Raw genomic sequence first — 56,063 nt, 5'->3', positions numbered from 1 at the left:
TCGGGGATCTCCTGTTCCATGAGCCCCTCGAGTATCTCCTTGGCCCTCTCTATGATGTACTTCCTCTTGGTGGCACGAACGTCCTCGATGCGGAGGACCTTTATGTTGGCCTCCGCCGGGCCAACGCGGTCGATGGTCTCGAGGGCGGCCGCCAGAATCGCGGTCTCAACCCTGTCGAGGCTTGAAGGTACGGTTATCGTTCCGTAGGTTTTTCCAGCCTTGGTGTGAACTTCAACCCTTATCCTTCCAATCCTTCCGGTCTTCTGAAGCTCCCTGAGGTCAAGATCGTCACCGAGAAGACCCTCAGTCTGTCCAAAAATAGCACCAACAACGTCCGGCCTTTCAACAATTCCGCTTGCTTCAAACTCCGCGTATATTACATACTTGGTCGTTCCGAATTCGTCCTTGGCTGACATACCATCACCCTCTTTCCGTTTTTCAAACTTCTGCTTTTCAGCCAAAATGTGGTGAAGCACTGTCTTCTTCCTCTTCATCGAATCCCCTCCGGATGGGGGTCAGAAACGGAGACGACCTTGAGGTAAAGGCCGTAGAGATCCTCGATACCTTTAATGTCCTTCTTTGCGATTCTCCTGAGCTCTCTGCGCGTCTCTGCATCGACCCTGCAGGGATAGCCCTCCAGGTACCGGAGGAGCTTCCTTGCGAGTTCTTCGCCCGTTCTGTCGAAGTCCGTAAGTATCATGACCTCTTTATACGATGAGGCGATGAGCGCAACTTCCGTTAAAGGCAGGCGGGAGAGCCTTATTATCTCCGCCCTGACCCCCAGATTCCTCAGAGCCACCTCGTCTCGCAGGCCCTCAACTATGAGGGCTCCCTCAAACTCTCGCAGTTTATCTATAAGCTCCAGGAATCTTTTATAGTTTTCGGCGTACATTTCGCCGTCGGTTGGATAACGAAAGAATGGGGTTATAAGCTTATTGGGTGGCTCTTTGACACGTTTATGTCCATAGTAATCAGCAGACGTTCCTGACGGGCACCGTGTGGCTCATCGGCTCCTCGTAGAACTCTTCCAGGAGCCTCTGAAGCTTCCTCGACAGTTCAATCTGGTTGCCCCACGAACCCTCTATCTTTCCCTTAGCTGCCATCCTCCCCAGGAACTTTCTCATCTCCTCGCTCAGCGGGCTCGGCTTGCAGCGCGCCCAGGGCGTTCCGGGGAGTGGCATGAAGTAGTGGGCCCTTACCTTCCCGCCCCTTGCCATCACCCACTCCATCAGCTCGATGCTTTTACGCTGGCTCTCCTCGCTCTCGTTCGGAAGACCTACGATGAAGTCAACGACCGGTTCAAAGCCGTACTCAAGCATGTACTCAACCGCCCGCTGAACGTGCTCTATCCTGTGAATCCTGTGCATGGCTTTGAGCATCGCATCGTCACCGCTCTGGGCACCTATGGCCAACCTCCTGTTGTCTGCATAGTCGATGAGGAGCTCCAGCGTCTCCGGGATGACGAACTCCGGACGAACCTCGCTTGGAAACGTTCCGTAGTAGAGCCTCCTGCCCTCTTTCCGGAGGGGTTGAAGTGCCTTGAGAAGGGCCTCAAGCTTGTTAAGCTTTAGTATTGCCCCCGGTGAGCCGTAAGCAAAGGCGTTGGGGGTTATGTAACGCATGTCCCTCATCCTGCGGGAGTACTTCACAATCTGGTCTATCGGCCTGTGCCTCATCCGGAGCCCCTTGATGTACGGCGTCTGGCAGTAGTAGCAGCCGAAGGGGCAGCCGCGTGTTATCTCTATCGGGGATATGAGACGGACGCTCTCGGGATACGGCGGGAAGCGCCAGAAGTCCTCAACCTTGGCGAAGCCTGTGAAGACGAACTCGCCGTTGAGGTAGAACGCCAGCCCCCTGATGTCGAGGAGCTCCTTTGTGATCCGGTACCCGGTCTTTTTCAGCACGGTGAGGAGCCGGTAGAGAACCTCCTCCCCTTCGCCTATAACCGCGATGTCAAAACCGAGCTGGCTCAGGGTGTGCTTCGGCATGGCTATCGCGTGGTAGCCTCCGGCAACGAGGAGGGCCCCTTTCTCCTTCAGAAGGCGTACCTCCTCGGTCAGGGCCCCCCATATCTCCTCGGTGAAAAATGAGTAGAGAACAACCTTCGGTCTGGCTTTCAGTATCTCCCGGAAATCCTTGGTTATTATGATCTCCCCGAGATCAAATCCCTGGCTCTCCAGGGCTCCGAGGAGGTGGACGAAGGCGTTGTGATTGCGCTTTGTCATTCTTACCGCTATCTCTGGCATGTTTGAAGCCTAGAGAATTGACTTAAAACGCTAACGGTTGGGAAAGGGGAAGTAAAAGAAGCCAGAAAGGCCTTCAGGCCTTAATGGCAAGCTTGATGTCCTCGGCCTTGACGGTCTTCCTGCCGGCGTGCCTGGCAAAGTCGGCGGACTTCCTGGCAAGCTCGATGGCGTACTCCTCGAGGTACTCAGCGAGAACCTTGGCAGCGTCCTCGCTGACCCTCTCAGCGCCGGCCTTCCTTATAAGCCTGTCAATCGGGGCAATCGGAAGCTCGGCCATTCGCAACACCTCCTTAACGGGTTCTTCGGTATTCTTTAGGGAATTGGAGATATATAAACCTTTCGGTAAAAGGAGGCATTTCCGCCGGTTTAACGCCAGATGCACCCTGGAATAAATTTAACTTGACCAGTTGGGTGTTCATGGACACCTGCTTTCCTTCCGGTTCTGCCGTCATGACACTACGGCCCATTGGAGGGTCCACCCAGGTGGAGCCTTTTAACGGCCGTGGGCACGATTGAAAAAAAGCACTGGTCGATACTGCTAACGGCACAGGAAAATTATTCAAACGTGGGCGGTGGGAGGGAGAAGAAGGGGGAAAAGCCTCATCCGAGGGAAATCACTTCTTTCTCTTTGAGAGCACCAGATGCTGGCTTCCCTGATAGTTTCCGCGGTAGGGACTTTTGGCCGGCCCCTCCAGCCTTATGAAGGCTATCTGCACGAAGCGCTCTCCGTAGGAGAGCTCGACCGGTTCATCAGAGGCGTTGTAGATTCCAAGGGTAAGGTTGCCGTCCCAGCCGGGATCGACCCATGCGAAGGAGCCGAGTAAACCCTCCCTGGCGAGGCTGCTCCTGAGCTTCATGTCACCCATGACGTCGTCCGGGAGCCCAATCCTCTCGAGGGTAAGGATGAGGGCGTATGTCTTTGGGGAAATTACCACTTTCCCGGCCTTTTCAACGTCTATCAGTTCTCCGTTTATGTACGCCTCCCTCCCAACGCGCAGGTCGTAGCCCGCCGGCTGGAGGGACTTCTCGTTGAAGGGCTCGATTAGAATTTCCTTCCTGATTTTCCAGTCCGGGAGCATCATTAGTGACCACCGCAAGCTTTATTTTTGGGCAACTTAAAACACTTGCGAGGGCCCGTGGCCTAGGGGATATGGCGCCGGCCTTCGGAGCCGGTAGTCGCGGGTTCGAATCCCGCCGGGCCCGCCAGTAATACAAACTTTTGCTCCGCAAAAGTTTGATCAAAAGATTGTGATTCATTGTCAAAGTTAGTTCCTTGAGAACGATTTTAGGTTTAAAACTCGCCGTTTGAATTTGGATTGTCCCCATAGACTTCCCTTCATGAGGGTTCAACTTCAACCCGCGCTCCAAGGGAGCGCTAAAAAATCTGAACCCTTCTCAAACGAACCACAGGAAACAGAATCCAATTGACTAAAAAGGACGATATCTGGAAGAAAACCCTTCGAACAGGCGGTACAAAAGGAATCACAAACTTGATGAAACTTTGCCCAGCAAAGTTTCTTTGGTCAAGCTTTGTTAAAGCTTGCTCTGTACTCTCAAACCCCCGTAGTGGAGCTAAAGCCCCCACACCCCAGAAGCGAATGATGATTCCACCTCGCCCCGCGCCAAGGGAGCGCTAAAGCTCTGAACCTTCACGGACAGAAACTGGGTTAGGATAAAAGAAGCCCCTCAAAATACGAAAATGCCTCATTCCTGGGTCAGGCCCCTTATCAGCTCGTCCAGGGCTTTGTAGGCGTCGCTGGTGGCGTAAACCTTTGCCATGGTGTTCATGCTATTTAACGGTGGCGAATGACTCCAAAGAAAAGTGGTTGGGTGTCCGCCCGGTGGCGGACAAAGGGAAAGGGAGTTCAGCCGAAGAGGGCACCGAGACCGGCGAGGGCCTCCTCCTCGCTGGCCTCCTCTTCCTCTTCCTCCTCTTCCTCAGCGGCGGCCTCAGCCGGGGCCTCGGCAGCCGGAGCAGCGGCAACGGCAACCGGGGCGGCAACCGGCATGGCGGCCTTCTCGATGACCTCGTCGATGTTGACGCCCTCAAGGGCGGCAACGAGGGCCTTTATCCTAGCCTCGTCCGGGCTGACACCAGCGGCCTCAAGGATGGCCTTGAGGTTCTCCTCGGTTATCTCCTTACCAGCGGCGTGGAGCAGCAGAGCGGCATACACGTACTCCATTTTTCGCACCTCCAATCATCTTCATTTTTTCATTCATTTCACACGGATTTGTTCAGGGATACGAGGGAAATGGAAAGTTCAGCCGAAGAGCGCGCCCAGTCCGGCGAGCGCGTCCTCCTCTGAGGCTTCCTCTTCTTCCTCCTCTTCTTCCTCAGCCTCCTCAACCTTCTCCTCCTGAGGCTGAGCGGCAACGGCTATTTGTGCCTGTTGGTTTAAAAGCTCTTTGGTCTTCTCGTCGAGCAGGTCCTCAGGCAGCTCCTGTGCTATGAGCAGGACTGCACGCAGAGCCCTGCCAAAGATGTCCTCGACGGTCTCTGGGGTGACGTAGCCAGCCTCCACAGCGACGTTCTTCGCGCCGAGGAAGGCCTTCTGGATGATTGCCTCGATGGTCTGGCCCGTCGGGTAGGCGGTGTTGACGGACAGGTTGAACGCGTGCATGTAGGCCTGCTGGAGCAGGTTGATGTACTCGCTCTCGTCGATCGCCAGGACGTCCGGGGTGTAGACGATTCCGTCTTCGTAGGCCGCGAGCAGGTTGAGACCGACCTCGAGCGGCTCGATTCCGAGCGCGTTGAGGATTCTCGCGAGCTGGTCGGTGATGACCTCACCGGCCTTGAGGACGGTGTAGTCCTTCTGGATGCTGACCTTACCCTTCTCGATCCTCGCCGGGATTCCGATGCTCTGCATCTCACCGACGAGCGGACCCGGCGAGATCGAAGTCGGACCGGCGGGTATGACGACGTCCCTGGGAACCACCGCTCCCGGCTTGGCCGGGGCAGGGGTCTTGCTCTCCTCGAGGAGCTTGTAGAGCTTGAACGGGTTCATCTCGGTGGCGAGGATTCCGGCTCCGCCCTGGATGTGGTCGATGAGCTTCTCGAGGTCCGGGTTGTTGAGCTCTTGGGCGGCCCTCTTTATGGCGAGCTCTATGAGGGTGTTCCTGCTGACCCTGAGGAGCGCCTTGCCCCTGAGCTTCTCACGCATCTTGCTGAGCGGGTAAGCCGGGACGTTGGCGACGTCAACGAGCGCTATCACTGGGTGGCTCTTGATGATGTTGGCGAGCTCTTCAACTTCCTTCTTCTTCCACTCGGCAACGTGGGCCATCTTCCTCACCTCTCCACCTTAACTGCCGGTCCCATGGTGGTCTTGACGTACACTGACTTCACTTGGTTCTCGCCGCGCTCCAGCTTGTTGATGATGGCGTTGAGAACGGCCTCTGCGTTCTCTGCCAGCTTCTCGTCGTCCATGTCCTCGGTTCCTATCCTGGCGTGAACGACCGGGTTGTTCTTGAGCTGTATCCTGACGGTTCTCTTGAGCCTGGCAACTATCGGTTCAAGGTTGGTCATGGTCGGCGGGACGACCTGCGGCATCTTGTTCCTCGGACCGAGGTACCTACCGAGGTACCTACCGATCTTCGGCATCAGCGGGGCCGCCGCTAGGAAGAAGTCGTAGTTCTTCGCCAGCTTCCTGGCTTCCCTTGGGCTCTTGGCAAGTTCCTCAAGCTGCTCTCCACTAATCACATCAAGCCCGAGCTTTTTAGCCGCCTCGGCAACGGCACCATCAGCGATGACCGCGATTTTGGGCTCCTTCCCACGACCGTGGGGCAGCACAACCTCAAGCTTGAACCTGTTCTCCGGCTTGCGGAGGTCTATATCCTTGAGGTTGACTGCCATTTCGACGGTCTGTGTGAAGTTGCGCGGCTTAGCCCGGGCCTTCGCCTCCTTCACCGCTTCCACGAATTTCTGCCTGTCAAAGGCCATTTACAGCCCTCCTTTCGGTTTTGATTTAAGCAACGAAAAGTCAAAAATGCGTAAAAAGAGGGATTTTTAAACTTTTCCCTCACTCCTCGGCGTTGGCGAAAATCTCGTCGTAAACGCCTTCGTCAATCTCCCTCTGAACTTCCCTGGGATCCTTGCCTTCGATGGTGACGCCCATGCTGAGGGCGGTACCGATGACCTCCTTCGCCGCAGCCTTAATGTCGGCCGCGAGCATCTGGTCAACCTTGGCCTTCGCTATTCTGATGACCTGCTCCATTGTCAGGTTCCCGACCGGGCTGTGACCGGGCTCGCTGGAGCCCTTCGGGGCGCCGATCTCCTTCTTGATGAGCTGGCTGACCGGCGGGACACCGACCTCGATCTCGAAGGTCTTCTTCTTCGGGTCGGTGACGATGATCTTGACGGGAACCTGCATTCCCTCAAAGTCCTTGGTGGCCTTGTTTATCTCGTCAACGACCTGCTTGACGTTGAGTCCGAGCGGACCGATGGCGGGACCGAGCGGGGGTCCGGGTGAAGCCTTTCCTCCCTCAACGAGCACCTCAACAACCTGTGCCATTTTTCTCACCTCTGTCTGTTGACCGTTCACTCCTTCTGGCGTTTGCTTATAAGTCTAACGTATTCGCCCCTCACCGTGACCGGAATCGGGACGATCGAGCCTATGAGTTCGACGACTATCTCGTCCTTGGCTTCGTCGACCCTGACGACCTTGGCCTTCTCGCCCTTGAACGGGCCGGAGATGAGTTCAACGATGTCGCCGGGCTCGAAGCCGCTCACAGCGGGCTTCTCCTCGAGGAAGTGCTCTATCTCCTCAAACTTGACCTCCCCAGGAAGGGTGCCCTTGGCGTGGCGTATGCCCTTTATGGCCTCGTCCACGGCGCTTTTGCTCGGCGCCTCGATGAAGATGTAGCCCTTAACCTTCGACGGCGCCAGTATGGCGTAAACTGGAAGGTTGTACGTCTTAATCTTGCTGTATATCAGCTTGGCGGTGGTCTCTTCCTGCCCCACCGTGACACGCACTGTGAATATCTTGCCATCGCTCATCCTTCTCACCCACTGCCGCTGGTTCAGGCCCCGGTGATGATGTAGCCTATCAGGCGGAGTATAAGGCCAATGGTACCTACCAGGAGCATTCCAATGCCGGTTATCTTCGCTGCCATCTTAAATTCCTTCATTCCCGGCTTTTTTGTGACCATCAAAACCCTCCGCGACTCCGCGAAGAAGCTTTTAAGCTTTTCCGTGGTCGTTGCCACTCCCGTCACCTCGCTAAATTTTGAAAATGAAAGGTCGTCAAAGCTCCTCAAGATCGAGCTTAATAACTTTTCTCTCCTGCTCCTCACCGTAGTAGCCCGGCTCCTCCTCAGCCACCGCGTAGGGTGAGCTGACGCCGGTGACCACGATGAGGATGCGGATCATCTTCTCCAGCTCCTCGTCGAGCTGGATACCCCAGATGACCTGCGCCTCTGGATCGAGCTTGCTCGTGACGAGCTCGATGATCTGCTGGGCCTCCTCGAGCTTGACGTCGCTTCCGCTGATGCTTATGAGAGCGCCCTTGGCACCGCTTATGTCAACATCGAGGAGCGGGCTGTTGAGTGCCTGCTGGGCGGCCTCCAGGGCGCGCTTCTCACTGTCGCTCTCACCGATACCTATCATGGCGACGCCGCCGTCCTTCATGACAGCCCTAACATCGTTGAAGTCGAGGTTGACGAGACCCGGCTTGGTGATGAGCTCGGTGATGCCCTTAACGGCCTGGACGAGTATCTCGTCGGCGACCTTGAAGGCCATGTGGATCGGCAGGTTCGGGGCCACTTCCATGAGCTTGTCGTTCGGGATGACTATGACGGTGTCGCTGTTCTTCCTGAGCCTCTCAAGGCCGTACTCGGCGTTCTTTATCCTCCTGATGCCCTCAACCGTGAACGGCAGGGTGACGACGGAGACCGTGAGGGCCCCCATCTTCTTGGCTATCTCGGCAACGACCGGAGCAGCACCGGTTCCGGTACCGCCACCGAGACCGCAGGTGATGAATACCATGTCCGCTCCTTCAAGAGCCTCCCTGATGTCCCTCTCGCTCTCTTTGGCAGCCTCTTCTCCCATCTTGGGGTTGTTCCCGGCTCCGAGGCCGCGGGTGAGTTCCTTACCGATGAGTATCTTCCTGTGAGCGCGAACCTTGAGGAGGTCCTGGGCGTCCGTGTTGATGGCGACAACCTTCGCACCCTCAATACCAACCTGCATCATCCTGTTAATGGTGTTACAGCCGGCACCGCCGACACCAACGACATTAATCTTAGCCTGAATCTGCTCAAGAATCCTCTTGAGCTCCTCATCAATGTCAGTCTGGGGGGTCTGGGCCTCCGACACCTTGTTAAGGCCAGCGGAGGTTCTTTCAATGGCATCTTCAATCAGCTTCAGCATCTTTTCACCCTCCGGGCAATTTAACATCTGTTCCACTTTGTACGCAGGTAGTATATAAATTTAGCTAAGTGACGAGTGTTGATTTTTAAATCCCGCTCAACATCTTTAAAGATTTCGATTGTTCAGTCACGTATGAACTCCAAGCCCAGTTCCTCGGCCAGGCTCCTAGCCAGCTGCCGGGTTTCTCCCCTGCTCCCTTTCCAATCAACGTAAATGGCATCGACTCTTCCCTGTGTCCTCTCAATGGCCCTGAGGAGAAGCTCCTCTTTAACGGGGTGTGCGTACTTCGGGACTATATGGCTGAACGCTATGTCCGTCTCTAGGGCCCTCTTGGTCTGCTTCGGTGCGTAGTGCCCGCCACCTATGCCAATGGCGACCGGAAACTTGGCTGTCTTATAGTTTTCGAGCACGTGAATTATCGTCTCGGCTATTATCTCTCCCGCCCTGTCGTTGACCCACTCCTCCTCACTCGAGCCTATCTCAATAAACAGGCTCGGCACGTCGAGCTCGCTGGGGCCGTGGTGCGTTGCCTCGTAGCAGACGGTCCACCCGAGGTCGTTGAGCTCGTCCATTTTCATGAGGGCAAGCTTCATGGCCGCGGGCTGTGCGACGGCGAGGCTCTCGTCTTTCCCTCCGTACATCGCGTTCCCCCAGTTGCCGGTGACGTGGGTGGTAAGAGTGGGAAGCTTCTGCTTGCTGGAGTGGCGCGAGGCGAATACTATGATCTCGGGGGTGATCCCCAGCTGCTCTTTTATGACCCCATCGAGGCCGTCGTAGTATATCATCTCATCGTTCGTCGTGAGGATAAGGGCGTCATCCTTTGAATAGACTGGATTGCCGTCGAACTCCCCCTCTGTCTCTCTGAATCCGAAGTTCTCGATGAGCTTTCTCATTATGTTCATAGAGGCCAGGTCGATCTTGGTTGTCATTATAACTTTCATTTTACAACCCCCACGGGAGATTCCCCTTCTGATTAAAAGGCTTTGCCCGGGTTCGAAATTCTACCTTTGTATAGTCCATATCGAGGTTCTTACGTTTCATATTGGCATCCAATGAAAGATTTACGAAAATGTAACGCAAACTATATAACATAAAATGTACTCCAATATCCTAATGTGGTCGTTAGGCCATAAACGAGCATTATAGTTTGGAGGTGTGCAAGACTATGAGAAAGTTTGTCTCAATCGGATTGGTTGCGGTTTTACTTTTTGCGGTCGTTATGGCAGGCTGTATAAGCTCCGGAGGGGAAACCAGCTCCACCACCGGCCCGACCGAGAGTTACTCGGTGGAGATATACACCGGAGGAACCAGCGGCGTCTATTACCCGCTCGGCTCCGCCTACGCAAACATCCTTAACCAGTACAGCAAAGACGAAACCGGAATAAAGATTGAGGCCAGGGCCGTCACCAGTGGCGCCAGCGTTTCCAACGCCCAGGCCATCGGTGAGGGAAGGGCCCAGGCTGCCATAATGCAGAACGATGTCGCCTACTACGCCTTCCACGGCACCACCCTCGAGGCGTTCCAGGGCAAGCCCGTAACCAAGATCCGCGGTGTCGCTGCCCTCTATCCCGAGACCATCCAGTTCGTTGTTAAGGCCGACAGTGACATAAAGACCCTCGAGGATCTCAAGGGCAAGAAGGTTGCAGTTGGCGCGGCCGGAAGCGGTACCGCCGTTGCGGCCCGGCAGATACTCGAGGCCGCCGGCGTCTGGAACGACGTTGACAAGGTTTACCTCAAGTTCAGCGAGGCCGCCCAGCAGCTCAAGCTCGGCCAGATCGATGCTGCGGTTATAGTCTCAGGTGCCCCGACCCCGGCCATCGACCAGATAGCGGTTCAGACCCCCGTCAGGGTCCTCCCGATAGGCGAGGACATCCTCAAGAAACTCAAGGACAAGGGCTACATATTCTACGTCAGCCAGACCCTTCCGAAGGACACCTACAAGGGCATGACCGAGGACACCTCAACCCTGGCTGTCAAGGCCATTCTCGTGGTCAGTGCCGACGTTCCGGATGACGTTGTGTACGCCATGACCAGGCTCCTCTTCCTCCACGTTGACGAGCTCAGGCAGGTTCACGCCAAGGCGCAGTACATCAGCTTCGACACCGCCCTCGACGGTATGAGCATCCCGCTCCACCCAGGAGCCGTCAAGTACTACGAGGAGAAGGGCAAGACTGTCTCCAGCGAATTAAAGCCGTGAGGAGGGTCTCTTTGAGCCGGAAAACTCTTTCTTTTTTTGCAGTCATCCTTGTATTCCTTCTGCCCTTTCTTCCAGTTAAAGCGGTTGAGATAACTGTTGATGGTGAATCTTACGTTTATCCCCTTGGTTCTGCGATCGAGATATCCTACATCCACAGCGTTGAGCGGAGCCAGGTGGTGGAGGTGCTCGTTGCCAACGACAGCGGTTTTTACGCCGTCGAGATGAAGTGGAAGGACTTTGGGGCGGGCCTTCCCGAGGACATCCAGAACCTGACGGACGGTTTTTACGTCAAGAAGACCCGCGATTACCTCGGGAAGGAATTCCGCTACTGGTTCATTCCGATAAACCACGCGAACATCACCGTGGACGGCTCCCCCGTCATTGTGGACTCTGACGGTGGGAGGCAGGTCGTTGTGGATTTCCGCATCAAGCGTGTTCCGCTCATAATGAAACTCATTGGGAGGTGGTAAAGTGGCAGAAGAACCCAGTATAGATGTTGTTGAGATGGAGGAGGTCGTGATAGAAAGGACGAGGACCCTGCCCCCGAGGCTGGAACTCGTGGTTAAGGTGGCGGCGGTGCTCATCGGCCTGTACGAGATTCTGTTCATCTTCAACTTCAACTATACACTCTACGACCTGTTCCAGCGCCTCGGCGTGGAGCTCGAATTCCTGAGGATAACCTTCCAGCCCAAGCAGGGCGAGGCCTTTGTCATGGCAATGCTCATGGTGATAACCTTCCTCCTCTACCCGATACGCAAGAGGGAGAAGTACTTCCGGAAGGTTTTCTCCTATGACTACATCATGGGAGCCGCCGGAGTGGTTTCAATGCTCTACCTGTTCGCGGTCTACGAGCGCTACATACTGACGTCGTCTCTGAACCAGACTGACGTAATCTTCGGCCTGCTGGCCATAATAATGGTCATCGAGGCAACAAGGCGCGTCCTCGGTTGGGTTCTGCCCATGATAGTCGTCCTTTTCCTGCTCTACGGAATCTACGCCATCAACTACGACTGGACCCGCTTCGTCCAGCAGCTCTACTTCGACGAGGGAATCTTCGGAATCCCGTTCTTCGTCATGACGATATACGTGTTTGCCTTCATATTCTTCGGTGCCTTCCTGCTGAGGATAGGCGTCAGCGACTACATCACCGAGTTCATGATAAGCCTCTTTGGAAAGAGGCCAGGTGGCCCGGCGAAATCTGCCGTCATCTCGAGCGCACTCATGGGAACCGTGAGCGGTTCGAGCGTTGCCAACGTCCTCACCACGGGAACCTTCACGATTCCCCTCATGAAGAAGGCCGGCTACCCGCCGGAAATAGCTGGAGCCGTCGAGCCCGTCGCATCAACCGGCGGCCAGCTGATGCCGCCCATCATGGGTGCCGCCGCCTTCATCATGGCCGAGTTCCTCAATCTACCATATAACAAAATCATCATCGCGGCTGTCCTTCCTGCTCTGATCTACTACGGCGGGGTTTACCTCTTCATAGACCTAGAAACCAAGAGGCTGGGCCTTAAGGGCATGGCCGCCGAGGCATTCAAGACGATGGCCTACTTCCTGCGCAAGCTCTACATTCTCCTGCCGATAGTCGTCATCACAGTTGCCCTCGTGTGGGGAATAGCACCCCAGATAGCCGCCATATCGTCGCTCGGAGTTGCCATCTGGGTCGCGTGGATATCGAGGGACGAGATATACGGGAACGAGAAGCTCTACGTCGCCGTTGCACTGCTCGCGACACTCCTGATGTTCCTGGGCAAGGACGTTGGAAAGCAGACTTCCATGGTTCTCCTGGCCATGTTTCTCCTGCTGGCCGCACTTGGGGTCATGAAGAAGGGCGTCGCCTTCAACGAGAAGTTCTACATAACCTCCCTCTTCCTGCTGTTCATAGCCCTGACCAAGTACCTTGGAATGAGCAAGGAGCAGATAGTTCTCATGACCGGCGTCTTTGGAATAGTCTTCTCAATCCTCGTCGGCTACCGTTCGGCACTCGACAGCGGCAGGATGATGTACCGCGCGACCTACGAGGCCATGATAGACGCTGGAAAGACAAGCGTCAGCGTCATGCTCGCGGCCGCCAGCGCGGGCCTCATACAGGGCGTCCTCACGATGACCGGTGAGCTGACAAACATCGGCTACCGCCTCATAAGCCTGACCCACGGGAACCTCTGGCTTCTCCTCCTGCTCACGATGGTATTCAGCCTCATACTCGGAATGGGCGTCCCCACGACCGCCAACTATATCATCACCTCGCTTGTCGCCGCTCCAGCAATCTACATGCTGGTCAGGAACATCGAACCCTACAACCAGCCGGTTCCGGGTTACACCGTCCTCATAGCCATGCTCGCGGCCCACTTCTTCGTGTTCTACTTCGGAATCCTTGCAGACGTTACCCCACCGGTGGCCCTTGCCAGCTACGCGGGCTCCGCAATCGCGGGTGGGGACTTCTGGAAGACAGCCATAAACGCGGTGAAGTACGCGCTGGCGGGCTACATAGGGCCGTACATATACTTCACCCACCCCGAGATGTTCCTCATAACCGTCTCGGAGTGGACCCCGGCGATGATCATCCGGGTGCTCTACTACCTGGTGGCAACGCTCTTCGTCATGTACCTCCTGGCGATAGCGCTGACCGGCTTCTACAGCACCCACCTTAAGTCCTGGATGCGCGGGGTAATCGGTATCCTCGGCCTGGCCGGTGTGACCCTGAACCCCATCGTCATAGGGGCAGGAGTCGTGGCGTGGCTTGGCCTGAAGTTCTACGGGGCGAGGTTCGAGAAGAGCGCCGCTTAGCCCTTCGTTTTTACTTTTCCCTTTGCTGTCCTGTTTTGGAAAAGTTTGGAAATTGAAAAAAGCTCAGTAGAGCATGACCTCGAAGCCCAGTTCACTCAACAGATCAGCCAGCTCCTCGCTGTCCACGTAGACCAGCAGGTGATGGTTTCCGAGGGTGCCGTCTATGAAGTCCATTGCGTCCTCTATGCGGAGTTTCATCTGGGTTCTGCATCTAAAGTTGCTGTGCTCCTGGCCGACCACCTCGACGCCGGCAACAACAGCCTTTCTTCCGCGTATCTTCAGGAGGCTGGCCTTCCCTTTGGGCAGCTGGACGTCGACGCCGACGCCCATGCCGCTCTCAAAGTGCGACCTGATGATGTACTTTCCGATGAGCGGTGCGGTGCAGTGGGCGAGGATTATGTGGCTTTCCCCGTAGTCGGCAATGTTGCCCATGAATGCCGGCTTGTCGAAGAAGCGCCTCGCTATCATCATACCTATGAGCGCGTTCAGCTCGCCCTCGCAGGCGGCCGGAATTCCCTCCGCGTTGAGCATCGCCAGGGCCAGGCAGGGCGTCGCCTTAAGCTTGCCTATCAGGTCGAAGCAGCCGATGGTAAAGCCGTCGAGCCTGTAGTCCTCCAGTATTCTCTTTATTGCGATGTATATCCTTCCGGCCTTCACCAGGTCCTCCCTGCCGGGCTCCTTTATCTCGATGGCCTTTCCGACGATTTCTTCCATCACTTTCCAGCCTTCCGCCTCGGTGGTGGCCTCGTAGTACTCGTAGAACTTCTTGAGGCTGATGCTGGTGTAGGGAAGCTCGAACTTCTCGTTGATGAGCCAGGGTGAGACCCTGCCGATTATGCCGATGCGCATCTTGAGGAACTTATCCAGAATGTCCTTCATGTCCTCGTATCCCAGAAGCGCCGCCTTCAGCTCGTTGAAGTCCTTCACCAGGGTGGACGGCACGAGCCTGTCCCTGAAGTACTCCCTGAGCTCGATTCCAGCGGCGAGGGAGTTGTTGAACGGGTCGCCGTAGATGACTATCGGCCGCCTGTAAACGAAAAACTCCTTCAGCGGGCCTTCTGTGCCGCCGGTGAGGGGGTAGAGAACTATGGCATCAACCTCGTTGAAGTTGACCTCCTCCTTGGCATCCCTGAAATCCTTCCGTGTCGAGATGAAGAACCCTCCAACAACCTCAAACTCCTTTGCGAGGCCCGTTATGAACTCCGAGGCTTTCTTCTCAAAGGCCTTCGGGTTCGCAAGCTCGCTGACTCCAAAAACGACTCCGACCTTCATGCTTTCACCTAACCGTTTTAAACTTCCGCGCTTAAATAAGCTTGTGGTGGTAGCGTGGCAATGCGGTTCGTCCTCGACACGAGCATCTTCGTCAACCCCGAGATACGGGGAAAGTTCGGCGACAGTCCGACCGAGGCGATGAGGGCTTTTCTAGGCTATGCCGAGAAGCTCTTCGGTAGAATAGAGTTCTACATGCCCCCTGGCATCTACAGGGAGGTCATGCATTTCGTCGATGAGGAAGAGCTCCTTCCCGAGGTCGAGCTGTACATAATCAAAAAGCCCCCAAACGTTCACGACATCAAGATTCCCGCCTTCGTCGTCTACGAGCTGATAGACGATATCAGGCGCAGGATCGACAAGGGACTCCGCGTCGCCGAGAGGGCGGTACGGGAGGGGGTCATCGAGACCGATAACGTGGACAGGATAATCCAGAAACTCCGCAGAAACTACCGCAAAGCCCTCCGTGAGGGCATCGTTGACAGTAAGGAGGACTTTGAGCTGATTCTTCTCGCAAAGGAGCTCGACGCAACTATAGTTTCCGCGGACGTCGGCATACTCACCTGGGCGCAGAAGATGGGCATTAAATGGATAGATGCGGCCAACTTCAGGGAGGTCCTTGAGGGATTGGTGGACAAACTGGGGGAAGGGAAAAATTTATAAAGCCTCGACTGCATCGTATCATCGACGCCCCGGTGGCTCAGCCTGGTGGAGCGGCCGCTTGGTAAGCGGCAGGCCGCGGGTTCAAACCCCGCCCGGGGCTCCACAACAAACTTTTCTGGCGAAAAGTTTGATCAAAAGTTGTAGCTCCTTCGTTGGGTGCAATTTCTTGAGAGGTTTCCTGATTAAAGGTCACTTGTTTTGGGTGGCAACCTATTTAGAGCCTTTTAAGGGAGTTTAACTCCAGAAATAAACCACACCAAAAGTGCGGTTCAAGAGTACATGCTCCCATTTCTCCCATTCGATGGGGGTTCTTTTGATCCACTTTTGCAGGGCAAAGGTTACTTCGCCTGTGTAAAGTCCATCTAAAGTTTGTGATTCTTCTTTAGTGTGTGGTTGATTGTCAGATTTCATGTTCGTGGAGCAAGTTTTCACCAGAATGCAGTTTTAAAATCTGGCCTTTTGGAGAAGTTTTCTCTTTTTAGCGCTCCGGAGGAGCGCGGGTGAAGTTAAACCAATGAAAATCAGCTGTTAAGAGTGCATTCATGTTGGAAACGAACCAGTGAAACCAGAAATCATCTCACAAGAGGTACCTCGAAAAGGAATCACGAACCTTGATCAAACTCTGCGGGACTGTCGTCCCTTGCGTCGAGCAAAGCTCAACGTCGCGCAGGCGAACAAACTTTGCAAAGCAAAGTTTGACCAAAAAGTTCCCTTCTCGGTTAAAGCGGCTGGAGAACATAGTGTGTACTTTGAGATTTGCTTTGTAAAAGGGGTTTGACATAAAAATATACACTTTTGAACTGTTTCACTGTTATTCTGGCGTCTTTGGACGCCATTTAGAGAGTGAAACACTCACAAAATCGCAATTTGAGCGATAAACCCCATCAAAAACAAGCAATTCCAAGAATGCACCTCACCTTCCGCCAGCGCTTGCGCAAGCAAGGGCTGTTCGGGGGCGTGGGGGCGGAGCCCCCCAGTAGTTTAGAGAAAAAGCGGGGTTTGTGGGGCGAAGCCCCACTACGGGGGTTTGAGAGTACAGAGCAAGCTTTAACAAAGCTTGACCAAAAGTTTGTAGCTCTCTGCATTGCCACGTTTGGAAAAATCTTGGTTTTCTTCCTCTTGGGAACCTGTTTTTGTGGAGAACGATGGACAAAATCCCAGATTATCAAGGGTTTACTTTCCTCTGACGCCCTTTGGGCGTCTTTTGGGGGGTTAAACCCCTTTACAATGAGCCTCTAAAGGAGTCCTCACTCGAAATAATTGAATTGTTTTAATTAGAAAACTCCATCAAACTCGCATTCAAGAAAGAGCTACGAACTTTGATGAAACTTTGCGCAAGCAAAGTTTCTTATGGTGGGGCCGCCGGGATTCGAACCCGGGTCACGGGCTCCCAAAGCCCGCAGGATGGACCAGGCTACCCTACGGCCCCGCCCGCGGTAAGTGCATCGGGAGGTTCCTTATTAAGCTTTTCGCTGGAAGCTTTTAGGAAAAGCTTCACCAAAAGTTCGTAGCAAGCTTTTTCCAAAAGCTTGCTCCGCAGGATTTTTATAGCTGATTCCCCAATCGCCTCAAGGTGTCGTCATGGTCACGCTCATCATAGCCGAGAAACCCAACGTTGCCCGTAAAATCGCCTATGCGTTGGCGGAAGGCAAACCCGTGAGAAAAACGATAGGGAAGGTAGGTTACTACGAGTTCACCCGCGACGGGAAGAGGATAATAGTAGCTCCCGCAGTGGGCCACCTCTTCTCCCTCGCCCCCAAGGTGAAGACCTACGGTTACCCCATCTTCGACATCGAGTGGGTACCTGTCTATGTCGCTGAAAAGGGCAAGAGCTACGCGAAGGACTACATCAAAGCCCTGGCCGCGGTTGCCAAACAGGCGGACGAGTTCGTTGTTGCCTGCGACTACGACACGGAGGGTGAAGTTATCGGCTATACAGCTTTGAAGTACGCCTGCGGCGTTGATCCGTCCAGGGCGAAGAGGATGAAGTTCTCCGCCCTCACCAAAAAAGACCTTCTGAAGGCATGGTACAACCTCGAACCGACGATAAACTTCGGAATGGCCGATGCCGGAATAGCGCGCCACGTCCTCGACTGGTACTGGGGCGTGAACCTCTCCCGCGCCCTCACATCGGCCATAAAGCGCGCCAGCGGCAAGTGGCAGGTTCTCTCCACCGGCCGCGTTCAGGGGCCGACGCTTAAGTTTCTGGTTGACAGGGAGAAGGAGATTCAGAACTTCAAGCCCACACCGTACTGGGTAATAAAGATGCTCCTCGAGAAGAACGGGGAGCAATACACCGCCGTCTATGAGAAGGAGCGCATACTCGATGAAAACGAGGCGAAGCGCATCGTCGAGGAGGCGAAAAAGGGCCCGGCCTTCGTCGAGAAGGTCGAGGTCAAGCAGCAGAAGAGGAATCCGCCGGTGCCCTTCGACCTCGGAACCCTGCAGAGGGAGGCCTACTCCGCCTTCGGCTACTCCCCGAAGAAGACATTAGAGCTCGCACAGCGCTTGTATGAGCGTGGAATCACGAGCTATCCCCGTACTTCATCACAGAAGCTCCCCAAGAACCTCAACTTCCGCTCCATTCTCCAGAACCTCGCCAAGCTGCCGGAGTACAAGCCCTTCGCCCACGAGCTCCTGGGCAAGGAGCGGCTCAAGCCCGTCGAGGGCAAGAAGGACGACCCCGCCCACCCAGCAATCTACCCAACTGGAGAGCTTCCGAAGCCGGGTGACCTAACGAAGGATGAGCAGAACATCTACGACCTCGTGGTCAGGCGCTTCTTGGCCCTCTTCATGGAGCCGGCCGTCAGGGAGATAATGAAAGTGATCATAAACTCCAACTCCCACCGCTTCATCCTGGGTGGAGCGAGGACCGTGAAGGAGGGCTGGCTGAAGGTCTACGGCAGATATGTCAAGTTCGACGAGGTGATCCTCCCGGCGTTTAAGGAGGGCGAGCCGGTCAAGGTCATCCAGATTAAGCGCGAGAAGAAGAAGACGAAGCCCCCCGCGCGCTATTCCCCCGCGGCGGTTATCAAGAGGATGGAGGACCTCGGCATAGGAACCAAGGCCACCCGCGCCCAGATTCTGGAGACCCTCTACAGCCGCGGCTACATCGAGGGCAAGCGGAAGATAAAGGTCACTCCCCTTGGCATGCGCGTCGTTGAGGCCCTGGAGAAGAACGTGCCGGATATAGTGAGCGTCGAGCTGACGAAGGCCTTCGAGGAGAAAATGGAGGAGATCATGGCCGGGAAGGCCGATAGGGAGGGCGTCATCGAGGAGAGCAAGAACCAGCTCATCAAAATCCTCCAGGTTTTCAAGGAGAGGGAACTCGACATAGGGACGATGCTCGTGGAGACGACCGGAACCGGGGCGACTACCTCAAAAACAGCCGCCAGAAAAGCCGGCGCCGTGAAGGAGCTCAGCGAGGAAGAGGAGAAGGCGGTTAAAAAGGCCGTTGACAAAGGAGAGAGGAGGAAAGAGCCCCTCGTGGTAGGCAAGTGCCCCAAGTGCGGCGGCGATCTCGTGGTGAGATACAACCGGAAGACGGGCAAGCGCTTCGTCGGCTGCTCCAACTGGCCAAAGTGCAACGTCACCTACCCGCTCCTCCAGCGCGGTGAGATAATTCCAACCAACAAAACCTGCTGCGGCGGCGCGCCGGTGGTCAAGATACGCGAGAAGGGCCGCGAGTACGAGATATGCGTGGACATGAACTGCAGGGATTGGAAGCGATAGCCTTATCTTCCCTCTTGCGGAGTTCTTACCATGGACGAGTGGGAAAGGACCGCAAAGGTTCTGCTCGACAATGCCCGCGAGTTCCTCGAAAGGCTGAGGGACGAGGTTAGGCTGAATGAGGTAACCCTGGCGAGCCTTCTTGAGGTTCAGTCAACGTTCGTCCTCGGTTTGGCTGACGCGAGCCTCTACGCTTTCCCCCTTGGACGGGATGATGTCATCGAGGGCTCCTACCGGCTGTTCCTTGAGGGGCTCGACGTCCTCAAAGCCGGCCATCTCTTGGTCAGCGAACCAGAACTTGACCTCTGGCTTTCTCCTCTCAGGGAGCTGAATCCTGAGAGGGGCTTTTCCCTCGACAGGCGCTTCTCCCTCCTCAGCGAGCCGAAACCGACGATGGTCTGGGCCAACCGCGTCGTCCAGCTCAGAAACGCCCTCCACGGGAGGCCGGTCAGGGATCCGCTGAGGAGCATCGGCTACGGGATAGACAAGGGAGACAGACGCTTTCCCGTTCTCCTGAAGGCCGTCAGGAGGCTCTACACGCTATACCCAGCTTCGATCGATGAAACTGCCCGGCTTCTCGCCCTTGAGCTCGGCGAGGGACTCGACGGAGAGCCATTGGAGTGCTCTGACGGAACCTGCGAGGAGATAGCCGAGCTCCCAGACGTTTTGGCCTTCAGAAAAACGGTTTCCGGCGACGTGGAGCTTTACTACCTCATCGAGAACTCCAAAGGCCTACACTCCCCCTGGGGAAGCCTGAGCGTCGGGAGGGCAAGAGAGATAGTGGTGTTTTCAAGGAAGAAGGGAAAGGGGTTCAGGCTCAGAGAAGCTCCCTGAGGAGCTTTATTCTCCTCGGGCTGAGGATGACCTTCGGGTGCTTGAGGAGCGCCTTGATGACCTCTCCGTAGTCGCCGCCCGCTATCTTTTCTGCGTCGGCGCCGCTGAGTATCTGGATGAAGAGGTCCAGGTCCTCGTCGCTGAGCTTCTCCGTGACCTTCCTGACCTTGAGAACCTTCTGAAGCCTCTCTCCATCGGTTTCCCACCATTCGGTCGTGTAGTTCCTGAGCAGTCCGAGGTTCTCCTCTTCGAGGGCCTTGGCTATCCACTTGCTCGCTATTGTTCCTGCCTCCATGGCCTCGGCCATTCCGCCGCCGTGCATCGGGTTTACCTGCCTGGCAGCATCGCCGACCACGAGAACGTTGTCCTTGACGAGTTCCTTGACAAAGCCGCCGACCGGGACAACGCCGACGTTCACCTCGAGGATCTTCTTAGCCGGAATCTTGTTCTCCCTCAGCCACTTGTCGAGGTAGTACTTGGCCGTCTGCGGGTTGTCTGAGTTGATGCCTATTCCGACGTTGGCCCTGTCCTCGTCCTTCGGGAAGACCCAGACGTAGCCCCTCGGGGCAACCTCGTTGCCGAACCAGAGGTGTATCAGGTCCGGGTCGTAGCCCTCGATGAGCATTTCGTACTCGTAGCTGGAATCGAACTCGTGCGGGGGAGCGTAGGTGTTTATGCCCGCCTTCCTCGCGATCGTGCTCTCCACACCGTCCGCCGCGACTATGACATCGGCATGAATTTCAACCGTCTCATCCTCGTGCTTGGCCTTGATGCCGGCTATCCTCCCGTCCCTCCTGATGACGTCCAGCGCCTCGGTTCTGGCGAGGACGTCGGCGCCGGCCTTTGCCGCGTAGTAGGCCAGCATCTTGTCGAAGACCTTCCTCTCGAGGATAACGCCGCTGGCCTCTTTATAGCGGAGCTCAAGCTCGTATCCGCTGGGGGAGTAGAGCTTGGCGCCGTATATCTCGCGGTTTATGAAGCGCTTGTCGTAGGGGATGTCGTACTTCTCAAAGGCCTTGATGCTTATGCCCTCGGCGCACTGTTTGGGCGTGCCGATGGCGGGCTTCTTATCGATGAGCAGAACCGAATAACCTGATTTGGCAACGTTCCTCGCCACTATCGGCCCGGCGATTCCGGCGCCGACAACGACGACGTCGTATTTCATCTCCTTCATTCGCTCACCTCCAGGGGTTCGGCGCTGAGCGCTCCAACGGGGCAGGCGCTGATGCATATCCTGCAGCTTATGCACTTGTCCTGGAGGAACTCCCAGCCGCTGGAGTGGACCTCAATTGCAAGGGTGGGGCAGACACCGGCGCAGCCCCCGCAGAGGTAGCACCGGTCATCGTTCACAATGACTTTAATCTTCTCTGGCATCGCTTTCACCGCCAAGTTTTTGTTTGAGTCTTTCTTCGTCAATTTTAATGGTGCCGTCTTTTATTATTAACGGTACGAACCTGTCCAGCTCTTGGGCCTTGACCAAAACCTCCCTCTCCTTGAGGTTAAGTCTGTCGCTGAGCTCGTCAACGGTGGCCTCTCCGACGAGGAGGATGTAGTGCAGTATCGCGAGCTGGGTCATATCGCCGATCTCCTTGAGGTAGCGCTCCTTTATCTGCTTCATGAGCACCTCGCGCCTGCTCTCAACTGCCTGAAGGGCCTTGAGAACCTTTTCAAGCTCCGAAGTCAGCTCATGGAATGAGTGAACCATGCCCAGGAGCGAGTCATGCTCCATAGGAATACTGGACAGGTCTATGCTGGTTTTCTCCAGGGATTCTCCCCCCAGGTCGAGCCCGCGGTACCAGAACAGGTTTGGCGTAACGGTGGCAACGTACGTCTTTGATATGGCTATATCGTAGTATTTCCTGGCCGGGCCGATGAATGGGCCCTCCCTCTCGTAGGACTTCAATATCCCCTCGCGCTCCATGATTTTAAGGTGCTTTGCAACGGCCGTCGAAGAAACGCTAACCTTGCTGCTCAGGAAGCTGAAGTAACATTCGGTGCAGGTGAGGTGGCTGAGCAGATCGCGCCTCACCTTGTTCCCCAAGATGTAAAAGATGTCCGGTTCAGTCATGACCCACACCACCCAAATCTGTGACGCAAAGCTTATATAGTGAACATTCAACCTTAGGTTGCAAACCTGGAGATTAAACTCCACGTGGTATTGTGCTCAAAACGTTATAAACCTTTAGCTATGGAGGTGTTGGAGATGGGACTGATTAGCGACGCTGACAAGAAGGTCATCAGGGAGGAGTTCTTCTCCAAGATGACGAACCCCGTTAAGATTATTGGATTCATAGGCAAGGAGCACTGCCAGTACTGCGACCAGCTCAAGGAGCTGGTTCAGGAGCTCAGCGAGCTCAGCGACAAGCTCACCTACGAGTTCCACGACTTCGACAGCGAGGAGGGCAAGAAGATAGCCGAGCAGTACAGGATCGACCGCGCCCCGGCCATTACGCTCACCCAGGACGGCAAGGACATGGGCGTCAGGTTCTTCGGCCTTCCGGCCGGCCACGAGTTCGGCGCATTCCTCGAGAGCATCGTCGATGTCAGCAACGCAACCACCGACCTCATGCCGGACAGCAAGGAGGAGCTGGCCAAGGTTGACAGGGACGTCAGGATACTCGTCTTCGTCACCCCGACCTGCCCGTACTGCCCGCTTGCCGTCAGGATGGCCCACAAGTTCGCCATCGAGAACACCAACGCCGGCAAGGGCAGGATACTCGGCGACATGGTCGAGGCCATCGAGTACCCCGAGTGGGCCGACAAGTACAGCGTCATGGCCGTGCCGAAGATCGTCATCATCGTCGACGGCGAGGACAAGGTTCAGTTCGAGGGTGCCTACCCCGAGAAGATGTTCATGGAGAAGCTCCTCGCGGCCCTCGAGTGAGGGTCCCTTCTTTTCTCCGTTTTGGCTCATATTTTGTGCCCTCTTCCAGATCCCTCCAGGGATGTTTTTTCATCTCCGTGTTAATGTGCACCACTCAGTGGGTGCGGCTTCGCACGGAAAAGTTATAAATCCCCCCATCCAGCCCATACCGGGGGAGCCAATGGGCATGAGAATCGGCGGTGTGAACGTTCATTTCAGCGGGGAACTTGACGATGGCTTTGAGAGGGCTTTCAATGGAGTTTTTGCGCGGCGCTATCTTCCGGATGTCGAGGAGAGTTCAGGAGAGCCTCACGTCGTGGTGGAGCGCTTTAAGGGCGACGAGTTCAGGGTCTTCAGTGCGGTCTATGACCACATGGGGCGCGACGAGTACAAGATAGAATCACGCGTCCCGTCCGCCTACGGAAACGAGGCGCCCATCTTCTTCATACTCCAGGCGTCCGCGAGGGCCGCGGCCAGGGCAGGCAGGATGTTCATAACCGACTCCGTGGGCGTCATGGCCCCCAACGGGAAGGCGGTGCTCTTCGTTGGATATCCACACACGGGGAAGAGCACCATGTCGGTTCTTGCGATGGCCAAAGGTCTGCCGGTCCTCAGCACCGAGAACACCGTCGTTGAGGTTCGCGACGGAAAGCTCTACATCGTCGGCGGAACGGAGGTCCTTGTTTATGACCCCAGGGTGGAGGGCATCTACGGCATTGAGGTGCCCTACGATGAGCAGACGAGAAGCGGCTACAGGATAACGGACCTCAGAAAGGACGCCGGCAGGAAGAGGCTCCTGGAGCGCGGCGTCGAGATCGACATGGTAGTCCTCCTTCACGCGGCGTTCAACTGCATGGAGGCAAGTTTCTCCACAATAAAGGGCAGAAAGGTCAGGAAAACGCTCTGGTACTTCTCAACGGCCCTCATGAAGGGCCTCGATTACTACGAACCCTCGCCCCTTCACGTCCCCATGAGCGACGAGATAAGCAGAAACCTACGGCTGTTTCTCGAAACCGCCTCCGAGAACTACTCCGGCAGAATGTTTGAGGCCTTCGGAAACCACAATGCGGTTTTTGAGAGGGTCTTTGAGATGGAGCTTGCGCAGAGGGAGTAGCTTTTGATCCTCTATTTTCAATTCAGCCTTTCAATTCTCCTGAAGTCTTATTGTCCTGGGGGGACGTTCCGTCCCCCACCCCCCTCGAACTTCCACCGGGTTTTCTCTTCCAATTCTCCTAGAGTCTTATTGCAACCAGGGCAACGCCGCTGGCAACAAAGACCTAAAATCAGTCTTTCAATTCTCCTAGAGTCTTATTGCAACGAGCGGGTAGTGAGGGTGGAGGTTGTCACGGAGCCAGCTTTCAATTCTCCTAGAGTCTTATTGCAACACCTATACACCACCTTTCACCACCTCCTTCAGACGACTTTCAATTCTCCTAGAGTCTTATTGCAACTGATACGCTGAACAATACTGTCGTAGCGGCTAAAGCGCTTTCAATTCTCCTAGAGTCTTATTGCAACACCGTACTGGTTTAAACTTCATTCTTCCCCCCCGCTCTTTCAATTCTCCTAGAGTCTTATTGCAACAAGCTTCCAATACTGACGAATTATGCCTCAACATACAGCTTTCAATTCTCCTAGAGTCTTATTGCAACAGCACTGGAATCACTTCACCGAAGCTGACGAGTAACACTTTCAATTCTCCTAGAGTCTTATTGCAACCGAAGCAATGGAAAGGCTCCACTACGGGGGGCCAGAACTTTCAATTCTCCTAGAGTCTTATTGCAACGATATAGGGGTGGCTGGAGAGTGGGTCACTAGGAGTGCTTTCAATTCTCCTAGAGTCTTATTGCAACACCGTCGTGCGCTTCCCCATTAGAACCACCGTAGTACTTTCAATTCTCCTAGAGTCTTATTGCAACTCGAAGGTCTGTTTGAACCCCTAGTGAAAGAGATTGCTTTCAATTCTCCTAGAGTCTTATTGCAACCTACTTAGGCATCATAGGGGTTGGGCGGACAGGTATTCTTTCAATTCTCCTAGAGTCTTATTGCAACGGATGAATTCAAGAATTCAGACATGGCAAAACTCATCTTTCAATTCTCCTAGAGTCTTATTGCAACGTTGCCGAGGCAATCAGCAACCCACAGTTCATACAGACTTTCAATTCTCCTAGAGTCTTATTGCAACGGAGAAGCCCAAAAAGAAGCGTGGGCGCCCGCCGACTTTCAATTCTCCTAGAGTCTTATTGCAACAATAATGCTCAGCCTCCCAAAAGAGAAAGTCAGAGTCGCTTTCAATTCTCCTAGAGTCTTATTGCAACTGATGTACCTCATGTACAAAGCGAACCTCGAAACGACTTTCAATTCTCCTAGAGTCTTATTGCAACCAGCTCCCTAATCTCCCCACTGATTGGGGCATTGGGCTTTCAATTCTCCTAGAGTCTTATTGCAACGTTCAAGGTGGCCCTTATAGGCGAAACGGTAGGGAGCTTTCAATTCTCCTAGAGTCTTATTGCAACCCTTCGTAGTCCCTGAGCCAGGCAAGCATTGAGAGACTTTCAATTCTCCTAGAGTCTTATTGCAACCTACGCCGGCATTCTGCTCTACACAATAGAGAATCGCCTTTCAATTCTCCTAGAGTCTTATTGCAACAGTGACTGGCATTGTTCTATGGGCGGGCTTGGCAGCACTTTCAATTCTCCTAGAGTCTTATTGCAACAAGCAGTTCGCCGTAGCGCTCCTCGTTCGGGTCGTCCCTTTCAATTCTCCTAGAGTCTTATTGCAACCGTTTGATGGCTATTCACTCACTCTCGAAACGCCAGCTTTCAATTCTCCTAGAGTCTTATTGCAACGATGATATATGGTTGAAGGTGAGCGTTGCCCAATCTGCTTTCAATTCTCCTAGAGTCTTATTGCAACACGCCGGACAGGTGCATGCTTCAGACAGCACGAGCTTCTTTCAATTCTCCTAGAGTCTTATTGCAACGTCATCTATCCTGACATGCAAGTTGGAGTTTTAGGTCTTTCAATTCTCCTAGAGTCTTATTGCAACTATGATAGTGATGACTCTGCTGTTGAACGGTTTGGAAACTTTCAATTCTCCTAGAGTCTTATTGCAACTAATAAAACGAAACCTAAGCGCATTAGGGGGTAGTAACTTTCAATTCTCCTAGAGTCTTATTGCAACTTGCAAGGAACAGCTTGAAGCGCTTGTACTTGTCAGAACTTTCAATTCTCCTAGAGTCTTATTGCAACCCGACGATGATAGCCATCAGCCAGCCCCAGCCAATTCTTTCAATTCTCCTAGAGTCTTATTGCAACCTGTAGCGTTGTCGAGGATCTCGCCAGTTGTGGTGTTCCTTTCAATTCTCCTAGAGTCTTATTGCAACAGGGCGACTTTTACCCTCTTTTGCCCTATAAAGGAATAAAACCCATTTTTTCTTATAAGCCTTTCTTTGGAGGGGTTTTCTTGAAGCCTGTTGGGGTCTCCAATCCGGGCATTCCTGGCGCCTTATGCACCCATAATAGCGGCGAGGGCTTTGTTTTGGTCCTTGCCTTTTTGTCCCTCAGTGATTCCCGGGCCTTCTTATGCTCTTATTTCGGGGAATCAAAAGCGAGACAGTTCCGACTGCTTGAATGTCCTCTTTTATAGGGATACAGGGAGTTTTGGGAGCGTTCCTGACCCATCCGACTATTCTGAAAAAATTTCGTCATACTTGCCGAATAGATAAATAACAGTGTGGTATATCCCAACACATGGTTACTTAAGACTTCCCAAACGCTGAGCGGGCGGTGTTTTTGAATATGCCCCCTAAACGCCCATCTTAGGTGAATTTTGAGTATTTAAACGTGATACCGCACAATCGCAACCCCTAAAAGCCCTGCCCGGGTATCCTTTATGGTGGTGGTATGTACGTCCTCATCGTCTATGACGTCTCCGTTGAGAGGGTTAACAGGGTCAAGAAGTTCCTGCGCCAGCACCTCCACTGGGTTCAGAACAGCGTCTTTGAGGGGGAGGTCACCAAGGCGGAGTTCGAGAGGATAAAGGCCACCCTCCGGGAGCTGATCGACGAGGACGAGGATTCGGTCGTCATCTACAAGCTCCGCTCCGTGCCGGCCAGGGAAGTGATGGGGGTGGAAAAGAACCCGATGGGGGACGTTATTTAGGCTTCAGCCATTCCCGGTCGATGCTGGCGCATATCGGCCTGAAAATGCATGAGTTACAGACCCAATTCCTGTTCCCGACGGTGCCTATCCATTTCGGGAACTTCCCCGTCTCAAGCTCCTCCACGGCCTCAATTACTCGTTCGGCCCTTTTTATGAACCTCCTGAAAAGTTTCTCGTCGAAATCTACTGGAAATATTCTGAATTCGAGACCGTTCCTGTCGAAGATGTATATGTACCCCCTCTCCTTCCCCAGCATTCCGAGATATGCGTTGAGCTGCTCCACCCATTCCTTTGAGGGCTCGGCGTGATCCAGGTCCTGGTTTTTCTTGTTCCTTGACTTGCTTTCGGCATCCCCCTTCTTCTCGAAGCCCTTGAACTTGAACTCCAGAATGTAGTCCCCCTTAACGGCGTCCGCCTTTCCGACGAGGCTCCAGCCGTTTCCCAGTTTGTACTCCACGGGAACCTCAAACTCCGCCCCCTTAACGACCTCGCCGAGCCATCCATGGAGTGCCGAGCCTATCCTCGCCTCCCAGCTCTTTGAGGGATTGTACGTGTTGAGATATATTGAAAGGGCCGTCTTTCTCAGACAGTGGCTTAGCGATGTCACCCATATCCTCCTCTCAAGTGGCGGTTTTCCCGAGACGGCGCTCCTTATCCGCTCATTGAACTCCGAGATTTCGGTTGGGTAGTCCATCTTCCCCACCTCAGAACCACGCCACCAGCGGCTCGTACCTGCCGACTCCAACGAAATGACGCATGAGCTTGTAAGCTTCGAGCCTTATCAACCTCTGCTTCGTGACGTTCGTTTTAAGGTTCGGGTGCCTCACGCTCCGCCGCATCTCCTCGTTGTAGGCCTCCACCCCTTTCTTTACCCCCTCCTTAGTGAGCAGAACTCCGTTGAGTTCTTCCCTAAAGTGCTCCTTTTTGATAATCCCCTGCTTTACGAGCCGGTTGGCTATCCTGTCGGCTATAATCGGTTTGAATATCTCGCTCAGGTCGAGGGCTAGTGAAAAGCGCCTTTCGCCCGGCTCGTGAAGGTAGCTGACAGTAGGAACGAGCTGGGTGTTGTACAGCTCGCTCACGATCGTCGCATAGAGCCTTGAATTTAGAAAGCTTATCAGAGCGTTCATTTCGTTCTCCGGCGGTCTGCGAGTGCGCTTGACTATCTTGAAGCCCTCCGGCAGGTGTTCGTCCCAGCGGGCATAGTACTCGCTCCTTATCCGTGCTTCAACGTTCATGACCTCGGTTATTTTGCGGGCATCCTCAAGCTCCCCAAAGAGCTCCCCCAACATATCAGAGAAGCCATCGGCAACTTTCCAGCGCTTCAGGTTCTTCTCCATGTTGAGGGCAGAGCCTCTGACGAAGAGTCTCACCAGCTCAAGGCGCTTCTCCCGGTCGAGGTAGTGCTGGGCCTGCCTGATGACCAGGTCCCCGGAGTGCAGCTTCTCCTTGGGGTAAAAGCTCCCGTCGTAGTAGCCGTAGTGGTTGAAGAAGTGCACCGCTATGCCCTTCTGGGCGAGGAAGTGGAGCGCCTGCGAGGTTATGTTCACGTGGCCGTAGATGTAGATGTCGTAGATGCCCTCAACGACTAGGGGCTTTGGCTTTTCCATCTTGGCGTTCTCGAAGTAGAGGGTGTTCTCCCTCCGGAAAAGCGTTCCATCGGAGAGCAGGGTTATGGAGCGCTTTCTCATACCACCACCTCAGACCCAGCAGAGCTCGTAGTAGGCGCATTTTCGGCATTTCTTCGATTTAACCGGTTTCGGAGGAACGGACAGTGATTTAATTCTGGCTACCTCCTGGATGGCCTCTTCAACTTCCCGCTCTCTGCCATCGAGGGTTATCTCCTTCGTCTCGTTGAGCTGGGGGTAGTGGAGAACAGCCATAGCTTTGACGCCGAGCCGTTTGAGGTAGTAGAGATAGTAGAGCGCCTGCATCTCGTGGGCCTTCTCCATGGACTTGCCCTTTTTAACCTCGTGAACCTCTATGATTTCGCCCTTCCTGATGAAGTCTATCTTTACCCTCCCGATCTGGACTTCCTTCTCCTCGTTGCTGTAGCGCCGCTCGTGGAGGAATCTGCCCAAATCAACCCACTCGCTTTCCTGTTCCATGGTGATGCCTTTGGCAAAATACCACAGCTTCGTCGGGCAGATGAAGAGGTAGTTGATTTCCGTGCCGGTGAGGAGGAGGTCGTCGAGGGGATACTCACTCACGGCCGAACCTCCAGAGCAGTTGGCTTATTACAAATTCGTTTGTAACAGATGAAAATCTAAGAAACAAAAAGGATCTTCCAATTACTGCCCTCTACTGGTCGTTTAGAGAGTTTTAGTGGGTAGTATTTGGTCTCATATGGCTTTCCAGGATTTTTTGAAGAATATGGGTTGATCTGCTCAAAGGTGGCCTTTGGTGAAAAGTCCTTTACTGGATAGATGTGTGAACCTGGTGGGGCTTCAGAGATTGCAACCGGAAATATCACCCCATGAGGATGCTCGTTAACGAATTCAACGCTTTTCACGTATGCCAATGAATCGCTCGTGCCGAAGTATCTTATATGCTTTGCGTAGTGCTTTACTTCCTCCGGAACGTCATCTGGCAGTCCCATGTAAACCTCTATGTCCCCAGAGAAGTGTATATATTCTCTAACGCCAAAACTCTGCTGGAAGCCGCTCTGGTCTTTCTTTTTCTTTAGTCTCTTCACGAAGACACTGTTGATGGCTATCTCCTTTGGGGGCTTAATTCCGACCTTTGCGTCTCTGATATAACCAAATATCCTTTTTCCCTCACTAACTTTTCCGCTCATTCTTATGGCTGTTGAGACTATTGCTAGCTTTATAGTGGATGGAGCTATCAGCGGTAATGCCAGTGCATATTGGGATGAGTATTCTGGAATCCTGTAGGAGTAAAAGGAAGGAAAGTGAACGACTAGTTTAAGCCACCTCATTCACTCTCCCCCAAATTTCATTTGGTAAGGCTCCGCACTCATCAATGTTCCAAGCTTCTCCACGAAGTCCGCTACACCCTTGAACCTCACAACCTGAATACTATCCAAAGCGCTCGCGATCTTCTCAATCTCGCTGATGTAGTCGTCCTTCAGCGGTGAGATTACTGGTACTGGCATTGGCTCGGTCGAGTAAACTATCACACCCTCAAAATCAACGACGTGAGGCAACCTCGTAGTTGTCATGGCTCCCTCAGGCCTTGTGAACATAAGCTGATATGCCTTAAGCGTAAGCAGGTAGCGTTCCTTTCTGCGCTTTCCATCATAGGTATACACGTCCTGCTTTGCCTCATTAAGACCTATACGCCAGGGCTGGAATACGGTAACTATCGCATATCTGCCAGTTCTCGTTGGTCTGTGATATATCATCTGGGTTCCACCTTCTCTGCCCTCTTCACTCTCCTGTCTCTTGCCTTTCTCGCCCAAAGCGTGCCTCGCATGGAGGTGTATGTCCCTGTAAACATCTGGAATTCCCAGAGCCCAGCCGAACTCAACGGTGGACTTCCTTGAAACCGTTGGTTTTTCAACCATAAAGCCGTGAACATCACAGATATCACAAGTCTTGACCGCTTCTTCTATGACTTTCTCAGGAGTCTTGAATTTGTTTTTGTTCTTCGAGACGACGTAGTTAAACCTCTCTGGATGGAGCGTTCTACAGGCCTCACATAGATAGCTTTTGTCATCAAGAAGCCACATCAGCTCAGCGTGTATGTGCTTGAGCATTTCCCCTGAGATGCCGTCGGTAGTTACTGCTTTTCCGGTGTTCGGATCTATTATCTTGACGCTTCTCGGCTCAACGACGTTTCCGACGTTCCCCTCGTTATTGAGGCTGTGGAGCTCCCAAAGGGTCCTACCGAGTATGGCAATCTCAAAAACCTTTACCTTTTCTTCACTCATTCTCCTCACCTCCTTTAACAAGGGCATAGCTTATGAGTGCAGAACGAACGAGCTTGACGCCGTGTTCATCCACTAACCTCATTAGTTCAACAAGGCGCTCTTCCTTCGGCCTTTTCAGTTGCTTGCCTTTGTAGCCTTTCTTTGCCAGAGTTTCATACCTCCTGAGGAAGCGCTTTATCACTTCTGCGAACTGCTCCTTGGTTTCGGCATATTCCAGTTCGACTAGAGAGGAGTAGTCTTCCCCGATTCTCAGGGCTTTTCTAAGTGCTACTCCAAAGTCCTTGACTGCTTCGTTCTCAAACAGCTCAGCTAACTTCGACATTCTTCAACACCTCCAAAAGGGAATCCGCGTCATAAGAACCGAATTTTATTGAGTTTGACCTCAACTCGTTTCTTAAGTGAAGCCGGATGTAGGAGTAGTAGTTCTCCAAAGTTGGTTCAGCTATGAACTTAGATAACGCCATGGCAATGTCTTCGTAGCCCTTGATGTAGGAAGTTCTATCAAGAATCTCAATCCACTTGTCAATGGCTTCCTCACCTTCAAGCGTTCCAATAAGGGAGTGGAGAAAATCCAACGGAAATAGACCAGAGGTAAAGGGCTTAGGTTGATTCCCGGTCCTCATCATGACACCATAGAGGATTCCTCCAATTTTTGGTAGAAAAGAACCGCCACGCATTAGCTCTTTTTCTTCTTTTACGAGCCTAACTGCAATTCTTGCGACTGTGGAGAAATAGCCTGCTCTATGGAAGCCTTTGACTGATTTTTTCAGTTTGTGTTTTATATCATAAACGTCTCCAACTCTAGTGTCTAATGGAAGCGGGTAAACAGCCACCACATAGTCCTTTGAACCTTTCCAGACAGAGATATTTATTGCCCCCAACACAGCGAGATAGAACTCTTCAGCAGGTATCTTTACTTGACTCTCCGAGTATGAACTAAGAACTGCTTTTCTAATGCCTTTACTTGCCCCAAGTTCGAGAGATTGAGGAAGTGTAACTGATTTTCCGTTGAGTTTAAGTCTGAGAACCTGTTCTATGTTATCCTCGTTGGTAAAGAATTCTACCATATCCTCCCTTAGTGTTTTAATTCTGGCTTTACTCAAAGTAGCTAAGACATTGCCCCATTCATCAATGTCCTCTCCTAAGTAACCTCTAATTTTTGGAAGCTCTGAAAAGTCTGGCTCATTCTTGCTCCGTATCTCATAATAGCTCCCTGTATCAGCAATGATTGCTCCTTTGGACAGTGTATGGACTACTATGCCAAGTCCATAGGCCTTCGCTAAGTCAAGAAACTGCCATCCAGTCTTAGGAACTAAATATCGATTCATACGACTCACCACCTGTAGCCAGTCTATCAGAGATGCGGAGAAGCTTTGAAACTAACCCATAAAGCCGGTAATATTCATTCTCCTCAGCAACATTCAGATAGTTGAATCCTAAAGAGCCAGCTGGATGGCTGTGAATGATAGAGGTTTCAATATCTTCTAGGGGACAAACTTGCAAAATGTAATCCACCACATTGGGAATTAATTTGAACTTCTGAAACTTTGAAGACCAAGGAGAGTGATGATGGGCTATAGCAAGGTAGAAAACCTTAGCAAGTCCCTGGTCTTCAAAGTATTCCCCTAAGTATCTTTCAAGCGCCTTAGCCGAGACGGTTGCATGCGGTGGCAACTTGCCTCTCTTCTCAAATCCGTGGGCTATTGGCTCTTCCCCGAGTCTCCAGCCCGCTTTTTTCTGCCAGTAGATGTTCAACTTTCCAAGGTCGTGCAAAGTGACGCTCAGTTCTATCCAACTAATCAGCTCCTTCTTGGAGACGCCAAAATACTTGGCAAATGCCCCAATTGGATAGTCATAGCGTGGGAGCATATAAACTTTTAGAACACCGAGGGTTTTTCTCGAATGTTCTACCCAGCTTTCCTTTTTCATCCTACTTTCTTCAACCACATTGGTTGCTTTGTCCCTTTCCTCGAACTTAAACCTCTTGACATCCCCACTTCCATCAAAGAGCAGTCCAAGCTCCGGTGAATAGCTAATGCCCGTTATGACATAGAACTCAAATGGCATTATCTCGTCCTTATCTGAGACGGGAACAAGGGTGTATCTACTTTCGTATTCATCAATGATAAAGTTCTCTTCTACCCTGTAAATTTCTCCTTCCGCTACCTGGATTTGGTCAAATTTGCCTTTAAGAACCCTAAAATCAACCCTAAGGCGCTTGAGCTTCCAAGCATCGTCAGGATTCAGATTACTTATGTCATCGTAGATTGCAACATCAACTGAATACGCCTCTCTAACGTTCTCTTCAACATAGGATCTCTTACCTTCATAAACTGCCCTTGCAAGGCCCCCTAGCCTCTCATAAAATTTGTATGGGTCTAGATAGCTTTCAAATGGTTTTGAGAGAACTTTCTCAACAAGTTCTATCTCCGTTTGCCAATCAAGTAGTTCAACGCCCTTTAGAGCATCTATAGTTGATTCAACAAGTTCTTTTGGGTAGGGAGAATAGTTCTCGACGTTGTATACAACAATCTCTCCTTTACCACCCCATCTGGCAACTCTGCCAGCCCTCTGGATAAGAGAATCAATTGGGGAAATCTCGGTTAGGAGTTTTGCCGAGGATATGTCCATTCCTACTTCAATAACCTGTGTAGAGATTAGTATAGCTCCATTAGGAGAGCTTCCCTTTCCAAAGATTTCTCTGACTTCTGCCTCCTTCTGAGACCTATCTTCCTCAAGGAAGCGAGAATGAATTAAAACTACCGGTCTGTCAGCGTTGGCCTTCAATTCCAGATAAAGTTGTTGGGCTTTTCCGACCGTATTAACGACGACAATGAGCTTATCAACGCCCTCTGCTTGCCTTTCTATTTCTTTTACTGTGAGGGAAGTGTCATTGAACAGTGGCCCCGTATTGAGTCCAACTTTCCTTCTTGCCCTTGATTTTATTCCATGTTCCTCTTCTACCTCTATTATCTCAACTTTTCCACCCTTTTTCTCGACCAAAGCTTTTACTCGCTCCATAAAGTTTCTGGGCAATGTTGCAGACATCATAACAAATGGGATACCTAACTTTGCACTCTCAATGCTCATAGCAACTGAAGTTAGGAGACCCTTCTCGGGATGAAGAGTATGAACTTCGTCAAAAACAAGCATTGAAGAACCAGCCGCTCCAAGGAATATATTTCCCCATCTTTTTGGCATGCTCAGAGGAACGCTTAGATAAGCCCCGGCTGTTTGATCAATGGTTGCGACAATGACGTCCTCCTCAAAGAGCTGGCTTTCGGGCCTTTTGCCATGGTGAACTGCCACTCGGAGCTTCTTGTAGGAAGCGTATCGCCTCGCTCTCTCTCCTATGCTCTCCACTAGCGTTCTATTGGGGAGTGAGTAAATCATCTGAGAGGGTAAATGTTCGTTGATTTCAAAGATAAATGGAATAATCACCATCTCACTTTTTCCTGAGCCGGTTGGAGCGCGAACTATGAGAGAGCTTCCCTCAATTAGACTCTCCATTGCCTCCTGTTGGAAAGTGTAAGGATCAAACCCCGTTGCCTTTCGAAAATTCTCTCTTATACCCATCAACCTTCACCATCCCGAACCCTATCGAGTTCTTCTCCCCGAAGCCGGCATGGTAGCCGGCCCTCAGCAGGCCTTCGTCGCCCTTTGCCCTGAACACGAGGTGCCAGGCGATCTGAAAGATGCCGGGCTTGACCTCGAAGCGCTTGGGCTTGGCGTTGAGGACCTTCATCTCGAACTCTTCCGGCGGCTTGCTCCCGTGCAGGATAACATACTTCTCGCGCAGATTCTCTTTGATCCGCTCGTAGAACTCTGGCTCGGAAGGGCTCAGGTCGTAGCTCCTGGGCTTTCCGAACTGAACCCTCCTGGTCGTCACCGCTACCGGCGAAAGCGTTACGAACTTTCTCCCGCTCAGCCTTTCCGGCTCCCCCAAAGCTTTTACCTCCTCCACGGTGAAGCGCTCGCCCCAAAGCTCAACCTCCGGCTTTTGAAGGAGTCCGCCTATGAATGCCTCCGCTATCTCGGGAACCGCCGTCGAAAAGTAGAAGAAGCCCCTTCCGCGTCCCAGGAAATACGGCCGTCTCTTTTCGAAGTCCCGACGCTCGGTCATGAAGAGCGAGAACGTGAAGAGCTTGGGCACCTTCGGCGAGTGAAGGCTGAGGCTCAGCTCCGGGTTAACGCGCTGAATTCTCCGGTATATCAGTCCCTGTAGCTTGTGCTGGTGGTTGAAGGGAACCTTGAACGGCTCATTCTCCGGCCGGAGTCTTATTGCAAACCTCATACCCATGCCTCCCTGCGGGATGGTGTATGACGCAGCATGGCAAAAAGAGTACGTTTTTGAACCTTATAAGACTTTCTAAGCTTTAGAGTACAAGATATGATGAGCATCATGTTCTACTCAATGATGATGCAGTAGTAACTTATTACTACGAGAACTACATGACCCGGCTCCCCATGCGTCTGTAGTGTGTCAAGATGTATAACCGCCATTATAATAACCGCGATTATACCTGAAACTCACAAAGAGGAAGGGAGAAAGGGAAAATCCCTCAGAGAAGCATCCTGGCGTCGACGGCAACGGCGCTGTCCTCGTAGGCGAAGATCGGGTTGATGTCGAGCTCCTTGATCTCTGGAAGCTCGAGAGCGAGCTCGCCGACCTTGGTGATTATCTCGGCAAGGGCCTCGATGTTGACCGGCTTCTCACCGCGGGCTCCGGCGAGGATCGGGTAGGCCTTGATCTCCTTGATCATGTCGAGGGCTTCGTCCTTGGTTATCGGGGCAACGCGGAAGCTGACGTCCTTGAGGATCTCGACGAAGATTCCACCGAGACCGAACATGATGGCCGGACCGAACTGCGGGTCGCGGATCATACCGACGATGACCTCCTTGCCGAGCGGGAGCATCCTGTAAACGATGACGCCCCAGAGGTCGGCGTCCGGCTTGTAGTTCTTGGCGTTCTCCATGATGGTCTTGAAGGCCTGCCTGGCCTCCTCGTCGCTCTTGATGTTGACCTTGACACCGCCGGCGTCGCTCTTGTGGATGATCTGCGGAGAAACGATCTTCATGACGACCGGGTAGCCGATCTCCTTGGCGAACTGAACGGCTTCCTCCTCGTTGGTGGCGACCTTGAAGTCCGGAACGGGGACGCCGTAGAGCTTGAGTATCTCCTTCGCCTCAGGCTCGACGAGCGGCCTGTTTTCGGCCTTGGCCTTCTCGATGATTGCCCTAGCCTTCTCAATCCTGTCCATACCAATCACCCCATCAGCTTGACAGTTCTCAATCCGACCGGGCAGTTAAAAGGGTTTCCATTTGCCAACCAATCGTTTCTTTCGTTTCGGCTCGGTTTGAAGCGATGAGGGGGGTATAAATACTCCGCCGCCGAATATAGCACAGGTGATTTTTATGAGAAAGAAGGCGATAGCTGCAGTGGGTGGAATTGCACTTATAATCCTGGCAGTTTTCTCGTTCCAGGGGGAGAAGGCGGCGGCGAGCGACACCACCGTCGTCCTTTACAACTCTGCGAAGATTGGGGTTGTGGAGAGGGTTATGGAGGTCGAGCTGGATGAGGGAATAAACGACGTGCCCCTGGAGGAGCTGGCCGGGCTCGACATAGCGGAGGTCACGATAAGGCCTCTTGACGGTGGAGTACACGTCCTCGGGGTCTTCAGCAAAGGCTCAACCGGGGACGTTTACAGCGCCAACGTTGGAAGCGAGGTCGAGGTCAAGCTGAGGAGCGGCGACACCGTTACTGGCAAGTTCCTTGGATTCAAGAACGGGAAGATAGCCATCGAGGGCGACGGATACTACCTCATAAACCCGAGTGAGGTCGTGTACTTCAAGGCCAAAAACCTCGGTGGGCAGGCGAGCGTCTACGCGGTTCTTGGGGCGGACAAAGCCGGAAAGTACAACGTAAGCATCGTCTACCGCGTCTCCAACATGAGCTGGGAGAGCAGGTACAAGCTCTACATCGGCGATAACGCGAAGCTCTACGGTTACATAGTCCTCAACAACCCGACTGCCCAGGAGTTCAAGGACGCGAAGGTTCTCCTCGTCGCCGGCGACGTCCAGCTGTATCAGAAGGTCCCCCAGCCGAGGGTTCTCTACACCCTGGCGGAGAAGGAGACTGACCAGGTCAACGTCGGCCAGCCGGAGAAGATAGAGGCGTTCTACCTCTACAAGCTTGGCGTCGTTGACCTGAACCCCGCGAGCAAGATGATGTATCCGTACATCAACTTCGAAGCCCCCTTCGAGAGGGAGTACCTCTACGAGAGCTGGCCGTACGGGGGAGAGGGAGCCGTCTACGAGTCGATATCGTTCAAGACGGAGAAGGTTCTTCCAGCGGGAATCGTTGAAATATACCGGGAGACCGATGACGGGAGCCTCCTCGTGGGCGAGAGAGCCATCGAGCATACCTCCAAGGGTGAGATGCTGAGGATAGGCATCGGCAGGGACTACGACCTCAAAGGCACAACTACCATGCTCGATCAGAGGAACGGCGAGGGCTACACCTACTACAAGATAAAGATAACCCTCGAGAACTTCGGGAACGAGACCAAGACCGTCGTGGTCAGGCACCACAAGTGGGGCAAGCTGCTGAGTTCGAGCATCCAGCCGATCGACGAGACCGCCAACTACATCGACTTCAGGGTAACCCTGAAGCCCGGAGAAAAGAAGGAGATAATCTTCGACTACGAGAACCGGTATTGAGACTAGCTCTTCCGCAGGGTTATCTCAAATATGTTTTCTCCTTTTGTTATGTCCAGCACGAGGCTCTTGTCGTAGTCGACGAACTTGGTGTTCACGACGGCGTAGCCCTCTCCCTTGAGGAACTCCGCTATCTTTAGACCCAGGTCGCCAAAGAACTCCGCCGCCATCGTGGACATGCTCGGCTCCTTTATACTCAGCTCGTCGTGATAGCGCCTGGCCAGCTCAAAAACATCCATGGTCACCACCGGTTATAGTATGCTCCCGGAGGATAAAACGCTTTCGTCCGAAAGGCTTAAAGCAACCCCGGCCAAGCGGTGAGAGTGAGAGCCATGGATGAGAAGACCCTCAGGAAGGGCGAGCGCTACTACAGAGCTGGAAAGGTCCTATGGGTCGTCAAGTACGGTGACAGGCTCTTTTCCAAGGTCCTGGGCACTTACCCGTACTACGTGGAGCTGAACCTCTCGACGGGAGAAAACACCTGCACCTGCCCTCTGGGCGGTGACTGCAAGCACGTTGCGGCCGTTATGAAGGCCCACGAGAACGGGTTCTACTTTGAGGCCTTCGACCGTCACGCCGATCTCTTCCCGGAAGCGGTTGCCATGGAGTTCCTCGCGGAGGTTCCGGAGCTGGCCCTCGACGTCACCATTAAGGAACTCCGCTTTGCCCTCAGCACTGACGAGAGCGGGAGTGAGGTCGCGAGGCTTTTCAGACGGGCACTGAGGCTCGTGGACATGACCGGGAAAAGAGAAGCCCTGCACTTCCTTGAAGAGGTGATTGAGGAATACCAGCACGTTTTCAGCGACTATGAGCTGGCGCTGAGGCTCGAGAACGAACTGAGGGAGCTTGAGACGGCCCTCTAAAAAAGCCTTATAAATCCCCCATGCACCAAATAGAAACTTAGAGGGTGAGAAAATGAAGGCGATCTATCGGGAGATGTGCCCGAACTGCCTCGGTAGAATCTCCGATGAGAGGCTGATCAATAAGAACCCGTGCAGCGAGTGTCTCGATAATAACGTCACCGTCGATTCTTATTTTGACCTCATCACCGCGGTTAGAAGCGCCCTGAAGCTCAGAGGCACGCTGAAGGAGTGGGAGAGGATATACTCCCTTGAGAACGGGCTGCGTGAAGTTGAGGGGTTCTTCGAAAAGGCCACCGGTTTTACCTTCTGGAGCGCCCAGAGGACGTGGGTAAAGAGACTCCTGAAGGGCAGGAGCTTCTCGATCATAGCCCCCACGGGGATGGGAAAAAGCACCTTTGGGGCGTTCATGGCGGTCTGGCACGCGACCAAGGGGAAGAAGAGCTACATAGTCGTCCCGACAACGCCGCTGGTGGTTCAGACCGTCAGAAAGATTCGGAAGATAGCGGAGAATGCGGGCGTTGAGGTCAACCTCGCCTACTACCACGGCAACCTCCGGAAGAAGGAGAAGGAGGAGATGCTGGCCAAGATTCAGAACGAGGACTACGGGATACTCGTCACCAGTGCCCAGTGGATGGCCAGGAAGTTCGATGAGGTTCTGAAGGGCAGGCACTTCGATTTCATATTCGTCGATGACGTTGATGCGTTTCTCAAGGCCAGCAAGAACATAGACCGCTCCCTTTACCTCCTCGGTTTCAACGACGAGGTAATCGGAAAGGCCTGGGAGATAATTCGCCTTAAAAAGCAGATGTCCAAATACCTGAACGGACGCGCCAAGGACAGGGAGGAGAGACTTAAGGAGCTAAACGCTCAGATAGCGGAGCTCCAGCGCGATATAGAGGAGTTCAAGCGCGAAAACCCGATCGGAATCATGATAATAGCCTCGGCCACGGGCTCGGCAAGGGGCGACAGGATAAAACTCTACCGCGAGCTCCTGGGTTTCGAGGTTGGAAGCGGGAGAAGCGCCCTCAGGAACGTCGCTGACAGCTACCTAAAGCCGAGCAAGGACATCAAGGAGCACGTGGAGGACCTTTTAACGATGCTCGGCAAAGGGGGCATAATATTCACCCCAATCGATCAGGGGCTGGGCTATGCCGAGGAGCTGGCCAATTATCTCCGCGAGCGCGGCTTCAGAATCGAACTCGTCAGCTCCAAGAACAGGAAGGCCATCGAACGCTTCGAGAACGGGGAGGCCGACTACCTCATAGGCTCCGCCACCTACTACGGCTCCCTCGTCCGCGGTCTCGACATGCCCCACCTCATCCGCTACGCAATATTCACCGGCGTTCCCAAGTTCCGCTTCTCCATAGACCTCGAAAGACCGACCATCTACCGGGCTCTGGGCCTCCTCAGCGAGGTCATGGACTTCCTGGGCGACGAAGACAGGAAGCAGGCTGAAAAGCTCCATGCGAGGCTCAGGAGGCTGATACGGAACATCCCCCAGTTCGAACTCCTTAAGATAGAGGAAGCTTTAGCTGAGGGACTGCCGATAGAGAACGAGTTCCATAACCACGTCCTCGGCGTTTTCCGCGAGCTGGTCGAATTTCTGAGGAGAGTCCTCAAGGACGAGGAGGTTCTCAGAAAGCTCGCCGAGGATCCCTTCATCAGCCTGAAGGAGGAAGGTGGCAAGTGGTACATCGAGATTCCCGATGTTAGAACGTACATCCAGGCCACCGGAAGGACGAGCCGCCTGTTTGCCGGTGGAATCACCAAGGGACTGAGCGTCCTCCTTGTGGACAACGAGAAGGTCTTCAACGGTCTCCTCAGGCAGATGCGCTGGCGCTTCACGGAGTTCAAGATGGTGCCCTTCGAGGAGCTGGACCTCGACGAGGTTCTGAGGCAGATAGACGAGGACAGGGAAAAGGTTCGCCTCGTGATGGAGGGCAAGATAAGCGCCAAGGTCAAAGACCTGGTCAAATCCGCCCTCATGATAGTGGAGAGTCCGAACAAGGCAAGGACAATAGCCAACTTCTTCGGCCAGCCGAGCAAGACCAGGATAGGTGACTTAGTCGCCTACGAGGTGAGCATAGGAAACATGATGCTGACCATTCTGGCGAGCGGCGGGCACATGTTCGACCTCGTGACAAACGAGGGCTACCACGGCGTTCTTGTTGATGAGAAAGACGGCATGCTGAGGTTCATACCCGTCTACGACACCATAAAGCGCTGCCGCGACTGCGGTCACCAGTTCGTGGACTGGGAGGAGAAAGGAATTTGTCCGCGCTGCGGCTCGACCAACGTCCGCGACGCCCTTCAGAACGTCAAGGCGATGCGCGAGCTCGCCCAGGAGGTCGATGAGATACTCATAGCAACCGACCCCGATACGGAGGGTGAGAAGATAGCCTGGGACATCATGAACGTCCTGAGTCCGTACACCCCGAACATCAAGCGCATAGAGTTCCACGAGGTCACGAGACCGGCCATAATGCGCGCCATTGAGGAGGCCAGGGACGTCAACGAGGGCCGCGTCAACGCGCAGATAGTGAGGAGAATAGAGGACAGGTGGATAGGCTTTGAGCTGAGCCAGGAACTCCAGCGCGTCTTTGAGAACCGCAACCTCTCCGCAGGAAGGGTTCAGACGCCGGTTCTCGGCTGGGTGATTGAGCGCTACAAGGAGTTCACCGAGAGTGAGACATACTTCATGGGGCTGACCCTTGAGAACGACCTGCGGATAACCGTGGAGCTCGGGAAGGACGGAAAGAACGTTGAGCCTCCGGAGTACGTTACGGTTGAGGACGTTCAGCTTGAGGAAAGGGAGCTGAAGCCCTCGCCGCCGTACACCACGGACGCCATGCTCAAGGACGCCTCGACCTTCCTCAAGCTGTCCGCGCCGGAAGCGATGCGCATCGCCCAGGACCTCTTCGAGATGGGTCTCATCACCTACCACCGCACTGACTCCACTCACGTCAGCAACACGGGAATAGAAATAGCGAAAGAGTACATCACCCAGGAACTCGGTGAGGAGTACTTCAAACCGCGCCCCTGGGGCGAGGAGGGAACCCACGAGGCCATAAGGCCAACGAGGCCGATAGACACGGGCAGGCTGATGCAGTTAATCCGCGATGGAATCCTTCAGCTTCCGAAGAACCTCACCCGCAACCACTACAGGCTCTACGACATGATATTCAAGAAGTTCATGACGAGCCAGATGAAGGCTGCAAGGATAATCCATGAAAAGGCCGTCATCGACGCGGGCATTGGAAAGACCGAGGTAGAGGGCTATGTTGAGGTCGTTGAGGAGGGCTGGACACGGCTGAGGAGCCCGCCGATGAGGCAGCTCCCGAGGTTGGAGAAGGGGGCCAGGCTGAAGGTTGTAGAGGCCAAGAAGTGGAAGGCACCGAAGGTGTCGCTCTACACTCAGGGAGATATAATAGCTCTGATGAAGGAGCGTAAGATAGGCCGGCCATCTACGTACGCGAAGATCGTTCAGACGCTCATCCAGCGCTACTATGCCATCGAGACCCGTGGCAGGAAGAAACTGGTGCCGACGGATCAGGGCATCAAGGTTTATCACTATCTCATTAGTAAATATAAGGATCTCGTCAATGAGGACAAGACGCGGGGACTCGAGGAGCTGATGGACCGCATCGAGGAAGGCCGTGCGGATTATCAGGAGGCCCTAAACACGCTTTATAGGGAGCTGCAGGGATATCTGGGGAATGGAAGGCCCCAGTAACTTTTGTCTTGGTTAACTTTTACCACTTTTTAATACTCTGTGCTCTAACACTTTTGGTGATACTAATTTTGGGCTGCGCCTGTACGGAGGGTCAGGTTTTCTAGAATCTTGAGATACACGTGGAGACAAAAGGTTCTAGGGTGATTTTGCTCCCAAGTAAAACCAAAAATTTTAAAATCCCGATGTAGTAATGAGTTTGCATGTATACGCAACGGCAGTAATATCCCGGGAAGTCATCCCGGGGTAATCTTCGGGACATAACCGAAGACACTAACAACATTTGGAAAAAACTTATATGTGATGAAATCGAAAGACAGAATAGAAAATGTGGTGGTGGTAAGAATGGTTAAGGACAGGATGGTTGAGCTCCTTCAGGAGCACTTTGAGTTGAACCTCTACGAGGCTAGGGCGTACGTGGCATTAGTCGGTTTTGGCGTCCTCACCCCGGCGGAGCTGGCAAGCGTTTCGGAGGTTCCGGCGCCGAGGACCTACGACGTCCTCAGGAGCCTTGAGAAGAAGGGCTTTGCCATCAGCCAGCCGGGCAAGGTGAACAAGTACAGGCCCGTCCACCCGCAGAACATCCTCGAGAAGTTCATAGAGGAGTGGCAGGAGCGCGTCGCCGAGGAGCTTGAGCTCAAGAAGAAGGCGAAGGAGGAGCTCCTCGAGCTCATGAGCCCGCTCATCGAGACCGAGATTCCGAAGTACGGCGTTGAGAAGGTCTGGGTCGTGAGGGGCATAAGGAACGCCACCCTCAAGACCAAGGAGATGTTCGAGGAGGTCAAGGAGCAGATACTTCTCGCCGATGACGGCTACATCGCCATCAACCTCGAGAGCGACATCATCAAGGCCATCGACAACGGCGCCAAGGCCAAGATAATCATCACCGAGAACGTCCTCCACAGGCTCGGCACTTCGAAGATAATGGACTACTACAAGGCCGGCAAGCTCGAGCTCAAGGTCATCGACAAGCTTGAGCTCCCGATGCTCATCTGCGACGACGAGGTCTTCTTCGCCCTCGAGGACATGGCGGCTCGCTACTTCAACTACGAGACCCAGATATGGATCAAGGACTTCCGCGTTAAGGCCCTCTTCGAGGGCAAGTTCAACGAGTACTGGGAGCAGGCCAAGAAGGCCTGATTCCTCTTTTCCCTTGTTCTTCATGTGCCTTTTTACTGCCCTACCTGCGTTAAGAAGAAAGGGGAGCTAACGCCTTCTGAGGATTAACGGAATCACCGCGAGCAAACTTATCAACCCTGGTCCGCAGATGCCCTTTTTGGTTTCTTTTGTGTTGGTTGGTGTTTTCGTTGTATTTGGTGGGGTTATTGTTTTGTTGGGGGTAGTGCTCGTCTCAGCGGCCGTGCTGGTGGATGTATTCGCACTGGTCTTGCAGACCGTCACGTTGACGATTTTGACGTTATTCGGAAACCAGAAGCCGTTTATCACGTTCGTAGTGTTGATGTAAAAGAGTGTAACGTTCCTCGTTAAATTGCCCTTTTTAAGAGTGAAATAAACTGGAAACTGAGTCCAGTTAACGACCAGGGGCAGCAGGGGAGACCAGGTAGTATCGCTCGCGTTTGCAACAAGGAAGAAATTTCTTGGAACCTCGATTCTCCAGCCGTTTATCTCGTTCTTGAACACCCTCTTTTCGAGTTGAGACCAGCTCGCGTTGACGCGTTCAACACAGAATTTTTTCGTCTTTAAACGGTAAACGTAGTCCACGTTCACACCACTCTGAGCCTCTGCAGAGTAAGCGAAAACGCCCACGTTAACGTACCAGGAACCGTTCACGTAAGTTATCCCTTTGAAATACACACTACTCACGTTCTTTGGAGCATAAGGAGGAAGACCGGAGAGCAGGGCGGGAGTGAAGTTCAGGAGGTAGAGCTGAGAACCATCGAAGAAGAGGAGATAATCGTAAACATCATACACCTCAGCCCAACAGTTCTCCATCATACCACAAGTGATGCCGTAGTTGTCAACCTCAGCGTGAATTAGAGCGTTTGTCCCGTTTGAGAAGACGGAGTATTGAACTTCGTAGAGAAAACCGCCTGAATTGACGTAGTAGACTGCCGAAACTGGAGTAGCGAGGAAAAGGAGGGCAATAAAGAGGGGAATCACCAGTCGGGACATTTTGACCTCACCTTCGGATTCTCTTGAGGAGTACGCCCACAGTCAGGAGGACTATCAAACCGGGCCCGCAGATGCTTTTCCCGCCTGCTTTTGAGGTCGCTCGTTGGGAGGATGTCCCCGTAGACGACTTCACGGGACTTGTCCCAGTTGAGTTAACTGGAGTGGAAGAGTTAGTAGAAGTCCGGTTCACCGATGGACAAATGGCACAGGGTTTAAGTCTAATTTGATTCTTCACGGGTGATAAACCTGGAAGTATAGTGAAAGCAGGTTTTAAGGTTCCATTGGAGTAGTACAGTGCGTAAACCCCCCTAGAATTTCCGAGGAGCCAGAAGTATGAATCATTAAGGTACACAGCGAAGGATGAACCCAAAAGCCCGTAAAGGATGGAACCCGGGGCTATTAAATACCCTTTCCCATCCCTCGCGGCGGTAAAGCTCCAGTACCTGCCCGGGTCGGGATAGTATTTCCCCAACTCCTGAAGGGGAATCTGCAAGGTCTCGTTTAAAAAGTGGAACACTATGGAATCCCCAATAACTTTGCCATGGGCAACAAAGCCCCTGATACCCCCCGGAAATGAATTTGAAATATTGCACAAGCAGTCATTTTCAAGCCCGTAAACCTGCGAAGTCATCTTGGAGGAACCCTCGGGGATGTACTGCCAGAGGATGTAGTAGGTGCCGTTTGCGACGCCGACGTTAACGTGGTACGATGGCAAAGGAGGGTTTGAAACCCTGTCCACGTGGGGCATTGCGGAGAGGTTGAGGTAAACTGGAGTTTCTCCCTTAAAGAGATACAAGAAGTTCATCGGAACCCATGAAGCGGATCGCCAATCAGCACAAGTCATTCCACTCCCCCAGAGCTCCAGGGAAGTATCTTTTAGCCTGAGCATTGCGGTGCTACCGTTTGAGTACAGGTATATTGAAATATGATCCGTTGGTGAGAAATGACAGTTCTCAAGGGCGTTCTTTTCGGGTGTCATTACCGTTGCATTAACTGCGTATGGATTTGGTAAGTTCCTTAAAGGATCTCCCACAGGGGTAGTCATCCTTAGTATATCCGCAACGGGCTTTAATGTGTCATTTGCATAGAGCAGTAGGGGGAGGGCACTGACGAGTGGTACACCAGCCGAGGAGTCGGGACCGACGTAAAGCTTCCCATCATTCTTCCAGTAGGTTATGTTCACGGGGTAAATCAAAAGCTCCTGACGATAAATCGGATTACCGTGTTCATCCCAGTTTACAAGATGATAGTAAACTGTAGCACCAAGCTCGGAAAGAAAAACCTTTGGGTAGTAACGTTCAAGTTTGTCGAGAGAAACCCGAACAGTCAAATTGGAAATCCCGAACACAATGTAATCTCCCTGGGGTTTCCCTATAATCTGGGGAGGCGGTGAATATTCAGTGTATACCCTAACAAGATTATCCCCCAGGATTGCGTAATCTACGAAAGACTTGTTTCCCTGCCACCAACGGAGGATTACGTCATTTTCCACAGAGTAAACTTTGAAACGATTTGTGGGCCATGAAAGTGTTATGTTTCCAAGCGTAAACCTTTCACCTGGGAGCCCCATGAAGGCTATATAAGTAAAGTTGCTACACCTCACACAATGGGTGAAAGTGTAGGCCAAAGTGTAGGTCCCATAGTCTTGGATACTAACATCAACGGTGAGTATCATTCGAGTTTTCGTCCCAATACCTGAGATGTGGATTTCATAAACGGTCGTTGGGAGTTTAGATACACCCTGAAAGGCAAAAACTAAAGAGTTAACGGGTAAAGTTATAATGAAGAGAGTTAAGAAAACAGCAATCCGTTTCATAGTTATCACCGCCTATTATAAAAATAACAGACTGCAAAAATCACCATTCCGGACATCTTTCTCTCACCTTGTCAACGACTCTTAGGTCTGTACCGAAGTAGTAGGCCCTGGTTGAGAATGCACTGGGGCTTACTTCGAGGAGGGCTTTATAGTAGTCACAGGCACGGTTAATGCACTTTTCTTCTGTTTCTGGAGTGGGTGTTTCATCACAGCCGACTTTTTCATGAAAAGTGCCGTTCTCCCACCATCCTTGAGTGCTTTTACAGTACGCACAGTTGCTCGGTTCTCCAATTATGCTGTTGTCGGCTTCCATCTCAATGGAAAGCCCATGGTTTAGCATCCACTCCACGCGGGATACCAAATCCTGAAAAGTATAATCACTTCCATCGTCTAATTTGGTAGTGTTATGTACACCGGAATCTCGCGTATATGTTTTGCCGCCCACCTCGCGAATTCTTTCCCATCGTTGCGTCCTGAATCATAATACGGGCCGGTATAGTGGGAACTTCCTCCCTCCCCGTCAAGTACAACAATCCTGTCAAAGTCCCTCTCCTTGAAGTCCTCGGGGGTGGCCTTTCTGCCCCCGACGGTCATCCTCGACTCGTAGTCAGAACCGTTCCACCTAACCCACCACAGTGCGAACTTTGCCACAAGACATCACCATCATAGGTACTATCGAACGTATAAAAAACTATTTGAATTTCTACTTGTCAAAATCGCAACACTATGAGTCAAAAATGGGGGTAAAATCGATTACTCAAGCTCCAATCTAAAGAGAAAATCGGGGGCTCAAACGTACTTGAACTCCTCCTCAAGCTCGTCCTTCTCCTTCAGCTTCCAGTAGAGCTTCCCATCCTTCTGGTAGCTCTCGACTTTGCCCTGTTCGACGAAGCGGAGCAGGTAGCGACGCACCTCCATAGCGGGGATGCCGGTTTTTCCTGCTATCTCCTCGATGGTCTTGGGGCCATCGCCGAGGGCCTCCAGAACCTTTACATTCTTCATTCTCCTCCCTCCAGTTTCCGGTATCTTTCCAACAGTTCTATTATCTTTTCCATTGCCCTTAAATGTTTCTCCAGTTCGTCTATGTCCTCTGGGAGGGAGTTGGCGAGCTCGTTGAGCTTCTCCATCAGCCTCTCTTCAACGCCCTTCATTTCGGCTTTCTGCTGCTTCTTCCTGTGCTCGCAGACCGGGCAGAAGACTTTCCCGTCCTTCTCGAAGAGCGGTGAACCGCAGTTGGGGCAGTGCCTGTCGAGCATCTTGGCCCCCGAGAGCATGAGGGGCATTATTATATTCCGTATCTCCTCCTCCGTGGGCCCCCTGGCGCTCATTCAATCACCCCGTCAGGAGCTGGAACACCTCGACGAAGGCCTTCTTCCCGAGTCTCGAACGCCTTATCCTATCCGACACCTCTGCTATGTCAAAAGCCGCTATCCTGAAATTCCTTTTCACCTCTTCCAGCACCTCTATGAGCTCATCGAGGGTCAGCTCACCGTGCTGGAAGCGGGCGATTTTGTACTCCGGTCTAAGGACGTCCATGTCCACGGTGAGGTATATCTCCCCGCCGAGGTACCTCTTCGCCTCGTCGAGTATCTCGAGCAGGTCGTTTGTCTGGAGGTTCTTGTAGGCCCTCCACTTCCCGCGGACTTTTCTGCTCCTCAGGAGGGCGGGAAATATCTTGACGCGCCGCGTCCAGAGCTGCGTCCGCTCAGTGGTTGGTATCATGAGGACTGGGGCGAGGACGACGGCCCGGTTTACGAGGCGCTCCTCAAGGGTATAGGCCAGCCACGAGCCGTGGTCGAGGTAGTCGTGCATCAGATCCGTGTGGGCATCGACACTGATGAGTGACTGGGGCCTGAGCTTTTCAACTATTCCGTACGTGGCGAGGTGCTCCCCTATTATGTACGCGCTGTCCTGGGGAATCCTCTCCGACAGGAGCTCGACCCTGCTCGATTCAACTATCATGTAATCCTCAATGAGCTTGTTCCTTTTGAGGAGCTGAAGAACGTAGAGAACACCGTCGCGGTTGGGCTTTTCGCCGAAGGGAATGAACGTCACCATTTGATTCCACCGACCCGTGTTGGCACCCGGGCTTTTAAACCTTGGCGATGTGGTTGGACATTTAAATGTTAATTCACAACGCCAAAGTTTAAAAAGTAGCATTCTGAGGTTAAATCGAAAACTCTTCGGAGGCGAGGAGATGATACTTCAGGTTGCCCTTGATCTGACTGACATTGAGCAGGCCATTTCTATCGCGGAGAAGGCCGCCCGCGGCGGTGCCCACTGGCTCGAGGTTGGAACCCCGCTCATCAAGAAGGAAGGCATGCGCGCTGTGGAGCTTCTCAAGAGGCGCTTCCCGGACAGGAAGATCGTCGCCGACCTCAAGACCATGGACACCGGCGCTCTGGAGGTCGAGATGGCCGCGCGCCACGGTGCCGATGTCGTTTCTATCCTTGGTGTCGCCGATGACAAGACAATAAAGGACGCGGTTGATGTTGCAAGGCGCTATGGAATCAGGGTCATGGTTGACCTCATAGGCGTTAAGGACAAGGTCAAGCGCGCCAAGGAACTCGAAAAGATGGGCGTTCACTACATACTCGTCCACACGGGCATAGATGAGCAGGTTCAGGGCAAGAGCCCGCTGGAGGACCTAGAGAAGGTTGTTAAAGCCGTCAGCGTCCCCGTTGCCGTCGCCGGCGGACTGAACCTCCAGACCATACCGAAGGTCATTGAGCTGGGGGCTACGATAATAATCGTCGGAGGCGCGATAACCAAGGCTGAGAAACCTGAGGAAGTCACCAGAAAGATAATCGACCTCTTCTGGGGAGAGTACATGATGACGATAAGGAAGGCCATGACCGACATAGTCGACCACATAGGCAACGTCGCTGAGAAGCTCAAGATAGAGCAGGTTCGCGGCTTCGTCGATGCCATGATCGGGGCGAACAAGATATTCATCTACGGCGCAGGAAGGAGCGGCCTCGTCGGTAAGGCCTTTGCGATGAGGCTCATGCACCTCGACTTCAACGTTTACGTTGTCGGCGAGACCATAACCCCCGCTTTCGGCCAGGGAGACCTGCTCATAGCCATCAGCGGTTCCGGTGAGACCAACAGCATCGTCGATGCGGCAGAGATAGCCAAGAAGCAGGGCGGAAAGGTCGTCGCGATAACTTCCTACGCCAATTCAACCCTCGGAAAGCTCTCCGACGTCGTCGTTGAGATACCCGGAAGGGCCAAGACCGACATCCCGACGGACTACATAGCGCGCCAGATGCTCACCAAGTACAAGTGGATAGCCCCGATGGGAACCCTCTTCGAGGACTCGACCATGATATTCCTCGACGGAGTCATAGCACTCCTCATGGCCACCTTCCAGAAGACGGAGAAGGACATGAAGAAGAAGCACGCGACCCTTGAGTGAAGGCTGGACCGAAAAGGATATGAACGGCCTTTCCTATTCCCTTTTTAGGGGTCGTCATGCAGTCCTTTACCCATCTTTTCGTTGGAATAGGCGGCACGGGCGCGCGGATAGTCAACAGCATAACCGCGGATGGAATAGTTAAGGTGACCGTTAACCCCGCTTACTATCTTCTCTCGAACTCCGAGAGGTACGAGGAGCGGCTCCGGAACTTCTTTTCCCGGCTTCCTAAGGATACTTTCCTTTGGCTCGTGTTTGAGGATAAGGACGTGAATCACGAACTGGGGGAGATCATAATAGAGAGCGCACCCCGGGACACAATAAGGCTCGCTTACGTCCTCACCCCCAGAAAAGAGCTTGTAGATGAGAAAAAACCCCCATGGGCACGCGATTTTGAGACCGTTTTTTACGATTCCCTCTGGGACTTCTTCACCGACGAGAGCGTCTCCCTCCAGGATGCGTTCCAGGGGGCCTCCGCTGGCATAGCGGAGATGTTCTCGCGGCTCTATTACTATCTGGAGAGCCAGATGCTGGTGAACATCGACTACGCCGACCTGTTCAACATGATCCGCGGCGGCAACGTCGGAATCCTGCGCCTCCTCCGTGAGGTGGACTTTACCTGGCACTGGGGCATCTGGGAGCGCGGACTGATAGGCATCCTCGTGGGGAACGACTTCCCGCTCAAGGGGGCCCACAGCATACTGCACAGTTTCCAGGAGATACTCTCCGAGAAGGATGTGATCTGGGGCGTGATAACGGACGAGAACCTCAACGGCAGGGTTGAGATACTCTCCCTGCTTGTCAAGAAGTGGTAGGTGGTAAAATGAGGGCGGTTCTTTTCGACATCGACGGGACTCTGCTGACCGAGATGCCGCTGATTCAGCTATTCCTCCCGCAGGTTTATGACAGACTCTCGAGGCGGTTTGGAATCAGCAAGGATGAAGCCAGGGAGCGGTTCCTGGACGAGATATTCGGGAGGAGGGACACCTATGACTGGCACGACTGGAACTTCTTCTTCAGGCTCTTTGACCTCGACCTCTGCTACGAGGAACTCATGGAGAGATACCCTCACAAGCTCCACGTCTATCCGGATACGATCCCCGTGCTTGAGTGGCTGCGGGATAGCGGTTACAAACTTGGGGCCGTTACCAGCGGGCCCGAGTACCAGCGGCTCAAGCTGAGGCTCACCGGTCTGCTGGACTACTTCGACGCTGTCGTTACTCGGGAGGACGTCAAGGCAATAAAGCCCGAGCCCAAAATATTCCTCTACGCCCTGGAGAAGCTGGGCGTCGAGCCCGGGGAAGCCGTCATGGTGGGTGATTCCCTGAGCCAGGACGTTTACGGGGCCAAGAACGTGGGTATGGTGGCGGTCTGGATAAACCGGGATGGCGACGAGGATTACAACATGGCGGACTACGAGATTAGAACGCTTTACGAGCTGAGAAAAGTGCTGGGGGGATTGGAATGAGGGAGGTATTCAACGCTGAGGGAGTTTTTGTCAGGTACAGGGAGAACAGGGTGAAGCTGGAGAACGGCCACGAACTGACCCACAGGAGTGAGGAGCCGACGGAGCTCTGGTGGAAGCTTAAAGAGGCGGTAAAGGGCAGAAAGGTTAGGATAGTTGTCTACGAACTCGAGGAATGAGACATGATAGCACATCTGATAAACACGGACGTTGGGAACAGGGGGGTTCTTAGGGTATACCTCGACTACCGCCGGGAGAACCCCAATTTTTTACATAATTCTGCAAAACTGTTTTTGGATAATTATGAACGCGTTCTCATCGTCACGGGCTTTCCCATACCCCCCACCATGCGCGCCGAAACCGACGGGCCGCCGGGAACGCTGGCCCTGGCCAAGGCCGTTGAAACCCTCGGCGGCAGGGCGGAGATACTGACCTATCCAGAGGTGGAAAATGCACTCGATGCCTTTGGACTGGAGTTCGTCAGGGAGCCGGACGTTTCCTCCTATTCCCTGGTCATCGCGGTGGAAACCCCCGGCAGGGCCGCCGATGGAAGGTACTACTCAATGAGCGCCATGGAAATAACGAGGGAAACTTTTGATTGGACGGTTCTCAGGGCGAGGGACCTTGGAGTTCCGACGATTGGGATAGGTGATGGGGGCAACGAGGCGGGCATGGAGAACATACGGGACCTCGTCGTCCGATACGTGCCCCACGGGGAAAAGATAGCGAGCACCGTTGAGACCGATGAGCTGATCCTCTCTGCCGTCTCAAACTGGGGGGCCTACGGGCTCGTGGCTCAGGCGTCAATAGAGTTCGGACGGGAGCTCCTCCCCGGATGGGATGAGAAGACGATAGTCAGGATCATCTCAAAGCTCGGTCTGATAGACGGGGTCTCCAAAACCCAGACGCCGACGGTTGATGGGATAAGCCTCGACATCCACGATAGAATCGTTGAGCTTTTAAACGCCGTTGTAAACGAGGCCCTAAGGTGATGGGATGAGGCTCGAGGAGTTCATCGGCGATGGGAATTCAATCAGATTAATAGAACGGACCCGCGATTACGCCAGGCACTTCTTTGAAAGGGAAGGAACCCACGGCTTCAGCCACGTGGAGCGCGTGCTCAACCTCTGCCTCCACATCGGGAGGGAAGAGGGGGCGGACCTGGAGATCCTGGCCCTTGCGGCCCTCCTCCACGACGTGGCAAGGCCACTTGAGAGCGAGGGGAGGGTTGAAGACCACGCCGCGGAGGGGGCCAGGATAGCAAGGCACTACCTCAGAAGCCTCGGGTGCCCTGGGGATAGGGTGGAGGCGGTTGCCCACGCCATAGAAGCCCACCGCTTTTCGAGGGGACCCGAGCCGAAAACGCTCGAAGCAAAAATCCTGAGCGACGCCGACAAGCTCGACGCCATTGGTGCCATAGGGATCGCAAGGGTCTTCATGTACTCGGGCGAGCACGGAAGGAGCATCGAGGATTCCTTAGAGCACTTTGAGGAAAAGATACTGAAGCTGAAGGATTTGATGTACACCGAAACCGCGAGGAGGATGGCCGAGGAGAGGCACCGCTTTGTTGAGGGGTTCATCGAGCGCATAAGGCGCGAGATAGAGGGCGAAATCTGAACCTCCTTTCGGCTTTTTCTTCCATAATAAGGTTTTTAAAGGACTTTCAGAATTAAGGGTTAGCCCGTTTAAGGTCATTCTTAGGTGAGGAGGTGAGGAGATGAAGGCGCCAATCTGTGAGGTGTGTTTGAAGACCGACGACATTCTGTGCCCGGCTGACGAGAAAAAGCTCCAGGACGGGGTCATCTCGGAGCTTGATGTTAAGGTTGCGAGACTCCTTTACAAGCTCATCGGGGACGCTGACATGGAGTTTAAGAGGGCCGTTGAGGCCGGTGACATAATAGTCATCGTGGTTGGAGAGGGAGACGTTCCGATAACCATAGGTAAGGGCGGCAAGAACATCAAGGCCCTCATGAGGGAGCTCGGAAAGAGGATACGCGTCATAGAGGCCGTCGAGGTCACGGGAACCGACGATGTCAAGAAGCTTGCCACCGATCTCCTCTACCCTGCGGGCGTCTTCGGGGTCAACATCGTTTACAAGCCCGGCGGGGGAACCTACTACAAGGTCCTCGTCATGGGAAGGGACAGGAAGAAGCTCCCCGAAAAGGCCGACGTCTTGGAGAGCATACTCTCCCAGATAACCGGGGCCGAGGTAAAGATAAACTTCATTTGATGTTCTTTTCTGTTCCTCCGTTTGTTTCTCCTGGTATGTATGATGTTCTCTGAGTGGTGTTTTTTGTTTCGCTTGTGTATTTTTGTGACCGTAAGTTTTTTGGGTTTTTAGTGTAATCTTCCCCCGTGGGCCGTTTCCGTTCGGCCTTAAGGTTGATGACCTCCCGTTGAGGCGGCCGGTGGCCCCAGTGTGAACGGGAGTGGAAGCCAACCGCGCCAGTTGCAACAAAAGCAACTGGAAGCGGAAACGGATTTAGTGTGAATGTTATACGTCCTATAATTTCTACTTTTGTTTTCAACTTTGAGTTTACGAAATTCTTTTAAGTCTGGATTATTTGTCCATGATTGAAACCTTCCGGAGGTGGTAAGGTTGAACCGCCGGATGGTTGGAGCTTTAATTCTCCTGCTCGTGTTGACGCTACCCGGAGCCGCGGCTCTCTCCCTGCGTGGTCCGGGCTTCCCGTCCTGGGGACGAGTTCGGGAGCGTATCCAATCCGCCTCGACGGCGTTGAGCAGAGCGGCAACATCGCGGTCGTCACTTGGAATGTTCCACCGAACTGTTTGACTGGCTACGGAACGGTCCTCATCAGCAAGGATGGGGAGAGAATCACCGAGCGCGTCAGCCTTGGCCGGCTGAAGCCCTGGGGCAAGAAGGTGGCGGTCTTCCTCAACGTCAGAGAACCGGTTTACGTTAAACTGCGTATTTCCTCTGGAAACGGCATCTTCATGAGTTCATGGATAAGGCTAACACCGGAATCCACGCCGAGATTCTTCCCAACCGGCTACACAGTAACCTATCCAGCACAGAAGGGAGAGATAAGACCGCAGTTCATTCAAATCCCGATCCTCATCAAGGCGATAATTTCAGTGGGCTTTGCGCTCTGGGACGCGTACGACGCGTACAACGTGTGCTCCGACTATGGTGGAGACTCCATAAAGTGTACCGTTGCCGCAGGTTCCGTGTTTGTTTTCAGCCTGGCCATAGAAGGTGATGAAATTGTTAGCATATTCAGGCACGGTGATGAGCTTGTCGAGGTTCCTGGAAGAGTGTACTCCATATTGAAGCGCCTCGACATTGTTGAGGAGATTGACCAAGGGGTTCAAAAGGCCAGGTTCGTAAATGAGAGGTTCGCCCGCATCTTTGACGACGTTGTGAGGCACGGTGATGATGCCGCGAAGGCCCTCGACGACCTCACCAGGGCTGGAGTTTCAACGGAGGCGATTGAAGAGGTTGTTGGAGAGGGCGTTTCGCTCAAGACCCTCAAGGAAGTTGTAGAGCACGGTGCCACGCCACAGACCGTGAAGGAAGGAATTGAGAGATTCGCGGAGAAGTCCTCATCCTTCATCGTCGAGAACGGCGGCAGAAAGTACAAAGTCGTCCTTGAGAAGGGAACTGAACCCGAGAAAAGCGGACTGCTTCACGCCTTCCTGAGGCACGTGTGGGGGTATGAAATGACAAGTCCAAGAAAGCCCGTTACTACTTTCTGGCCTTTGGGTCAGAAAATCGTTGATCCCAAAACTGGAAGGATTGTCCAGCTCCCCAAGGTCTTCAGGGACGAGCGCGAGCTGAGGGAGTTCCTTGACGAAGTACTGGAGAAGGCGCTTAAGGATCCAGAATACAGAAAACAATTCTTTAAGAATGGGGCACCAAACAGGAAATTTGGAATTCCAGTGGACCTTAAGAAACTTGGAATGCACGTTGATGGCATCGATGTCGTCCAGCTGGAGTTCAAGTTCGAGAAGGGTGAATTCGTCCTGAAGACAGCGTATCCAGAGAAGGGTAGTGCTGTGTGGGAGTACAACAGGTATCTTGGGTGGAGGGTTAAGAGATGATTGAGTATTTTGATTTAAATGGGAGGCACGTGTTTGTAAGAGTCTGGACGGAGTACGTGCCCTCCCCAGACCCCTTCTCTTTAGTTTTTATCATCGACAATACAATACTCCTTGGAACCTGCTGGAACAACAAACTAGAAGGAGCTGAGGCTGACGTTTACAGGTTTTTTGAGAGTTTGTTAACTGCTTGTTATTACTTTTTACAGCCAGAACACCCGCACGTTCAGGACTTAACAAAATACGCCAGAAAAAACGCGGAAGAGCATGGGTTTGAGTTGAAGGATGAGATTGTAGTGTACCAAGTGTCTGAGAGATCAGGCATATACTACTTCTGCTCTACAAAAGACCTTGCAAGAATTTACTACCACAATGAACTCCTTGAATTTACTGACTGTCCGGAGTTCAAAGGTAAGCACAAGGGTGTTGTCGAACTTCCTCTCAAAGAGTTCATTGAGGACGTTTTGAAAATCAGCAGAGAGTACCTAGAAAAGTACGCTCTCGTTATTGAGGAAATCAGGCTTGAGCACGGGGAAGAGTCTGATGACTACGACTTCCTCCAAAAGTTCTATCGCGAAGTGGAGGAGTTGTATAAGAAGAGGTTTGGGTCAGAAAATCATCGTAAATGGTAAGGCGAAGCAGTTGCCGAGGGTCTTCAGGGACGAGCGTGAGCTCAGAGAGTTCCTTGATGAAGTACTGGAGAGGGCACTTCAGAAGGAGAAGTATTCCAAGGGGTTTGGGAGGGATGGACGTTTCACTCTTGGTGTAAAGCTTGATGAGCTTGGAATCCACATTGATGGTATTGACATCGTGGAGTTCAAGTTTGAACTCGTGGGAAACGAGTACAGGCTAGTGAGCGC

58 protein-coding genes, 3 tRNA genes and 1 CRISPR repeat array (2 of these 62 cut by a window edge) are annotated in these 56,063 nt (G+C 53.2%); of the genes, 25 read left to right on the top strand and 36 right to left on the bottom strand.

Going from position 1 to position 56,063, the window contains the following annotated elements; translation table 11 throughout:
- The 5 genes from dnaG to dcd form a co-directional block, all read right to left on the bottom strand.
- Positions 1-494, bottom strand: the 5' portion of a protein-coding gene (dnaG, locus tag FPV09_RS04815; RefSeq protein WP_148882569.1) for a DNA primase DnaG. The gene continues 913 nt to the left of window position 1, outside the view; 494 of the gene's 1,407 nt are visible here — the first part of the coding sequence; the start codon lies at positions 492-494; the stop codon falls past the left edge of the window.
- Positions 491-892, bottom strand: a complete 402-nt coding sequence (locus FPV09_RS04810) for a toprim domain-containing protein (protein ID WP_148882568.1) — start codon at positions 890-892, stop codon at positions 491-493. Before FPV09_RS04810 ends, dnaG begins: the two co-directional genes overlap by 4 nt.
- Before the next feature lie 79 nt (positions 893-971).
- Positions 972-2,246 (bottom strand): TIGR04013 family B12-binding domain/radical SAM domain-containing protein, encoded by a 1,275-nt coding sequence (locus FPV09_RS04805; protein ID WP_148882567.1) that lies wholly within the window; start codon positions 2,244-2,246, stop codon positions 972-974.
- Between the two features lie 73 nt (positions 2,247-2,319).
- Positions 2,320-2,523 carry an archaeal histone HpkA gene (hpkA, locus tag FPV09_RS04800; RefSeq protein ID WP_014012340.1) on the bottom strand — a complete coding sequence of 68 codons (204 nt, stop codon included), beginning with the start codon at positions 2,521-2,523 and terminating at the stop codon, positions 2,320-2,322.
- A 337-nt stretch (positions 2,524-2,860) separates the two neighbouring features.
- Positions 2,861-3,328 carry a dCTP deaminase gene (gene dcd, locus FPV09_RS04795; protein ID WP_148882566.1) on the bottom strand — a complete coding sequence of 156 codons (468 nt, stop codon included), beginning with the start codon at positions 3,326-3,328 and terminating at the stop codon, positions 2,861-2,863.
- Positions 3,329-3,376: 48 nt separating this feature from the next.
- On the opposite strand from dcd, the gene FPV09_RS04790 reads away from it, so the two are divergent.
- Positions 3,377-3,452, top strand: a tRNA-Arg gene (locus FPV09_RS04790).
- Between the two features lie 659 nt (positions 3,453-4,111).
- On the opposite strand, the gene rpl12p is transcribed toward FPV09_RS04790, so the two are convergent.
- The 8 genes from rpl12p to FPV09_RS04750 all read right to left on the bottom strand — a co-directional run bounded on the left by rpl12p (position 4,112) and on the right by FPV09_RS04750 (position 9,548).
- Positions 4,112-4,429 (bottom strand): 50S ribosomal protein P1, encoded by a 318-nt coding sequence (gene rpl12p, locus FPV09_RS04785; RefSeq protein WP_014012337.1) that lies wholly within the window; start codon positions 4,427-4,429, stop codon positions 4,112-4,114.
- Between the two features lie 78 nt (positions 4,430-4,507).
- Entirely contained in the window at positions 4,508-5,527 is a 1,020-nt protein-coding gene (locus tag FPV09_RS04780; RefSeq protein WP_148883691.1) for a 50S ribosomal protein L10, read from the bottom strand.
- Between the two features lie 5 nt (positions 5,528-5,532).
- Complete coding sequence (locus tag FPV09_RS04775; protein ID WP_148882565.1) at positions 5,533-6,183, bottom strand: 50S ribosomal protein L1; 651 nt, start codon at positions 6,181-6,183, stop codon at positions 5,533-5,535.
- Positions 6,184-6,262: 79 nt separating this feature from the next.
- Complete coding sequence (locus FPV09_RS04770) at positions 6,263-6,754, bottom strand: 50S ribosomal protein L11 (RefSeq protein ID WP_058939858.1); 492 nt, start codon at positions 6,752-6,754, stop codon at positions 6,263-6,265.
- A gap of 26 nt (positions 6,755-6,780) precedes the next feature.
- A complete protein-coding gene (locus tag FPV09_RS04765) occupies positions 6,781-7,239 on the bottom strand; it encodes a transcription elongation factor Spt5 (RefSeq protein ID WP_014012333.1) in 459 nt (152 codons plus the stop codon).
- 23 nt (positions 7,240-7,262) lie between these two features.
- Positions 7,263-7,448: a protein translocase SEC61 complex subunit gamma gene (locus tag FPV09_RS04760; RefSeq protein ID WP_148882564.1), complete on the bottom strand. Its 186-nt coding sequence runs from the start codon at positions 7,446-7,448 to the stop codon at positions 7,263-7,265.
- A 37-nt stretch (positions 7,449-7,485) separates the two neighbouring features.
- Entirely contained in the window at positions 7,486-8,607 is a 1,122-nt protein-coding gene (ftsZ, locus tag FPV09_RS04755) for a cell division protein FtsZ (RefSeq protein WP_148882563.1), read from the bottom strand.
- A gap of 122 nt (positions 8,608-8,729) precedes the next feature.
- Positions 8,730-9,548, bottom strand: coding sequence for a D-aminoacyl-tRNA deacylase (locus FPV09_RS04750; RefSeq protein ID WP_148882562.1), 819 nt, complete (start codon positions 9,546-9,548; stop codon positions 8,730-8,732).
- A gap of 224 nt (positions 9,549-9,772) precedes the next feature.
- Between FPV09_RS04750 and FPV09_RS04745 the strand changes: the two genes are divergently transcribed.
- The 3 genes from FPV09_RS04745 to FPV09_RS04735 are packed head-to-tail and all read left to right on the top strand — an operon-like array spanning position 9,773 to position 13,591.
- The gene (locus FPV09_RS04745; protein ID WP_148882561.1) at positions 9,773-10,804 is read left to right on the top strand and encodes a TAXI family TRAP transporter solute-binding subunit; all 1,032 of its coding nucleotides are present in this window, start codon (positions 9,773-9,775) and stop codon (positions 10,802-10,804) included.
- Between the two features lie 11 nt (positions 10,805-10,815).
- Positions 10,816-11,274: a DUF1850 domain-containing protein gene (locus FPV09_RS04740; protein ID WP_148882560.1), complete on the top strand. Its 459-nt coding sequence runs from the start codon at positions 10,816-10,818 to the stop codon at positions 11,272-11,274.
- A gap of 1 nt (position 11,275) precedes the next feature.
- The gene (locus tag FPV09_RS04735) at positions 11,276-13,591 is read left to right on the top strand and encodes a TRAP transporter permease (RefSeq protein ID WP_148882559.1); all 2,316 of its coding nucleotides are present in this window, start codon (positions 11,276-11,278) and stop codon (positions 13,589-13,591) included.
- Positions 13,592-13,654: 63 nt separating this feature from the next.
- Here the strand turns inward: FPV09_RS04735 and FPV09_RS04730 are convergent, their stop codons facing one another.
- Positions 13,655-14,863 carry a hypothetical protein gene (locus FPV09_RS04730; RefSeq protein ID WP_148882558.1) on the bottom strand — a complete coding sequence of 403 codons (1,209 nt, stop codon included), beginning with the start codon at positions 14,861-14,863 and terminating at the stop codon, positions 13,655-13,657.
- Between the two features lie 60 nt (positions 14,864-14,923).
- On the opposite strand from FPV09_RS04730, the gene FPV09_RS04725 reads away from it, so the two are divergent.
- Together FPV09_RS04725 and FPV09_RS04720 are read left to right on the top strand one after the other, a co-directional pair.
- Complete coding sequence (locus FPV09_RS04725; RefSeq protein WP_148883690.1) at positions 14,924-15,523, top strand: RNA ligase partner protein; 600 nt, start codon at positions 14,924-14,926, stop codon at positions 15,521-15,523.
- Positions 15,524-15,549: 26 nt separating this feature from the next.
- Positions 15,550-15,626 (top strand) — tRNA-Thr (locus FPV09_RS04720).
- A 1,248-nt stretch (positions 15,627-16,874) separates the two neighbouring features.
- Here the strand turns inward: FPV09_RS04720 and FPV09_RS04715 are convergent.
- A tRNA-Pro gene (locus tag FPV09_RS04715) sits at positions 16,875-16,952 on the bottom strand.
- Positions 16,953-17,104: 152 nt separating this feature from the next.
- On the opposite strand from FPV09_RS04715, the gene topA reads away from it, so the two are divergent.
- The gene (gene topA, locus FPV09_RS04710; protein ID WP_148882557.1) at positions 17,105-19,255 is read left to right on the top strand and encodes a DNA topoisomerase I; all 2,151 of its coding nucleotides are present in this window, start codon (positions 17,105-17,107) and stop codon (positions 19,253-19,255) included.
- Positions 19,256-19,285: 30 nt separating this feature from the next.
- Positions 19,286-20,086 carry a hypothetical protein gene (locus FPV09_RS04705; RefSeq protein ID WP_148882556.1) on the top strand — a complete coding sequence of 267 codons (801 nt, stop codon included), beginning with the start codon at positions 19,286-19,288 and terminating at the stop codon, positions 20,084-20,086.
- On the opposite strand, the gene FPV09_RS04700 is transcribed toward FPV09_RS04705, so the two are convergent.
- The 3 genes from FPV09_RS04700 to surR are packed head-to-tail and all read right to left on the bottom strand — an operon-like array spanning position 20,070 to position 22,154.
- Positions 20,070-21,251 (bottom strand): geranylgeranyl reductase family protein, encoded by a 1,182-nt coding sequence (locus FPV09_RS04700; protein ID WP_148883689.1) that lies wholly within the window; start codon positions 21,249-21,251, stop codon positions 20,070-20,072. The genes FPV09_RS04705 and FPV09_RS04700 overlap by 17 nt on opposite strands.
- A 5-nt stretch (positions 21,252-21,256) precedes the next feature.
- Positions 21,257-21,460, bottom strand: coding sequence for a DUF362 domain-containing protein (locus FPV09_RS04695; RefSeq protein ID WP_148882555.1), 204 nt, complete (start codon positions 21,458-21,460; stop codon positions 21,257-21,259).
- Positions 21,444-22,154 (bottom strand): sulfur metabolism transcriptional regulator SurR, encoded by a 711-nt coding sequence (surR, locus tag FPV09_RS04690; RefSeq protein ID WP_148882554.1) that lies wholly within the window; start codon positions 22,152-22,154, stop codon positions 21,444-21,446. The genes FPV09_RS04695 and surR overlap by 17 nt, the downstream gene beginning before the upstream one ends.
- A 135-nt stretch (positions 22,155-22,289) precedes the next feature.
- On the opposite strand from surR, the gene pdo reads away from it, so the two are divergent.
- From pdo to cas2, 3 genes are all read left to right on the top strand, one after another.
- A complete protein-coding gene (gene pdo, locus FPV09_RS04685; protein WP_148882553.1) occupies positions 22,290-22,970 on the top strand; it encodes a protein disulfide oxidoreductase in 681 nt (226 codons plus the stop codon).
- Between the two features lie 160 nt (positions 22,971-23,130).
- Positions 23,131-24,063 (top strand): hypothetical protein, encoded by a 933-nt coding sequence (locus tag FPV09_RS04680; RefSeq protein ID WP_148882552.1) that lies wholly within the window; start codon positions 23,131-23,133, stop codon positions 24,061-24,063.
- 27 nt (positions 24,064-24,090) lie between these two features.
- Positions 24,091-26,335: direct repeats of the CRISPR family, unit length 30 nt; unit sequence CTTTCAATTCTCCTAGAGTCTTATTGCAAC.
- Positions 26,336-26,855: 520 nt separating this feature from the next.
- Complete coding sequence (gene cas2 / locus FPV09_RS04675; protein WP_148882551.1) at positions 26,856-27,113, top strand: CRISPR-associated endonuclease Cas2; 258 nt, start codon at positions 26,856-26,858, stop codon at positions 27,111-27,113.
- Here the strand turns inward: cas2 and FPV09_RS04670 are convergent.
- From FPV09_RS04670 to FPV09_RS04625, 10 genes are all read right to left on the bottom strand, one after another.
- The gene (locus tag FPV09_RS04670; protein ID WP_148882550.1) at positions 27,106-27,807 is read right to left on the bottom strand and encodes a CRISPR-associated protein Cas4; all 702 of its coding nucleotides are present in this window, start codon (positions 27,805-27,807) and stop codon (positions 27,106-27,108) included. The two genes, cas2 and FPV09_RS04670, sit on opposite strands and share 8 nt — an antisense overlap.
- Positions 27,808-27,817: 10 nt before the next feature.
- Positions 27,818-28,804, bottom strand: a complete 987-nt coding sequence (gene cas1b / locus FPV09_RS04665) for a type I-B CRISPR-associated endonuclease Cas1b (protein ID WP_148882549.1) — start codon at positions 28,802-28,804, stop codon at positions 27,818-27,820.
- 9 nt (positions 28,805-28,813) lie between these two features.
- A complete protein-coding gene (gene cas4, locus FPV09_RS04660) occupies positions 28,814-29,323 on the bottom strand; it encodes a CRISPR-associated protein Cas4 (protein WP_148882548.1) in 510 nt (169 codons plus the stop codon).
- A gap of 56 nt (positions 29,324-29,379) precedes the next feature.
- The gene (cas5, locus tag FPV09_RS04655) at positions 29,380-30,051 is read right to left on the bottom strand and encodes a CRISPR-associated protein Cas5 (RefSeq protein WP_148882547.1); all 672 of its coding nucleotides are present in this window, start codon (positions 30,049-30,051) and stop codon (positions 29,380-29,382) included.
- Positions 30,052-31,005 (bottom strand): DevR family CRISPR-associated autoregulator, encoded by a 954-nt coding sequence (locus FPV09_RS04650; RefSeq protein WP_148882546.1) that lies wholly within the window; start codon positions 31,003-31,005, stop codon positions 30,052-30,054.
- Positions 30,998-31,327 (bottom strand): hypothetical protein, encoded by a 330-nt coding sequence (locus FPV09_RS04645; protein WP_148882545.1) that lies wholly within the window; start codon positions 31,325-31,327, stop codon positions 30,998-31,000. The genes FPV09_RS04650 and FPV09_RS04645 overlap by 8 nt, the downstream gene beginning before the upstream one ends.
- Entirely contained in the window at positions 31,311-32,333 is a 1,023-nt protein-coding gene (locus FPV09_RS04640) for a hypothetical protein (RefSeq protein WP_148882544.1), read from the bottom strand. Before FPV09_RS04640 ends, FPV09_RS04645 begins: the two co-directional genes overlap by 17 nt.
- Positions 32,311-34,581 (bottom strand): CRISPR-associated helicase Cas3', encoded by a 2,271-nt coding sequence (cas3, locus tag FPV09_RS04635; RefSeq protein WP_148882543.1) that lies wholly within the window; start codon positions 34,579-34,581, stop codon positions 32,311-32,313. Before cas3 ends, FPV09_RS04640 begins: the two co-directional genes overlap by 23 nt.
- Entirely contained in the window at positions 34,541-35,299 is a 759-nt protein-coding gene (gene cas6, locus FPV09_RS04630; RefSeq protein WP_148882542.1) for a CRISPR-associated endoribonuclease Cas6, read from the bottom strand. Before cas6 ends, cas3 begins: the two co-directional genes overlap by 41 nt.
- Before the next feature lie 268 nt (positions 35,300-35,567).
- Positions 35,568-36,266 (bottom strand): acetate--CoA ligase family protein, encoded by a 699-nt coding sequence (locus FPV09_RS04625; RefSeq protein WP_148882541.1) that lies wholly within the window; start codon positions 36,264-36,266, stop codon positions 35,568-35,570.
- Between the two features lie 154 nt (positions 36,267-36,420).
- Here FPV09_RS04625 and FPV09_RS04620 point away from each other — a divergent pair, with 154 nt between their 5' ends.
- A complete protein-coding gene (locus FPV09_RS04620; RefSeq protein ID WP_148882540.1) occupies positions 36,421-37,725 on the top strand; it encodes a DUF4139 domain-containing protein in 1,305 nt (434 codons plus the stop codon).
- Between the two features lie 2 nt (positions 37,726-37,727).
- On the opposite strand, the gene FPV09_RS04615 is transcribed toward FPV09_RS04620, so the two are convergent.
- Positions 37,728-37,961: a hypothetical protein gene (locus tag FPV09_RS04615; protein WP_058939250.1), complete on the bottom strand. Its 234-nt coding sequence runs from the start codon at positions 37,959-37,961 to the stop codon at positions 37,728-37,730.
- A gap of 93 nt (positions 37,962-38,054) precedes the next feature.
- Here FPV09_RS04615 and FPV09_RS04610 point away from each other — a divergent pair, with 93 nt between their 5' ends.
- The 3 genes from FPV09_RS04610 to trmBL2 all read left to right on the top strand — a co-directional run bounded on the left by FPV09_RS04610 (position 38,055) and on the right by trmBL2 (position 43,455).
- The gene (locus FPV09_RS04610; RefSeq protein WP_148883688.1) at positions 38,055-38,585 is read left to right on the top strand and encodes an SWIM zinc finger family protein; all 531 of its coding nucleotides are present in this window, start codon (positions 38,055-38,057) and stop codon (positions 38,583-38,585) included.
- Positions 38,586-38,637: 52 nt separating this feature from the next.
- Positions 38,638-42,318 carry a reverse gyrase gene (rgy, locus tag FPV09_RS04605; protein ID WP_148882539.1) on the top strand — a complete coding sequence of 1,227 codons (3,681 nt, stop codon included), beginning with the start codon at positions 38,638-38,640 and terminating at the stop codon, positions 42,316-42,318.
- A gap of 342 nt (positions 42,319-42,660) precedes the next feature.
- Entirely contained in the window at positions 42,661-43,455 is a 795-nt protein-coding gene (trmBL2, locus tag FPV09_RS04600) for an HTH-type transcriptional regulator TrmBL2 (RefSeq protein ID WP_148883687.1), read from the top strand.
- Positions 43,456-43,521: 66 nt separating this feature from the next.
- On the opposite strand, the gene FPV09_RS04595 is transcribed toward trmBL2, so the two are convergent.
- The 7 genes from FPV09_RS04595 to FPV09_RS04570 all read right to left on the bottom strand — a co-directional run bounded on the left by FPV09_RS04595 (position 43,522) and on the right by FPV09_RS04570 (position 48,322).
- Entirely contained in the window at positions 43,522-44,448 is a 927-nt protein-coding gene (locus tag FPV09_RS04595) for a CGP-CTERM sorting domain-containing protein (protein ID WP_148882538.1), read from the bottom strand.
- A gap of 7 nt (positions 44,449-44,455) precedes the next feature.
- Positions 44,456-46,264 (bottom strand): CGP-CTERM sorting domain-containing protein, encoded by a 1,809-nt coding sequence (locus FPV09_RS04590; RefSeq protein WP_148882537.1) that lies wholly within the window; start codon positions 46,262-46,264, stop codon positions 44,456-44,458.
- A 40-nt stretch (positions 46,265-46,304) separates the two neighbouring features.
- Positions 46,305-46,613, bottom strand: a complete 309-nt coding sequence (locus tag FPV09_RS12155; RefSeq protein ID WP_246112316.1) for a hypothetical protein — start codon at positions 46,611-46,613, stop codon at positions 46,305-46,307.
- A gap of 41 nt (positions 46,614-46,654) precedes the next feature.
- Positions 46,655-46,915 (bottom strand): hypothetical protein, encoded by a 261-nt coding sequence (locus FPV09_RS12150; protein WP_246112315.1) that lies wholly within the window; start codon positions 46,913-46,915, stop codon positions 46,655-46,657.
- Positions 46,916-47,053: 138 nt separating this feature from the next.
- Positions 47,054-47,266 (bottom strand): helix-turn-helix domain-containing protein, encoded by a 213-nt coding sequence (locus FPV09_RS04580; RefSeq protein WP_139680371.1) that lies wholly within the window; start codon positions 47,264-47,266, stop codon positions 47,054-47,056.
- Positions 47,263-47,592, bottom strand: a complete 330-nt coding sequence (locus tag FPV09_RS04575) for an Sjogren's syndrome/scleroderma autoantigen 1 family protein (RefSeq protein ID WP_058939243.1) — start codon at positions 47,590-47,592, stop codon at positions 47,263-47,265. The genes FPV09_RS04580 and FPV09_RS04575 overlap by 4 nt, the downstream gene beginning before the upstream one ends.
- 4 nt (positions 47,593-47,596) lie before the next feature.
- Positions 47,597-48,322 carry an arginase family protein gene (locus FPV09_RS04570; RefSeq protein ID WP_148882536.1) on the bottom strand — a complete coding sequence of 242 codons (726 nt, stop codon included), beginning with the start codon at positions 48,320-48,322 and terminating at the stop codon, positions 47,597-47,599.
- Positions 48,323-48,461: 139 nt separating this feature from the next.
- On the opposite strand from FPV09_RS04570, the gene hxlAB reads away from it, so the two are divergent.
- The 10 genes from hxlAB to FPV09_RS04520 all read left to right on the top strand — a co-directional run.
- Entirely contained in the window at positions 48,462-49,682 is a 1,221-nt protein-coding gene (gene hxlAB, locus FPV09_RS04565; RefSeq protein ID WP_148882535.1) for a bifunctional 3-hexulose-6-phosphate synthase/6-phospho-3-hexuloisomerase, read from the top strand.
- A 56-nt stretch (positions 49,683-49,738) separates the two neighbouring features.
- Entirely contained in the window at positions 49,739-50,494 is a 756-nt protein-coding gene (locus FPV09_RS04560; protein ID WP_058939240.1) for an FtsZ/tubulin family protein, read from the top strand.
- A gap of 8 nt (positions 50,495-50,502) precedes the next feature.
- Positions 50,503-51,147 (top strand): TIGR02253 family HAD-type hydrolase, encoded by a 645-nt coding sequence (locus tag FPV09_RS04555; RefSeq protein ID WP_148882534.1) that lies wholly within the window; start codon positions 50,503-50,505, stop codon positions 51,145-51,147.
- Positions 51,144-51,323, top strand: a complete 180-nt coding sequence (locus FPV09_RS04550; protein WP_148882533.1) for a hypothetical protein — start codon at positions 51,144-51,146, stop codon at positions 51,321-51,323. The genes FPV09_RS04555 and FPV09_RS04550 overlap by 4 nt, the downstream gene beginning before the upstream one ends.
- Before the next feature lie 3 nt (positions 51,324-51,326).
- Positions 51,327-52,136, top strand: coding sequence for a glutamate cyclase domain-containing protein (locus tag FPV09_RS04545; protein WP_148882532.1), 810 nt, complete (start codon positions 51,327-51,329; stop codon positions 52,134-52,136).
- Positions 52,137-52,140: 4 nt separating this feature from the next.
- Positions 52,141-52,761, top strand: coding sequence for an HD domain-containing protein (locus FPV09_RS04540; RefSeq protein ID WP_148882531.1), 621 nt, complete (start codon positions 52,141-52,143; stop codon positions 52,759-52,761).
- A 100-nt stretch (positions 52,762-52,861) separates the two neighbouring features.
- Positions 52,862-53,374, top strand: a complete 513-nt coding sequence (locus FPV09_RS04535; protein WP_148882530.1) for a KH domain-containing protein — start codon at positions 52,862-52,864, stop codon at positions 53,372-53,374.
- Positions 53,375-53,718: 344 nt separating this feature from the next.
- Positions 53,719-55,206 (top strand): hypothetical protein, encoded by a 1,488-nt coding sequence (locus FPV09_RS12145; protein WP_246112314.1) that lies wholly within the window; start codon positions 53,719-53,721, stop codon positions 55,204-55,206.
- Positions 55,203-55,835: a hypothetical protein gene (locus FPV09_RS04525; RefSeq protein WP_148882529.1), complete on the top strand. Its 633-nt coding sequence runs from the start codon at positions 55,203-55,205 to the stop codon at positions 55,833-55,835. The genes FPV09_RS12145 and FPV09_RS04525 overlap by 4 nt, the downstream gene beginning before the upstream one ends.
- Before the next feature lie 10 nt (positions 55,836-55,845).
- Positions 55,846-56,063, top strand: the 5' portion of a protein-coding gene (locus tag FPV09_RS04520) for a hypothetical protein (protein ID WP_246112313.1). The gene runs 67 nt beyond the window's last position; 218 of the gene's 285 nt are visible here — the first part of the coding sequence; its start codon is at positions 55,846-55,848; its stop codon lies beyond the right edge, outside the window.

This window comes from Thermococcus aciditolerans, from assembly GCF_008152015.1.
In the GTDB taxonomy this organism is placed as follows: Archaea; Methanobacteriota_B; Thermococci; order Thermococcales; family Thermococcaceae; genus Thermococcus; species Thermococcus celericrescens.
This window is presented reverse-complemented; position numbering and strand designations above follow the sequence as displayed.

Coding starts and splice junctions, on each gene's coding strand:
- cas2 (WP_148882551.1), top strand. CDS start 26,856: ATGTACGTCCTCATCGTCTATGACGTCTCCGTTGAGAGGGTTAACAGG.
- hxlAB (WP_148882535.1), top strand. CDS start 48,462: ATGATACTTCAGGTTGCCCTTGATCTGACTGACATTGAGCAGGCCATT.
- FPV09_RS04535 (WP_148882530.1), top strand. CDS start 52,862: ATGAAGGCGCCAATCTGTGAGGTGTGTTTGAAGACCGACGACATTCTG.
- FPV09_RS04745 (WP_148882561.1), top strand. CDS start 9,773: ATGAGAAAGTTTGTCTCAATCGGATTGGTTGCGGTTTTACTTTTTGCG.
- FPV09_RS04680 (WP_148882552.1), top strand. CDS start 23,131: ATGGGCATGAGAATCGGCGGTGTGAACGTTCATTTCAGCGGGGAACTT.
- FPV09_RS04615 (WP_058939250.1), bottom strand. CDS start 37,961: ATGGATGTTTTTGAGCTGGCCAGGCGCTATCACGACGAGCTGAGTATA.
- trmBL2 (WP_148883687.1), top strand. CDS start 42,661: ATGGTTAAGGACAGGATGGTTGAGCTCCTTCAGGAGCACTTTGAGTTG.
- hpkA (WP_014012340.1), bottom strand. CDS start 2,523: ATGGCCGAGCTTCCGATTGCCCCGATTGACAGGCTTATAAGGAAGGCC.
- FPV09_RS04750 (WP_148882562.1), bottom strand. CDS start 9,548: ATGAAAGTTATAATGACAACCAAGATCGACCTGGCCTCTATGAACATA.
- FPV09_RS04765 (WP_014012333.1), bottom strand. CDS start 7,239: ATGAGCGATGGCAAGATATTCACAGTGCGTGTCACGGTGGGGCAGGAA.
- rpl12p (WP_014012337.1), bottom strand. CDS start 4,429: ATGGAGTACGTGTATGCCGCTCTGCTGCTCCACGCCGCTGGTAAGGAG.
- cas6 (WP_148882542.1), bottom strand. CDS start 35,299: ATGAGGTTTGCAATAAGACTCCGGCCGGAGAATGAGCCGTTCAAGGTT.
- FPV09_RS04700 (WP_148883689.1), bottom strand. CDS start 21,251: ATGAAATACGACGTCGTCGTTGTCGGCGCCGGAATCGCCGGGCCGATA.
- FPV09_RS04725 (WP_148883690.1), top strand. CDS start 14,924: ATGCGGTTCGTCCTCGACACGAGCATCTTCGTCAACCCCGAGATACGG.
- FPV09_RS04810 (WP_148882568.1), bottom strand. CDS start 892: ATGTACGCCGAAAACTATAAAAGATTCCTGGAGCTTATAGATAAACTG.
- FPV09_RS04640 (WP_148882544.1), bottom strand. CDS start 32,333: ATGAATCGATATTTAGTTCCTAAGACTGGATGGCAGTTTCTTGACTTA.
- FPV09_RS04595 (WP_148882538.1), bottom strand. CDS start 44,448: ATGTCCCGACTGGTGATTCCCCTCTTTATTGCCCTCCTTTTCCTCGCT.
- FPV09_RS04525 (WP_148882529.1), top strand. CDS start 55,203: ATGATTGAGTATTTTGATTTAAATGGGAGGCACGTGTTTGTAAGAGTC.
- topA (WP_148882557.1), top strand. CDS start 17,105: ATGGTCACGCTCATCATAGCCGAGAAACCCAACGTTGCCCGTAAAATC.
- rgy (WP_148882539.1), top strand. CDS start 38,638: ATGAAGGCGATCTATCGGGAGATGTGCCCGAACTGCCTCGGTAGAATC.
- FPV09_RS04705 (WP_148882556.1), top strand. CDS start 19,286: ATGGACGAGTGGGAAAGGACCGCAAAGGTTCTGCTCGACAATGCCCGC.
- FPV09_RS04650 (WP_148882546.1), bottom strand. CDS start 31,005: ATGAGTGAAGAAAAGGTAAAGGTTTTTGAGATTGCCATACTCGGTAGG.
- FPV09_RS04780 (WP_148883691.1), bottom strand. CDS start 5,527: ATGGCCCACGTTGCCGAGTGGAAGAAGAAGGAAGTTGAAGAGCTCGCC.
- FPV09_RS04560 (WP_058939240.1), top strand. CDS start 49,739: ATGCAGTCCTTTACCCATCTTTTCGTTGGAATAGGCGGCACGGGCGCG.
- FPV09_RS04580 (WP_139680371.1), bottom strand. CDS start 47,266: ATGAAGAATGTAAAGGTTCTGGAGGCCCTCGGCGATGGCCCCAAGACC.
- cas1b (WP_148882549.1), bottom strand. CDS start 28,804: ATGAGAAAGCGCTCCATAACCCTGCTCTCCGATGGAACGCTTTTCCGG.
- FPV09_RS04550 (WP_148882533.1), top strand. CDS start 51,144: ATGAGGGAGGTATTCAACGCTGAGGGAGTTTTTGTCAGGTACAGGGAG.
- FPV09_RS04805 (WP_148882567.1), bottom strand. CDS start 2,246: ATGCCAGAGATAGCGGTAAGAATGACAAAGCGCAATCACAACGCCTTC.
- FPV09_RS04540 (WP_148882531.1), top strand. CDS start 52,141: ATGAGGCTCGAGGAGTTCATCGGCGATGGGAATTCAATCAGATTAATA.
- FPV09_RS04610 (WP_148883688.1), top strand. CDS start 38,055: ATGGATGAGAAGACCCTCAGGAAGGGCGAGCGCTACTACAGAGCTGGA.
- ftsZ (WP_148882563.1), bottom strand. CDS start 8,607: ATGCTGAAGCTGATTGAAGATGCCATTGAAAGAACCTCCGCTGGCCTT.
- FPV09_RS04670 (WP_148882550.1), bottom strand. CDS start 27,807: ATGGACTACCCAACCGAAATCTCGGAGTTCAATGAGCGGATAAGGAGC.
- FPV09_RS04555 (WP_148882534.1), top strand. CDS start 50,503: ATGAGGGCGGTTCTTTTCGACATCGACGGGACTCTGCTGACCGAGATG.
- cas3 (WP_148882543.1), bottom strand. CDS start 34,581: ATGGGTATAAGAGAGAATTTTCGAAAGGCAACGGGGTTTGATCCTTAC.
- FPV09_RS04625 (WP_148882541.1), bottom strand. CDS start 36,266: ATGGACAGGATTGAGAAGGCTAGGGCAATCATCGAGAAGGCCAAGGCC.
- FPV09_RS04695 (WP_148882555.1), bottom strand. CDS start 21,460: ATGCCAGAGAAGATTAAAGTCATTGTGAACGATGACCGGTGCTACCTC.
- dcd (WP_148882566.1), bottom strand. CDS start 3,328: ATGATGCTCCCGGACTGGAAAATCAGGAAGGAAATTCTAATCGAGCCC.
- FPV09_RS04570 (WP_148882536.1), bottom strand. CDS start 48,322: ATGGTGACGTTCATTCCCTTCGGCGAAAAGCCCAACCGCGACGGTGTT.
- FPV09_RS04590 (WP_148882537.1), bottom strand. CDS start 46,264: ATGAAACGGATTGCTGTTTTCTTAACTCTCTTCATTATAACTTTACCC.
- surR (WP_148882554.1), bottom strand. CDS start 22,154: ATGACTGAACCGGACATCTTTTACATCTTGGGGAACAAGGTGAGGCGC.
- cas5 (WP_148882547.1), bottom strand. CDS start 30,051: ATGAGGTGGCTTAAACTAGTCGTTCACTTTCCTTCCTTTTACTCCTAC.
- pdo (WP_148882553.1), top strand. CDS start 22,290: ATGGGACTGATTAGCGACGCTGACAAGAAGGTCATCAGGGAGGAGTTC.
- FPV09_RS04645 (WP_148882545.1), bottom strand. CDS start 31,327: ATGTCGAAGTTAGCTGAGCTGTTTGAGAACGAAGCAGTCAAGGACTTT.
- FPV09_RS04545 (WP_148882532.1), top strand. CDS start 51,327: ATGATAGCACATCTGATAAACACGGACGTTGGGAACAGGGGGGTTCTT.
- FPV09_RS04575 (WP_058939243.1), bottom strand. CDS start 47,592: ATGAGCGCCAGGGGGCCCACGGAGGAGGAGATACGGAATATAATAATG.
- FPV09_RS04620 (WP_148882540.1), top strand. CDS start 36,421: ATGAGAAAGAAGGCGATAGCTGCAGTGGGTGGAATTGCACTTATAATC.
- FPV09_RS04775 (WP_148882565.1), bottom strand. CDS start 6,183: ATGGCCTTTGACAGGCAGAAATTCGTGGAAGCGGTGAAGGAGGCGAAG.
- FPV09_RS04730 (WP_148882558.1), bottom strand. CDS start 14,863: ATGAAGGTCGGAGTCGTTTTTGGAGTCAGCGAGCTTGCGAACCCGAAG.
- FPV09_RS04770 (WP_058939858.1), bottom strand. CDS start 6,754: ATGGCACAGGTTGTTGAGGTGCTCGTTGAGGGAGGAAAGGCTTCACCC.